Origin of the sequence: Nostoc sp. (assembly GCF_036917195.1) — a bacterium.
Lineage (GTDB): Bacteria > Cyanobacteriota > Cyanobacteriia > Cyanobacteriales > Nostocaceae > Nostoc.
On sequence record NZ_JBALDG010000073.1, the window covers coordinates 1 to 57,671 of the forward strand.

Below are 57,671 nucleotides of genomic sequence, written 5' to 3' on the forward strand. Positions count from 1 at the left end.
ATCAAAGACTCGTTAACGGAGTTCTGAAGTGGATTAACGAGTATCAAAGACTCGTTAACGGAGTTCTGAGGTGGATTAACGAGTATCAAAGACTCGTTAACGGAGTTCTGAAGTGGATTAACGAGTATCAAAGACTCGTTAACGGAGTTCTGAGGTGGATTAACGAGTATCAAAGACTCATGAAAGTATGTTTACACCAAGTTGTATTTTAAAACATATCTCCTCTGCTCCCCTAGTTGTTGAGCTTGTCCTGAGGTTGTCCTGACTTGTACTGAGCGTAGTTGTAAACCCTGCGCCATAGCTACGCTTAGTACACGTCACCGCAAAAAGGGGTCAGAAATAAAAACTTTAACAAGGGAGTAGGGAGTAGGGGAGAGGGAGTAGGGAACCCCTGTTTGAAAACAGGGGATTTAATATTGACTGATTGTGTGTCGGCAGTGCCTCTCCACACAATTTTTTCTCTTCTTTTCCCCCTAAAGAGGGAGGCTTCAAACCATATAGGAGTAGGGTATTTTCTCTCTTTCCCTATTCCCTACTCCCTACTCCCTACTCCCTGTTTCGGTGATGCTACTAGACACGTTTAATTCAAAAAACGAATTCCGTACCTCATTTATGTTGGGCTGTACTTAGGGCGCAGCCTCTCCAAGAGTTGTATGCCCCCCTACCTCTGGGTTTAGTAATAATTCTCCCATGACTAAAGTCATCAAGGCGTTAGAGATTTTATTCAGGGGGAGAATAAAATCTACTTTGCCAGCTTGAATCGCAGCTGAGGGCATCCCGGAAAATTCAGCGGTTTTTACATCTTGGACAATGATAGTACCACCCATTTTTTTAATTGCCTCTACCCCGACCGTGCCATCATTACCCGTTCCAGTTAGCACAAGGGCGATCGCTCTATTTTTGTAAGTGGCTGCAACCGATTCAAATAACAAGTCAGCCCTAGGACGTAAAAAATGTACCAATTCCGACTGTGATAAGGAAAGCGTGCCGTCACCGTTAACCAACAAGTGATGATCGGGTGCAGCAACGTAAGCCGTTCCTGGGGTAAGGATATCTCCCTCCTCTGCCTGTTTGACGCTAATAGCCGTGCGCCGACTGAGAATTTCTGCCATGAGCGACCGATCTTGCGGAGGAATGTGTTGCACAATGGCAATCGCGGCTGTAAATTCTGCTGGTAGAGTCGATAGCACTTCAATTAAAGCAGTCACACCGCCTGCTGAGGCTGCGATCGCTACAATATCAAAAGTAGCGTTAGTAAACTGAGGTGGATGATTGCTGGCATTTTCCGCTATTTTAATCATAATTTTTAGGTTCTCATTACCAACCAAACTTATTCGTTACACAGAGAATAAAAAATTTTTGATTATTCATATTATATTTCAGAAATTATATAATATATTATTTGAAATAGCTTACTTTTTTTTCTCTTTCTCCACTAATTTCATAGGTTCATCTTCCTGCTCTAGAATGCGTTTTGCTTCTAAAAGCTGCTGCCTATGTTCCTCACTCACTGTTGGGTATCGCAGATTTAGTTCTTGTAATTTTGTGCAGATAATATTAGCGACTACCAGGCGAGTAAACCATTTGCGATCGGCAGGAATAATATACCAGGGAGCCGATTTCGTACTAGTGTGATTGAAAACTTCTTCGTAAGCATTCATATAATCATCCCAAAAAGCTCGTTCTCGGACATCGCTATCTGAAAACTTCCAATTTTTTTCAGGAGATTCAATCCGTTCTAAAAAACGTTTTTTCTGCTCTGATTTAGAAACATTGAGAAAGAACTTCAGGATGATTACACCATTGTCTACCAAATATTTTTCCAAACCATTAATTTCTTCAAAGCGTTGTTTCCATATCTTATTTCCTTCAGGGAAGTAAGGAAGTTGTTGCTTTTTCAAGATTTCTGGATGGACACGAGCTACTAGCACTTCTTCATAGTATGAGCGGTTGAATATCCCAATTCGACCTCTTTCTGGCAAAGCCTTAGTTGTTCGCCACAGGTAGTCATGGTCTAATTCTTCCGCACTGGGACTCTTGAAACTAAACACCTGAAATCCTTGCGGGTTAACACCAGATGTCACATGTTTAATTGTGCTATCTTTACCAGCAGCATCCATTGCTTGAAAAATAATCAATAAGGCATAAGTGTTTTGAGCGTAGAGAATATTTTGGTAATTTGCTAGTCGTTCAATATCTGCCTGTAATTTGATTGCAGCATCAGCTTTTTGATTAAAATCATTCTTATAAGCTGGGTCATAGTTTTTTTTCAGAGAAATCTTTGAACCTGGTGGAACAATGAAAGCATCGTAATTCATATGTAATAAAATTTCCTGACAGCTACTTATAAACCAAGCATATTATGAAGTACTAATTTCTGATAATTATTATTTCTTAATTAAAGAATATTTTGATGCAGAAGTTGATGCAGCTTGGAATATGAGTTGTTAAAAGAGCAAGGGTTACGTTACAGCTATTTTCAGGTAAATAGACCACGCGGTAGGGGCACAGCATTGCTGTGCCCCTACGATAGATGTGGTTCAAATACATGAAAACTGCTGTAAGTTGGGTTGATTTGCTTTCTTACCCATTGACGAAATGCTCTCAGCGTTGGACTTCTGCCTAAAGTTCGGCTCTGTTCGACAAACTGGGGAATTGCTTCAACAATGGGCAAGTTGGAAAAAGTAGAACTAATTTCAGACTCAATGTATTTGCCATTCTGAAGAATATTAATTTGTAGCTTCCTATCTTCATATCGCCACAGTTCAGGAACTCCTAACGCTTCGTAAGCATCCAGTTGAGTTTTGGAAGTAACATCAACTTTAATTGCAAGGTCAGGTAGCGGATCAACCCTCAAGTCTATTCGCTCTTTACCAATCATCCGAGCATGATTTTGAATGTAGAAAGAATCATCAGGCTCTACACCGAAAGCCATATCTTCACGTTTAAAGGTGGTTGAGCCAAATGTCTCACAGTCAATCTCTAACTCCTCCAGCAGAATTTTCACCAAATCCCCAATGATGACTTTGGCTTTCTCATGCTTCGGTAACGGCATCCTCATCTCCAAAGTTCCTTGGCTGTAAGCCAACCGAGTGGCTCGATGGTCGCCAAGTTCTTCTAAAATTGCCTCAAATTCTTGCCAGCTAACATCGTGGAGTATTACTCTATGTCCTGGCGGAACACTTAATTGTCGTAATTGAAGTGTTACCATTACTTACCATTGAAATTTCATGTTGAAGCTTGCAATAGCCAATATTAAGCTATTGTAGCTTCCTATTTCTTAGATTATAATAAATATTGTCAAAACTATATAGAAAAATTATATGTCATTTGAAGAATTTAACGATAGCTCCTTTAAAAAACTATTACAAAATCTTGGAAATTTAAATAGCTCTTACACATCTATTTTTTCAAAAATATCTGAGCAAACTAGCGGGATAGAAGAGAGCTTTACTGGCAGAGCAAGGCTATTCTCCCACTCTAAGTTGTTAGAAAACCTATCTGGTAAATCAAGGCTATTCTCCCACTCTTCTGAGTTGTTAGAAAATCTCTCTGGTAAATCAAGGCTATTCTCCCACTCTTCTGAGGTATTAGAAAATTTATCTGGTAAATCAAGACTTAGACCAGTAGAGGAATATAAATTCGCACAAGACAAGTTGTATACAAATTTAAATAAACAAATTTTTACTTGGCAAAAACTGGTTCAGCCCAGTCTGGAAATTTTTAAGCCGTCTCGTGAATTAAAGGAAATCGCACTTGCCTCAAGGGTATGGGATAAAAGTTTCACAGAAGTTACACGTCAAATTCAAGAACTCAATCTATTTAGTAAAAATCCAGCTTTAGTACAAAATTTATTAAAACCTTCAAGTGTTTATACAGATTTTGTAGAAAAGACCTATCAACGTCTTGAGCAAAGTACAAGTGAAAAAGTTTATCGGGCTTTAGAGACTTCTTTACATTTAGCAGAAGATCAATTACTAACTACTACGGAAACTTTAATTAATATTATTACAGTACCAGCAGATGATGAATTAGCTTCCTGTGAGATAGATTTATTACTACCGATTATTCAACAAGATGAATTAATAACAATTGTAGAATCATGTGAAGAAGAGGACGAAGGATCTCTAATACTACTTTCTCCTGCTGCTCAGGCAAATACAGAGGTAAAACGAATTTGGGACTTAATTATTCAATGTAATGAGGTAACGCAAACTAAAGAACAGAAAGAAATGTTTAAACCCACAAGTAAACTTTTAGAAGCTTGTGCAAATTTACCTTGGATAATACCTCAAGATAAACGGAGTTTTGGAGACTTTATAGATTATTTATACTTTACTTTTTATGAGGGAGCAGGAAAAGATAATTTACGCTTTTTAACTAAACACGGTGGTGTACTAGATGAAAAGGTAGATTGTGATTTTATTTGGTGTATCAAGCATTTAAGAAACAAGTGGCTACGTCATGATGCAGATCATGGAAAAGAAACAGATATTAAAAAGTCTTGGAAAGATTTGTCAGATAAATTCAAATGGCTTGGTCTAAATCATACACCTATTAAAGAAGAACACTTTCGTAAACTACATCGCTCTTTATTAAAAGAAGCAGAGTCTTTTTTAGAAAAAATTTTAGAAAAATTGATCCCATAGAACCCCGCCTTTATATGGAACCACGTCAAGAACATCTGCTAAAAGCGATCGCCCAACAGGCGGGTGTAAGTGAAGCAGAAATTATTCGCCAAGCCATTGACCTTCATCTTGGTGAAATAACTGCACCTCAAACTAACCTTGCAATGTGGGAAGCCGAAAGAGAATTTATTGACCAAATCAAAACTCGATCTGCTCAACTTGAAGGTCGGGATTGGCAGCGTGAAGACCTCTATGAACGGTAGAGTTTTACAAATCCTTTTATTGATTCTAAAAGCTCCCCGACTTCTTCGAGAAGTCGGGAATCTGAGCCTTCGAGCGATCGCAACTTTACATTAATTCAAAATTACTTGCCGTTGCCGTTAGCACCATTACCATTACTGTGAATTACACGTTCAGCAAGTTTTTCCGGCACTTCCTGGAGATGGTCATATTCCCAGTGGAAGGAGCCAACGCCAAGAGTGAGCGATCGCAGCTCTACTATAAAGTTTTGCATCTCTGCTTGTGGCAAGTATGCAGAGACATTATCCCAGCCTTGCCAATCGTTTTTACCCTCATAACCTAAAATTTGCCCCCGTCTACCACTCAACAGTTGCAGCACTTTGGAGGTAAATTCGCTAGGTGTGGTCACTTCCACCCGCAGAATTGGTTCTAACAGGGTAGGTTCGGCTTGGGGTATCCCCGTTTGCATTGCCAATCGGGCAGCTTGCTTAAAGGCTTGTTCGGAACTATCAACGTTGTGGTATGAACCATTAGTCAGAGTTACCGCCACATCGACTATTGGGTAGCCCAAAGGCCCATGCGTTAGAAATTCCCGCACGCCCATTTCTACCCCAGGAATATACTGTTTGGGAACCACGCCGCCGACAATGGTTTCATTAAAGTTAAAACCTGTACCGCGTGGTAAAGGCTTGATGTCGAGAAAAACATCACCAAACTGTCCGTGACCACCGCTTTGGTGCTTGTAGCGCCCATGAACAGAAGCCACCGTTTTGCGGATAGTTTCTTTGTAAGGCACTTGCGGTAAATGGGTTGTCATCGGTAGATTATATTTGCGGCGCAGTCTGTCTAGGGTGACTTGCAAATGAATCTCGCCTTGACCCCACAAGATTACTTCGTGAGTATCGCCGTGTTGTTCCCAAGCAAGTGAGCAGTCTTCTTCCAATAACTTGGTAATGGCACCACTGAGTTTAACTTCATCGTTGCGCTTTTCTGGTGTGATAGCGAGAGCATACACTGGTTCCAACTGTACAGCTTTGGGTAATTCTATTGCCGACTGCTGTTCTATAGAGATTGTATCCCCTGTCTTGATTCCTTCTAAACGACTCAATCCGACAATTTCACCAGCACTAACTTGGTTAACAAACTGCTGTTGTTGTCCCATGAGGCGGTAAATTCCACCAGTCCGAATCCCATTGAGGACAATACCATCAGTTAATTTGCCCCGCCAAACACGCACCAGAGAGAGTTTGCCACCTTGGGGAGTGTAGTAAGTTTTTAATACCTGCGCTAAAGGTGTACCACCTTTTAAGTTTTTTAAGCGACGTTCTGCTGTGGTTTCTGGTTCGGGGGCTTCCCGTAACAAGGCTTCTAATAGAGGTCTAACACCATAATCTTGTTCTGCCACACCAAAGAAAACGGGCACTACCAAATCTGCCCCTAATTCCATTTTTAAATCTTTGAGGATTTCCTCTTGGGGTGGCTCAATGTCTTCTAAAAGTTCTTCAAGTAAATGGTCGTCAAAATTTGCTAATGCTTCGAGCATTTCTGCTCGTGCTATATGTTCTTCTTCTTTTAAGCTTTCGGGAAAGGAGATGGGGTCAGCAGGTGCGCCTGGATGATATTGATATGCCTGTTCGCTCACCATATCAATAAAGCCGGTGAGTTGTTCCCCATTCATGATGGGATATTGATGCGCTACCAAGGGACGGCTAGATACTGCTTTCAGGGCGTTCAATGTTTCCAAAACGTGAATATTTGCCCGATCCATTTTGTTGACAAAGACGAGGTGGGGAATTTCCCAATCGTCGAGGAATTTAAATAGAGGGGCGAGGGTGAGGACTCGTTCGCGTATGGGTTCGCAAACTACAATTGCCGCATCCACTCCGATTAAAGCATTGTACGTTTCTTGGGCAAATTCTACACTTCCCGGACAGTCTATAAAAGTGAAACGAATGCCGCTATACTCAGTGGTAGCGGCGCTGACTTCTACACTCATGTGGCGATCGCGCGACTCGGCAGCACTATCTCCCACTGTATTGCTGTCCTTAACACTCCCTTTGCGGGAAATTGCCCCTGTGACAAATAACAAGCTTTCTAGTAAAGTGGTTTTTCCACTTAAATAAGGCCCGACGATTGCAACATTCCGCGAACCCGATTTTACTTTTTCGTTCATAAAACCCCCCTTGCGGTAAGTCTTTCCTAACCGCATTATTCTGCTGTATATATCAGGGATAAAAAATGGTTCTCTGGAGTCAAAATTACCCCTTCTTTAATTTGTTATTATCCTTCTTTTAATCGAAACTTCAAAAAATTGTAGCCTGTCGTAAGATTTAGCTTAAGAAAAGTTAACTATCACAAACTTTCATAGCAAATTAAAAATTTTTGTAAAAAACTTATTATGAAGTAAATTTAACTGAAAGTGTTGCAAGTTAGGAATTCAATGGGATTATCATTATCTAAATATCGCATAGCAGGGTTAGTAAGTTTGATACTGGTTGTTAGCATTCCTTCCCCTTCTCTTTCTTTATCTCCTCCTGTCCTCTCAAAGCTGGCACAATCTAATGGTAAAACTGCCATAGACTGGTTAAACCAAGGTTTACAGGCAATTCAGGCGGGAAGGGTACAAGATGCGATCGCCGCCTTTAAACAAGCAGCCCAATTAGATCCGACATTAGCACCAGCGCACTATAATTTAGGGCTAGCATTCCGACAAACGGGACAATTACAACCCTCTGCGGATGCATTTTATCGAGCGACGCAAGCCGATCCCAAATTTGCTCCTGCTTTTGCTAATTTAGGTGGTGCGTTGTTAGAAGGTAATAATTTAAAGTTAGCTAACGATTATTTGCAACGTGCGTTAGAACTTGATTCCAAACTAGGATTTGCCCACTATAACTTGGGGTTGGTACGAGAACAGCAACGAGATTGTGAGCTAGCGATCGCATCTTTTATAAAAGCCATAGAATATAGCAAAAATGCACCAGAGCCTCCTTATCATATAGGGATGTGTTATCTCCAACAAGGCAAACTTGAGCAAGCAAAAAATGCCTTTAATCAGGCAGTAAAAATTAATCCCAAGTATCCAGAAGCTTACTACAATCTCGGTTCAATTTTGTTTCAGCAAGGTAAATTACAAGAGGCATTAGAAGCTTTTAGAAAATCAGCAGAAGCTAATTCCAACTATCCCAACGCTTATTATGGTGCAGGGTTAGTTTTTATGCAGCTACAGCAATATGGAAATGCAGTACAAGTATTCCAATTTGCTAGAGATTTATACAATGCTCAGGGTAATCCCTCGTGGGCAAAAAATGCCGGGCAATTGTTGCAACAGGTACAAAATTTAAATTACCAACCTCGCTGAGGCACAAAAGCTTAATATTGCATAACATAAAATTATTGGGTTGACTCGCTGGTGTTGTCTTAACTTGTCCCGATTGGAATGAAACGTACATGCAAAAGCGCCTGAAGAGTCGATTTTTATTTTCTGATCGCTGGCTTGATCGACACTCAATTGTTCGCAACATGGAAGCCTTCCAAGACTTAATTGTGATTGTCTTGTGTTTGGCTTTGTTTGCCGTCATGCTGATGCAATTGTGGGGGTTATTTATCGCCATTACGCAGCAACTGGATTATAAACATGTGACTGCAAAAATCCTATTTGTGTTGATTTTAGTCGAGTTATTTCGGTTGTTAATGGTTTACTTGCAAGAACATAGTATCTCTGTGGGGGTAGCAGTTGAGGTAACAATTGTATCTCTACTGCGAGAAGTAGTAGTTCAGGGAGCGCTGGAAATTTCTTGGGTTAATACAGCTGCAATTTGTGGTTTGTTGTTTGTTTTGGGTGGGCTACTTGTAGTCTGTGCTAAGACGCCACACATGGATTGTATGAGCGCTAACACTAAGTTGTGCCCGATTGTGTATAGAGGAGATAGGGAACGACAAAATGAGTTGGAATTGCAGTATTCACGTCAATGTGATGAAAATCAACCTCTTGGATAAACTTCTATGAAATTAGGGAGTGAGGAGTGGGAGAACAGGGGAGAAAGAGTTGAAAGAGTCATATCGGTTTTTTTGATGGCTGTTAAGCCAGAAGTATTAGTACCTAACTTACCCTCATAAGGTACTTCCGACGTATTCAACTATACTCTTTTGGGGAGATGAATCGCTCTTGAAGGGTAAGTATAAAGTTAATTAGAAATTCTAAAAGAGGGTCAAGCAATGACTACAAATACAGGTAACGGACAGTCTCAAGAACCAATTAGCAACTTGGAGTACGATTTTATCACGGTGTTGCACAACAAGGCTGAAGCCGTTAAAGCTTATGATGTTTACATCAAAGATGCAGAGCAAGTAGGTTCTCAGCCTTGTGTAGAGTTGTTCCAAAAATTGCGCCAATCTGATATTGAACATGCACAAGAGGTTCGCCGACATCTACAAGAAGTGATGCAACGCGGTAAGATGTAACCCAGGTGTTTAACTGCGTAGGCGTAGCCCGTCGTAGACATCGCTTCTCATTTAGTGAAACTAAACATAAAAGAGGCGATCGCACTTCAGGTAAAAAATTTTATTGATATCTTGCACGCTTTGCTCAAGCAATATACAGCAGAGTGTTTCCAAAGATAAAGGGCAATACTCAAGCAGCGCCCACTATCAGCCAGACTGATTCTGGGCTGCTTGCTGTACTTGCACCACTGTCAAATCGAGAGCCACCGCCACTTGTTCTACACTCAACCCCAATGCCAACAACCGAGGAATAGCTTCTAATTTAGCTTGTTGCCGACCTTCCTGCCGACCTTGTTGCTGACCTTCCTGCCGACCTTGTTGCTGACCTTCCTGCCGACCTTGTTGCCAACCTTCCTGCCGACCTTCCTGCCGACCTTCTTCCAAGCCATCTTGCTTGATTGATTGATACATCCTTGTCTTTTTGAATTCATCGTCTATACCCAACATTTCTGCTAACTCCTCTCGGCTTAACCGGGTAAATTTGTACAATAGGATAGTCTCTATTAATTCTACAATTTGCTTTCTGGTTGCTTCATCTGTCAGTTGTTGTCTTGCTTGTAAAATCAATTCTCTACCTTTGTCAACAGCTGTCTCTTCTCTTTCAATAATTAATTTAACGATCGCAACTTTAAGTGAGTTCTCCCCCGTATCTAATTCATCTAGATAAATGCGTCGCACTTGTGAACTGTTTAGCAGCAACTCATACGGTAGCCGATCAGTGGGATCTAAACTTCGTTGCGGATAAATAACGACAGCACGCCAAAAATTTACTGATTCGTTTTGACGCAAGTAAAGAAAGATTTCGGCAAAGAAGCGTCTATAAAAAGTTGAGTCTAATTGAAACTGGACTTCCACAAAGTACAGTGGTTGATTTGTGGTTTGATTTGTGGGGATGAATACCCCATCAATTCTAAAAGCAGTTTCTTTGAGTTCGACTCAAACAAATTCATAGGCGTTGACATTGACAGTCGGATCGCCAATTTTTGTAAAAAATATGCTAGGAAAAGCTTGAAATAAACTATAAAATATTTTGTCAGTTTGCACCTGGATTTAGTCAAGCGAAAATTGGGTATTGAAAGTTTATCAAAAATACTGTACGCATGTCTGATTCTAACAATTGAGATCATGTGGAAAAGCCCACGAAAAACCTAACCCCCTAACCCCCTTCCCGACGCTCTAAGGGGGAAAATTCAAAGTCTCTAACGCCACTAAAGAGCGGGAACGCTAAGAGCGAAGAAGTCAGCAGACCGCAAGGGCGCAGTGGCTCCTCCTTTTAGGAGAGAGATTTAGAGAGAGGTTTTCCAAATACCGTGAAAAGTCAGGCATCTGATTCGGCGTAAAAAAAAGCAGATGGTTGCTCCCATCTGCTTTAATAAAAAAATCCATCATTTTGTTTACTTGGATACCAACTGATTAACTGGAGCAACCCCAGCTAAATCTAAAATTGGCGCGATCGCATCTTCACGCTTCACCGCCATCACATGGACACCCTGACACAATTGCCGCGCTATTTGCACTTGCTCGGCTGCAATTTTTATTCCTTCCTCAAAAGGGTCTTTGGCTTTTGCCAATCTATCAATAATATGCTGGGGAATATTTACACCCGGAACACACCTATTAATAAACTGGGCATTTTTTGCCGATTTCAACAGAAAAATTCCTGCCAAAATCGGTTTTTTATAACCAGCGGCAATTGTGTCCATAAACTTTTCTAGCAGGTCAAAATCGGTAATCAACTGACTTTGAAAAAACTGCGCTCCTGCTTCGATTTTGCGTTCAAATCGACTTTGCAAACCCGACCAGCTTTTACATTGTGGATCTACCGCTGCACCAACAAATAAATCTAGCGCTCCATCAGTCAAGGGTTTCTCGTTGCAATCAACGCCTTGATTCATCTTCCGAATTAGTTGTAGCAGTCGCACAGCTTCCAAATCAAATACTGATTTGGCATCTGCATGATCGCCTGCTTTTACTGGGTCACCAGTCAAAGCTAAAATGTTATGAATGCCCAAAGCATGAGCGCCCATTAAATCAGCTTGTAAACCAATGCGGTTGCGATCGCGGCAAGCAACTTGACAAATTGGCTCTATGCCGTTTTGTGACAAAATCACCGACGCCATTAACGAAGACATCCGTAACATTGCACGGCTACCATCAGTAACATTGACAGCATGAACCCTTCCCTTAAGGGTCGCCGCCATTTGAATCATATGGGCTGGATCTCCCCCTTTCGGAGGTGCTACCTCGGCTGTAACTAGAAATTCACCTGCTTGTACAGCTCTCTTGAAGGCTGTGCGGCTATGGGTGTAATGCATAAAATTAAGAACTTCCATTTATTAAATGGTATAGCAAATCACACCTGAAGGGAAAACCTATAAAGGAAGAGAGTAGCCTAAAGCAGTTTTTACTTGTGATAAAGTTTGATTTGCGATCGCTCTAGCTTTTTCCCCTCCATCCCGCAACACAGATTCCAAATAGCCTTTGTCCGCCGTTATTGACTGATATTTTTCTTGGATTGGCTTCAGGGACTCAATTATCGTGTCTGTCAATAATGGTTTAAATTGTCCCCAGCCCATATCCTGACACTCAACTGCTACATCTTCCTTCGTTTTACCAGAAAGCAATGTATAGAGCGTTAACAAGTTATTACACTCCGGACGCGCTGGATCATCAAAAGTCAGCCCACGAATCGGATCAGTTTTACAACGCTTAATCTTGTATTGAATCTGCTCTGGCGGATCTAGCAAACTGATTCGGCTTAACTCTGAAGGATCGGACTTCGACATTTTGCGTGTACCGTCCGCCAAACTCATCACCCTTGCCCCTTCCTTGCGAATCAAAGGGTCTGGTAACTTCAGAACTGGTTGATCTGGTTTACCAAATTGGTGATTTAACCGAGCCGCAATATCCCGTGTCAATTCCAAGTGTTGCTTTTGGTCTTCACCCACTGGCACTTTATCGGCTTGGTAAAGCAAAATATCAGCTGCCATCAGCACAGGGTAATCCAATAAGCCTGCACTCACATTTTCTCCCTGCTTGAGTGCTTTTTCCTTGAACTGGATCATATCTTGCAGCCAGTTTAGAGGTGTAATGCAGTTGAGTAACCAGGTGAGTTCACTATGGGCCGAAACGTGAGATTGGACAAAAATGGTCGAGTGATTTAAATCAAGACCACAAGCTAGATAGAGAGCAGCGAGGGTGTAGGTATCAGCGGCCAACTGTGTTGGGTCGTGTGGCACTGTAATCGCGTGCAAATCAGCTACAAAAAGGTAATTTTCGTATTCGCTCTGACCTTCTACCCAGTTGCGAATGGCTCCCAAGTAGTTGCCTAGATGGTAATTGCCCGTTGGTTGAACTCCAGAAAGAACACGTTGCTTGCCCATAAATTTCAACTTAGTTATCTCAAATCCGCGCTAGTAAAGTGGCGATGTCTGGCGACAAGTCGCAACTCTTGGAGACGCTGCGCCCAGCAAGATCCCCGTAGGAGTATGCGCCTACGCAAAACTCATTTAATTTTGACATTTTCCTGGTCAACTCGCCGTTACAGGATTAGAGATTTTAACTCAACTCGGATTGGTGTAGAAACTCTTGATGAACAAAAACGATAACTTAATATGCTAACAACAGCTTGTAGGGTGAGCATTACAATCATTAGTGTAGTCTAGACAGAGCTTTAAAAGATTGCCTCGTCAAGAGACTCAGGTCTTAATGCCTACCTACTGTAAGGCTTTGCCTTTGTTACTCGTGGCACCGCAATAAGATGCATTTCCTTCTTAGACCTGGAAACGAGGTTTTAAAAGTATTTTGGTTTAAGTTAACACCAATGCATTGTAATGCCCACCCGACTGTAATCTGTAAATAGAAACTTGATGCAATCGAATTGTAAGTCGATGCAATCCCATTGTTAGCTGATACAATGCCATTGTCAGCCAATACAATCGCATTGTAAGTCGATGCAATCGCATTGTAAGTCGATACAATGCCATTGTCAGCCGATGCAATCGCATTGTTAGCTGATACAATGGCATTGTCAGCCGATGCAATCGCATTGTAAGTCGATGCAATGCCATTGTAAAAGATTGCGTTTACATAACACGGTAATACAAATACTAAACTGCAAAACGCCGTAGTTAACACTTTTTCTCCTCATCAGAGCAGTTTAGATACTTTTAATTTACAGAAATAGACAAAATTTATGTTTTGTCAGATAAAGTAGCAGTAACCTGGAAATTGTAAGTTAAATTTTTAACTCAAGAGAGTCTGCTGATAAAAACTTTACTACTCTGACTCATAAAAATGCTCAATTATTTCTGGACTTACCAGGAGACGATTGATTTAACAGTTTTTCGCTCCACAAATTCGTCATTAGGTTTTATTACAACGGCGGTAATCGTGCCAACTGACAGGAAGATCACCTTTGCAGATACAAATCTCTGAAAAATAAAGGTAGTGGCATTTTAGCATCATCTCTGCAATGAGCATCTAAAACACGGATTTATCAAAAGTAAAAAATATTTCGACCAAAATTTAATTAAAGGACTATAGCAATGAAAGTACTCTTACTTTACCCCCGTTTTACCAAAACCTTTTGGTCTTACGACAAATTCATGAAAATAGCGGGACTTAAAGCATTTATTCCACCGCTAGGGATTCTGACTGTTGCTGCTATGCTACCAACAGACTGGGAAGTTCGGTTTTATGACCGCAATGTTAACCAAGAAACGTATGCTGATTGGCAATGGTGCGACATCGTGATTCTTTCTGCCATGCTTGCACAAAAAGAAGACTTTCTCGCCCAAATTCACAAAGCAGCGCAACTGGGGAAAAAAGTTGCTGTGGGTGGGCCTTATGCAACCTCAGTACCAGAACCTGCCCAAAAAGGAGAAGCTAACTACTTGATTTTAGATGAAGGGGAGATTACAGTTCCGCAATTTTTAGATGCGATCGCGTTCTAACTGATGTGTCACTTATAGCAAATTACGAATTAGTAAACTTATCCCACAGGTTGGCGAGTATAGTTGCCCAATTACAGCATACTCTTCGGGTTGCAGGTGTTTAGCGATCGCTTCTTTGACTGTCCAGCCCGTAATCACTGCCGTTTGCCCACCACCTAAGATAAGCTGGTTGGGTTTATGCGTAGCTCTGTACTCAAATCGAGTTTTTTTATTTCCAACTTCACCCGACATATTGACTAAACTTTCATATTTATACTATTTATAAGTTTTAATTTCTTCTACTATATTTTGACGCTCCTACTCAATTAACTCTATTTCTGTTTCAATTGGTGGGTGCAATGTTAGTAATTGTAGGGCTTCACCGAAGTGCCCGATTAAATCCCAGAGTTGCCAGACTGAGTACCCTTCCTCATCTTCCTGTAGAAATTGGAATTTTGGAGCGTATGAGCTATCTCCAAATAAATCCTTGTGCCTGTGGATAAAATGTGATTTACCCACAGAAGTTACCTTAACCTTGACTTTTTGATTAAGATTTATTTTCACTGTGATCGCACCTCTCAATACGGTTCAGTTAAGGTCTAAGCCGTATTGTATACAGAGAAGTTGAGTGTCTCAATTTTGGCTCCGGCTCCTTTGTGTATCGGTTTCTTGAAGGGAAATTTAGCTCTTGTTTTTTTCACAACTCGCGGGTTACTTCTTCCTTCGCGCTCCGGTATCTGTTCATCAAGAATTTCGGTCACAAGCCAAGCTAAAAAAAAGGTATTTCTTCTGGCTCAAGACGCTGAAACTTGGTTATAGCACGGCGCACGACATTAAGCGTTCCGATAAAACTTAATCATAAAGGGGAAATTTGAGCATGTTGGGCAACTTGAAACATAAGCGATGGCTCCGCCAACGCCAAGGGCGAACGCACAGCCCAATGACCGAGAAGCCAACCATAAATTTCTTGAACAACTTCACGGGGGTTTAGAGAATGAATGGGAGTTTTGCGACCTAGCAGGTGAAGTTTGAGTTCATCAATGGTATTTTCTATTTCCCAGCGTTGATGATATTCCATCGCCAATAGTAAAGCGGGGAACAAAGCGATATCTGTCAAACTGGTAATCAGGCGATAAATTTCTGGCTCTGCCTCAGTATCAATAGTGTATTCAATTACTCGCACCATGATTTTTGTGCCACTTTTTTCTTTGATTTACCATCAGGGGCAATCCACGACAGATAGGAGCCATCTTCCTTGACTTTCTCCACTGGTAATTTTATGTTCTTCGGTACTCGTCCCAAATAATCACATTAGTGGAAGCGCCGCCCGGCGCTTCCACTGACGATAGTCAGCGCTGGCGCAGGGGGCGAACGAACGAGCGGATGTCTTCGGTAATTAGCTTCGGTTCCTCCGCTGGAGCAAAATGTCCTCCGCTGGGGAACAAGGTCCACTGGCGCAGATCGCTATGTGCGGCAACGATCGAGCGTGGCCTGTGCATCAGGTCCTTGGGCATCACGGCGACAGCCGTCGGCACGCTGATCTCGGGCTTGATGTCGTTAGCCAGAGGTATGGGCTGGGGAAATCCGGAAGCTCGGCAAAACAGCTCCGACCCGACAAAGCTGTTCGTGAACCAGTATAACGAGAAATGCGTGAGCAGCGTATCCTTGTCGAACTTGGTTTCCACGTCCCCATGGCAATCGCTCCAGGCGCGGCGGCGAAGGAGCATCCACGCCGCCTGACCCGCCGGGCTGTCGTGCATCGCCCAGGCGAGGGTCTGTGGGTCAGAGGCATTGACCAGAAGGTGGATGGAGGCCGCTTGGCCTGTGTCCTTCTCCCCTTCGACCATGGCGCGTTCCTCCGGGGTAAAATCGGCCGGGTCGCCGGCGTCGTTGGGTACCCCCGGGAGGACAGGGAAGCTCAGATGGACGCCGATGATCGAGTCCGGATGCGCATGCCCAAGCCGCGCACTCAGGAACGCGCCTGCATCGCCGCCTTGCGTGACGAATCGCTCATAGCCCAGTTCCCGCATCAGCCTGACCCACATGTCGGCCGTTTCGACATAGCCGACACCGTTCCGGGGCAGCGGCCCCGAGAAGGCGAACCCTGGCAGCGAAGGGACGACGACGTCGAAGGCGTCTTGAGGATCGCCGCCATGTGCAGCAGGATCGGCCAGGGGCATGATGACGTCCTTGAGGTCCCAGAACGTCCAGGGCCATCCGTGGTTGAGAACGATGGGAACGGGGTTGGGGCCCTTGCTGCGCACATGAATGAAATGGATCGGCACGCTGTCGATCTCTGTACGGAATTGCGCGAAGCTGTTGATCCGCGCTTCCTGCGCGCGCCAGTCGAAACCGTCCTGCCAATAGGTCATCAGCTCGCGCAGGTAGGTGCCGTTGACTCCGTAGGACCAGTCCTCGTTGTCAAGTTCGGGCGCCCAGCGCGTGTTGGCCAAGCGCGTGCGAAGCGCGTCTATCTCGCTTTGAGGAACGTCGATCCTGAATGGCTCAATCTTCATCATGATTATCCTTCAAACGCTGTCAAAATGGTTGTGTTGCAAAAAGTTGTTGGGGACAGAAAACGCTTTGGAAAGGGAATTAGTTATGCAGCCACTCCGAAGATTTTAGCTATGAATTTCACCCGTTCTCTAACGGCTCCTTTCTCGACTTTTTCGATTTGCCCTTTTTTCATCATGTGCATAGTTTCATAACCTTTAAAGCAATAAAATCCCCTCCAGAGGAAAAGTAGGAGGGGTTAATGTTAAACGAAATAATTACCATCTATGCTATCACTGACAATTTCTTGAAGGCCATTAGGCTAGAATATGATATTCGTCGTGACATGAATGATGCAGAAATTATTACAACGGCTTTAGTCGCAGCAATATTTTTCAATAGTAATCACAACTTATGCTTGCAGTTATATGCAAGACCACAATTTAGTACTGAATTTGTTATAAAAATTACTATTTAATCAGCGATTACACGGTAAATTGCAAGAATTGGGTTTGCCTGGGGAAAGAGCTTTACTGCTTTATCCAGCAGGACTAAATTTTTGGCGTTCCTGCTAGGGAAGGGGAGAAATTCAAAGCCTCTCCCCTAGAAGGGGAGAGGTTTGGAGAGAGGTTTTCCAGATCCCATGAAAAGTCAGATATTAATCACCTGCGATCTGATGATTGCCAAGTATCAAGTTAAGCTAGCTTGGTAATTGGTTTGACAAAAGGTACTCTAGCCGTTTGCAATTGAGTTAACGATAATCATTCAGCCAAACTCTTAAATTCGATTTACCTTTCTGCTAAACCCACCTGTCCTCCAATTAGCCCCAGAAATCCAGTTCCAAAGTGCTGAATCTCCAAAAAATTTGCTTGCTCCGGTGAGGTTTTGTAAACGCGAAATGTCTTCATAATTCCCAACGTGGCAGCACTTTCTAGAGGCCCAACAAAGCTAATATCGCGGTCGAGAAAATAAGTTTGATTAGCCCATTGAGCCATCTGATTTGCATTTAAAAAGTAGCAGCCTGCGTGAGGGTTGAGGGCACGACGAAAGGTAATTGGTGCATTCAGAATTGTACCCTTGAGTTCCTGTTGCTCCTGCACATTTTGAAAGGGAGCAGTTACTCGTAAAGCCAAATCCCCATCAATGTAAGCTTTGTTAACCAAACCGTGGGGAGAGACTTCATAACGATTTGGCTGGAGCAAATTTAAATCACCCGCTTGTTGGGTAAACCAGTTTAATTTTATAAAAAACCAAGGGTCATAAATAATTAGGTCATCTTCAAGAAAGCAGTAGTAATCATACTGACCGAGACAACTTTGTAAAACAGCTTGGCATTCAAACCCCAAAAGCAGAGGTTCTATATTAGTAGAATGATGCTTGTATAAATGAGATGGTAAGGGAAGCTGATTCAGAAGATGATTATCTTTGGTTGTACAAATAACAATATCTAGTTCATGCGACTGGGGTTGGTTAGCAGGGAAAGCTAGTCGTTGAGCAATATTGATGATCCGTTGAGATTTGCCAAATAATTGGTGTAAGGCGGTAAGGCTTTTAGTTAATGCCTGCAAGCGGGGTTGTGGGTCTTTGCGTTGGGAAGCATGACGACCCTCACCGCTAGGTTTAAAAAAATGGGCAATGGTAAAAATAATTCGCATTGAGGCTATTAATTTATTCTTTGTAAATATCCTAGTTTCATTAGTTTTTGCCAATCAAAAAACTTCAGTGTACTCCAATTAAACTTCGAGAAACTCAACCCCAACTACTCATTTAATTTCTGCCAAATCCTTTAGAAGGTGGGCGATTTTTCAAGCTATTAGAACTTTTACTAGCGAACATCCATTGCAAATGCTGTGGTAACAGTTTTGCTAAATCATAACGCTTCAAAATTGTCTCTCGCGCATTGGCACGAATTGCATTCATCTCCTGAGGATGATTTAGCGCCTCTTCAACGCGATTAGCAATATTCTGCGGAGAAAAGAAATCTACCAGCAGTCCATTTACCCCATCCTGTACGACTTCCAATACTGGCTGAGTCTTAGAAGCTATTAGTAAACATCCTGCTGCCATGACTTCTAACATTGACCAGGATAATACAAAAGGACGGGTTAAATAAACATGAGCAGAAGAAGCTTGTAAAACCTGAAGGTACTCATTGTAAGGAAGCCTATCTGTAAAATGGAGCCTCGATAAATCCAAAGATAATTTCTCTAGCATTAATTTTTTATAAGTCTGACCATCGGGGAGATTCTTTCCATAAGCCACCCTATCTTCTCCTACAACTACCACATGGCACTTAGGTCTTCGCTGCTGAATTAGCGCCACCGTTTCCATAAACTGCGGAAAACCTCTATAAGGTTCCATCCCCCGTCCCACATAAGTTACCAACTCTTCCACATGGGAAAGATCAAGATTGATTCTTGGTAAAACTAACTTTGCGTTTGGTTTGGGGACAAAAAAATTGGTATCAATACCATCATGAATTACAGTGATTTTGCTATGATATTCTTTAGGAAACTGCTGTCGCTGCCAATTCGTCGGAGAAAGTCCGCGATCGCAGCTATATAAATCAGTCAAAATCGGCGCATTTTTTACGCGGATGCGGCATTCATCATCAGCATTCAGTGGTTCCTTGGGATCAAAATCTGCATCCGAACCATGAGCATGGTAAAACCACTCGAAATAACACAATAATTCGGCTTTGGGGAAAACATCTTTCATAAATAAAGTCGGCCCCCAACCAGAATGACCATAAACTATATCTGGAACGAAACCCTGAGCTTTTAAGTTTTCTGCCACGCGATAGATAGCTTGAGCAGTGAGAACAGCATTTTCCAGGTTGCGAACGTAGTGGTGGGTTTGGGGAGCAGCTTCACGAGAAGGAGTGTAAATAGCTTTATAAACGCCAGGTATTTCTCCTTCACGACGATTTGTCCCAAAGACGACTTTGTAATTAGGATTTTTACCTAAAACTGTCGCCAAGTTGCGAAATTGCGAGGGAAAATTGGGATGTAAAAATAAAATTTTCATTAGAATAATCTTGATTAATTTATTGCGAGATAAAATAAATTAAGACAAGCTGCTTAAGATTATAAGATTATTTACCACGATTTTTAGCAAGTAAACTTAGGTAAATGGTTGCCCGAAAATGCGAAAATAATCATAAATTCGTGTTATAATCATGAAATTTATTGGCATTGATTTAGGCTGGCGATCGCAACCAAGTGGACTGTGCTGTTTAGAATGGATAGATGGACAACTACAAATGCTCGATCTAGACCGCAAAGATGCCATTGCAGACATCCTTATCTGGATCGATCAAAGCGTACAAGCAGACGAACCAGCCATTATTGCCGTAGATGCACCTACCCTTATACCTAACGCTAACGGGAGTCGCCTCCCCGACAAACTCAGCCACAAATACTTTGGTAAATATCATGCGGGATGCTACCCAGCTAATCAAAATCTACCCTTCGCACAGCGCACCATCAACTTTGGTTTAGAATTAGAATCACGCGGTTTTGCACACGCTCCCACCATTGAACCGCAAAAATTCAGCAGATATCAAATAGAAGTCTTTCCCCACCCAGCAATTGTTAATCTATTCAACTTAGAACGCATCCTTAAATATAAAAAAGGACGCCTCAATGAACGCCGTCTAGAACTAATTAAACTCCAAAATTATCTTCTCGATATTCTCCCCTCCTTCTCTCCTCCTCTGCGCCCTCTGCGCCTCTGTGGTTCCTTCCTTCTTGAAATCCCCACCACAGGCGCAGCCCTCAAAGCAACCGAAGATAAGCTAGATAGTCTTATCTGCGCTTATGTTGCTGCTTATTGGTGGTATTGGGGAGAACAACGTAATCTCGTATTAGGCGATCGCACCACAGGCTACATTATCATTCCTCAAAGAATTTGAGTAAAGACTTCGCGTATGCTGCTTTAGAGTCCTTGCTTCTGATTTAGATATTGCGATCGCGTCGCAATATCTTATCCCTAGTAAACTAGACTAATCAATGGGGGTATTGTAGATTTGTAGTTAATTGTGTTTGGGAAAAAACGTTTCCTTAATTGCCTGGGTGATTTGCTCTAGGTCAGTTTCATCCATCGGCAATGGCGTCACCCCTTCCTCAGGTTCAAAAGAAATTTCTTGCCATTCACTGACGGGAATCTTTTGTTTCTCTAAGCTCTGTAGCTCAGAGAGCGTAGCGAAGACCATCCAAACCGAAAAGTCTTCGATCCGCAGTAACACCTCAGTGTCATTGATTAACTCATAGCTCCATAGTTGCAAAGGATGATAGGAGCGATCTTCCTCAAATTTTCCGCGTTCTCTGATGAGCGCTCTTGCTGCTGACGTTAAAGTGCCTTCAACAACTATACAGCCCACCATTCCTGACCAAGGTTGTACAGACACTTCCTCAAGCGCTAAAAAATCTGGTCTGCTGCCACTTAACTCCTCCCCTCCTGGAAAGTATGCCCGAAACCTGTCAGCCTTTTCCAGGTAGAAGTCGAGGATGCCTTGCTGAATCTGTGGTGTGTTTTGGGTAACTAGAAAACTTGAACGAGACATAAAAATAGCCTTTGAAACCCCTAAGAGGACGTGAGTTCGACGGGTTGAAAAAGGAGCAAAAAAAAGCTGAGACTGGAATAATTCTAGCAATAGTTATTTTTTGGGTGTGACTGCGTAGCATAGTAAAAGGCGTTGCTAAACTTAGATCAGCAACGCCTAATCTTGAGTAGTCAATAACTACTCAGCACTATTACTCTGCCCAAGCAATCAACCTTGGTTCATAAGCATTAGCCAGGTATTGATTTTTCGGCAATACACGCAAAGACAAGCCTTGCAAACCAGAAGCGGTATAGGTGATATTAGCTGTGTAAATACCCAATTGCTGTCCATCCTCACCTTCGTAATCCATTACCACTGACACAGCGTTGACAATCTCACCATTGGGATCGATCGCACCTTGATATAATTCCACTTGCACATCATCATTCGTCAAAGTTGCCAAGTCAACCTTGGCTTTGACAGCAACGGTTTGGTTAACCTCAATGTCTGAAGCTGCGGATATGTCAATATCTTTGATTTTGATGTTGAACCAGTGTTCTCTCAGTTTTTCCTTCCATGCAGCTAGTTCTTTAGCTGGGGCATAGTTATCAACAGTCAGGGTATGATAGCGATCGCTAGCTGGGAAATAAGCTCGCCCGGCATACTCTCCTACCATCCGCGCTGTATTAAAGAATGGACAATTCAACCGAATTGCATCCTTCATTTTCGCAACCCAAGGACGCGGTAAGCCATCAGTATCCCGATGTTCATAAAATAGCGGTACAACTTCTTTCTCTAACAACTCGTAGAGAGCATTTGCTTCTACTTCATCTTGGTAGTTGGGATCGTCATAATTCTCTCCATGTCCAATTGCCCAGCCTGTGCGGACGTAATCAGCTTCATCCCACCAGCCATCTAGTACACTTAAATTCGGCAATCCATTCATTGCCGCTTTCATGCCACTGGTACCAGAAGCTTCCCGTGGACGACGTGGTGTGTTTAACCAGATATCGCAACCTGCAACCATCAATCGGGAGATGTGAATGTCGTAATTGGGAACAAACACTACCTGCTTTTCTAAATGTTGTTCACGGATAAAGTGATTGATTTCGCGGATGAGTTCTTTACCTGGAATATCCTTGGGATGCGCCTTACCAGCAATCACGAATTGCACTTTCCGGTCTTTGTTAGCCAACAAAAGCCGCTTAATGCGATCCAAATCACGCATCCAGAGGGTAGCGCGTTTGTAGGTGGCAAACCGACGGGCAAAACCAATGGTGAAAGCATAAGGATCTAAAACTTCTTGGGCTTGGGTAATTTCGGAAGCAGAAGCGCCGCGATCGCTCAAATGCTTAACCAAATGATCCCGCACATACAAAATCATATCTAAGCGGCAGCGTTCGTGATTGCGCCACAACTCCTCATCAGGTATAGCGTCCATCCGCTCCCACAATGGACTATCTGGTGGTGCTGATGACCAATTTGGCCCCAAATAGCGATCGTACAACTCTTGAGTAGATTTCGCCACACAACTCCGAGCATGGACACCATTGGTAATTGCTGCGATCGGCACTTCCTCTACGGGCACATTCTGCCACAAGCCCTGGAACATTTGCCGTGACACTACACCATGCAGTTGTGCTACACCGTTAGAAAATGTTGCCATCTTCAGCGCCAGCACCGCCATACTGAAAGGCCCAGATAAATCACCTGTATTCTCGCGCCCCAGTCCTAAAAATTGCTCTTTAGGCAACCCAAATATCTCTGCAAAGTACCCTAAGTAGTACAACATTTTGTCGGGAGCAAACAAGTCAATTCCCGCCGGTACTGGTGTATGCGTAGTAAAGATGTTACTGGAAGCCACCACCTGTCTAGCTTGGGCATAATTGAGTCCCTCTTCCTGAATCAGCAAGCGGATGCGCTCTAGGGCAGAGAAGGCGGCGTGACCTTCATTCATGTGGTAAGCGGTGACTTTCAGCCCCAAAGCTTTGAGCATTTGCACACCACCGATCCCCAGCATGATTTCCTGGTGGATACGCATATCGATGTCGCCACCGTAGAGCTGATCTGTGATGTCGTGGTCGTAAACATTGTTGGGGTCAATGTTGGTGTCCATCAAATATAGGGGCACCGTTCCTACCTGTACGCGCCAAACTCTGGCATACACCTTGCGTCCTGGATAATCTACCGCAATCCGCAGTTCTGAACCATCGGGATTGCGCTCTAAATGCAAGGGCATATTGTAGAAATCATTGCTCAGATAGCGTTCCTGCTGCCAGCCATCGGCATTGAGGTACTGAGCAAAGTAGCCTTGCTGGTACAGTAAACCTACACCTACAAGCGGTAGACCCAAGTCACTGGCAGATTTGAGGTGATCCCCCGCCAGAACCCCCAAGCCTCCAGAATAGACGGGTAAACAATCTACAAGTCCAAATTCCGCCGAAAAATAGGCGTAACATTCTTTCGGTTTCTGCTCCCGTTGTTTCTGATACCAGGTGCGCTCTTGCAAATAATCTTCTAACTGACGGTCAGCTCGATCCATTTGCGCTAGGAAGCCTTCATCTTCGACAACTTCCAGAAGCCGTGATTGAGAGATAGTACCCAACATTAACACCGGGTTGTGATGGCTAGACTCCCATAGGTCAGAGTCTAAGCGACGAAATAAATCTTTAGTTTCAACATTCCAATCCCAGTGCAAGTTCTGTGCCAGCCGCCGCAGTGGTTCGAGTCGCGGCGGTAGTGAAGGGGATACGTTAAATGTGCGAATTGGCTGCATAGGTTGGCAAAACTCCAAGTTTAGCTATGGTTATTGTTTACTCTCTTTACCAATGTTGCCAATTCTTTATACTGTATTTTGTGAAAAAGCGATGACTTTGTTAAGCATTGAGAATTATTCTTTACCTCGTTGCTAAAGTTTACACCAAGGTGTTTCTAATTCTATGCCTTACCCTCAGCCATGTACTTGGTATATTAAGATTTAATCATTTACTGGCACTGGATCACTTGAAAAAAATCTAGTTTTGAATAAATAATTTATATTTTTTTTAGTATTGCTTCTGGGGATCAATTCTAGGTCTTAGCTGAGGGTGAAAATTCCCCATAGCTGTATCCAGGAAAATTAAATTTTTAATTATTTTTTAATAAAATGGCGCTGGTAAACAAGGAGTGTCAGAAGGCAGGGGGCAGAAAGCAGAAGGTAAACCCCATAAATAATCGCATGAAAACCTTACCAAGCAATTAACCAGGAAAAGCGATACCTGCAGCGGGCTACGCCGACGCTAACTACTTGGTATAATTTTTGATACTAAATTAGGAAAATAACTTCTTAGCGTGTTATTTTACGCGCCTAATGAAGGCTGATCTTTGGTATTTTTTGTCATTGACAAAGCCACAGCTGCTGCATAAGCAATCTCCGCTGCCATTTGATAAGCAAGTTTGATACTCGATGAAGCGTCTTTAGCTTTAGGAGAGAGGGAAGCTTTTTTTCGGCGCGACTCTTGCTTGACATCACCCGCCACAATAGCCCGCTGTAAAATGATCCAGGCATCTAGGTCTTCTGAGTCATAATTACTTTGAAGTTGCGATCGCAGTTGATCTTCAGCTACAACACTCAGATAGCCGATAGTTAGAGCTTCTTCGACAATTTCTTTAATTAAAGCCATAATTTGAACCAAGTGTGTGAGTTAAAACTGATACCTCAATTTGAGCAATTTGATATTGTTTTGTGGACTTCTCCTGAAAACTAAGCTATGTTTTAGCTTTCTCTCGATAAAATTAAATTTATAATGAGTAGTGCCAAGCACGCATCACCCGCTTGGATCACCCGAATGGGTGATTTACAAATGTTTTAGATATAAGTAATAGGCAAGAGGAATATTTTTAGCATTTTGAGGAAGAGGGTGTCATAAGTATAGTAGATATCATTCTGAGTTGAACGCCCAATCATAAAATAACTTAGACAAGCAACGATAGAAATATGGACAAAATGCCAATTAACCGCTTACAGCATTTTTCAACTTCCCATCTTCAATGAATTTAATCTAAGTGTATAAAATTATTTTAGGTAGCGTTCGCTCCAGTAAAAAAGTTAATTGATTTCCACTATTGTGATCAATAAGCAACCAGGAAATCAACTTATTTATTGAGAGTGTTCCACTAAAAATAAAATGTGTTATCGTTAAAAACAATTGTTATTAAAAACCATTCATGTAATTACAAACGTGAACTGGTTAGTCTGTAAATCATCTGTGTGCAACATGATTGGAGCAGCATACTCTAGAAATTCGTTGCAAGAAAGCCGTCATAGCAGTCGGGGAAGCGCTTACTTGTTTGCACCGATGGTTAATTTCAATGTGATGGCTGATGTGGGAGATAATCCACCCTAATTGGATTTTATTTGGGCAAAAATGCCCAGAATAATCCAACAATAATTACATTGTCATGCTAGGCAGAAATTTTATCTAAACTTTAAATATAGTCTAGTTAAATGTATTTTTTGTTGCAAAATAGCTTGTGGAACTGAGTTGTTTCAAAAGACTAAAACCGCCTGAGAGAAAGTAGCTTCAAGGCAAACAACTCCATCCCTAGTTGCGTAACAAGCTTTTCAAATTTATCGGATAACCAAAACAGTAGCCTATCTAACTAGCAAATTTACCCATCAGACAATTTAATAGTCTGATATTTGACTCTGCAATGCACTGATATTGTTTGATTAATTGAACTGGTAAAAAAGAAGCAAAATTGTTACGTGCCTTGACTGTGCCAATTTTAGATTTTAGACTTCGGCTCCTTTCAGCTTCGCTCAAGGCAAGTCGCTCAGTCGAACGATTTTAGATTAAAGAATTGAAGAATTAAAGCCTCGACTACTTCGACGCCGGCTCCATTGAGCGACTTGTGTTGAGTTTAGCCTGAGCGGCGTCGAAGGGCGCAGTCGTAAAGCCTGCGGCATAGCTACGCTTAGGGCGCAGCCTCTCGAAGAGAAGCAAGCCGAGATTCTCAGTACAAGTCCGCTTGGCTTTAACACTGAGCGACTTGCCTTGAGCGTACCCCTGCTCTTAAGCAAGCTACGCGCAGCGTCTCCAAGAGTTGCCGATTTGTGCCGAGCGACTTGTGCCGAGTTTAGCCTGAGCGGCGTCGAAGGGCGAAGCCGAGGTAAGCCGAAGTAGCGAAGTCGAGGTAAGCCGAGGTAAAGGAGCCGAAGTGTTAAAAATTATTTCGGTTCATGCCCCACCCAAGCGTGGGCGGAACAAATCCAAAATCCAAAATTCGGCTTGCCCCACACCCAATCTTGCTGGGGTCAATCCAAAATCCAAAATCCAAAATCCAAAATTGATAGACTGGTACAAAAGCTTCTAGCGACCCAAATCAATTGTGTATATCAATTGAGTAATTCTATCGTACCTAAATTAAGGAATTGCTCACATAGTCAAAGCCAGACTTTAGTTTTTCAACATTTGGAAAACCATTTAAAAATATGGGTAAATTTCGGTAATACTGCCAACTTAATTGATGTATTAATAAATACAAAATTTATTGGTATTAGCAGAAGATTAGGATACAGCCAAAACAACTTTCAATACTGTCAACAACAATTGATTGAAGAGATATGTAGCCATGCATAACGAGCAATATGTTTCAAAATTGCAGCGCGTGCAAGAACTTTTAGTAACTACTGTGTTAGGGGATATTCCTACACTCATTCTGGGTCCGAAGTTGCGTAATTTGGGATATCGTAGTATTTTTGCTCAAATAGGCAGCCCAGTTTATATTCAAAATGGTGTTGAATTTAACGGTACTTCTTGTATTGAGATAGGCAGTGGAGTATATATTTTTAAGGGTGTACGGATGGATGCTAGAGGACACAAAAATAATAGAATTCATCTAGGAAATAGAGTTGCTATTGAGCGTAACGTTGATATAGGGTCTTTGGAAGATACGTGTATATATATTGATGAAGACACCTTCATTGCTCCCAACGTATGTATTGAAGGGCCAGGAGACATTAAAATTGGCAAACATTGCATGATTGCTGCCCACTCAGGGATATATGCCAATAATCATAATTTTGCTGATCCGATGGAGCCGATTAAATATCAAGGTGTTACTCGCAAGGGAATTGTGATTGAGGATGACTGTTGGCTAGGGCATGGAGTAACGGTATTAGATGGGGTTACTATCGGTAAAGGCAGTGTTATTGGTGCGGGAACAGTTGTCAATAAAGATATTCCTCCTTTCTCCGTTGCTGTAGGCATACCTGCACGAGTAATCAAAAACCGAATTGGCAAAGACCTAGCAAAAGTTCAAACCGAAAAATAGGGCATTGGGGAGCCACTGCGCCCTTACGGTTCCCCGACTTAAAGCAAGTGGCATTATGGGGCATTTGGAATATTAACTATCCCCTGTAAGCTATAGTTACCTTTTTTGGGAAACCTTTGCCGTCAGTTAACGTCACAAGAGTAAACAGTCTCTGAGTTATTTTTTAAGGGCATCTAAAAGTCAGACAACTGACATCTTGCACCATTCTCAATAACTGTAGGGTAGGCACTGCTAGTCCCTAATCTCCAAGTCCCCAGCGATGCACTGAGCTTGTCGAAGTGTCCCAAGTCCCTAGAGTCCTCTAAAAAAGGGACGAGATTTGGGTAATATAAAGGAGCTATCTTTTCTGCATGGCAGATCCTGAAAGAAAAGCTTTCTTTGTCTTACCCCTTGGAGATATTTCTATGCTGACTTTAAAAATCGCTGTTTATATTGTTGTTGCCTTCTTCGTAATTATCTTCGTCTTCGGATTTTTGTCGAACGACCCAGCTCGTAACCCCGGCCGTCGGGACTCAGAGTAAAAGGCGATAAATCATCCGCGACTTTGGAAGGCGGAAGATACTAAACGCCACGGAAACTTATTAAACTTTCGCCTAGTAAGTTTCCTCCTCCAAGTGGCTTGCAGCAGGTAGCAGAAGGCGACAGTCAGAAGGCAATAATGTATATTTATCCTTCCGTCCGTCATTTGGCTGTTTGTTAGCCCGATTTTGCTCAAATATGCTTCATCCAGTTCTGCCACCCGATCCGCCTCCGATCCTCGAATCTTTACAACCTGTAAATCCCGCCCCATCTGCTAGTTATACAAAGTTTCTTTCAGTTGTAGAGACTGGAATGCAGGAAAAGACAGACAAATCCAAGCAGCCCAAAGATTTGACTCAGTTGGCAATTGCCGGTGACACCAACAGTAATCCGCCATTGTCAACTGAGATCAACTCAACTCAATATGACTTGGTAGTTGTCAAAACTCCCTCTGTATCCCATCCACTAGAAATTTCCGCGATCACCGCACCTGGAAGTGCTGCACTTTTGGGGCAGTCGCTGGTTGTTGGTAATCCCACGCAGGAGGTTAAAACCTCTAATCGCCAAGATAAAGAAGACACAAAGACAAGTCTGAGTGCCGGACGCCGACGCTCGGAACTTCTCCTCAGGTTGTCGCTGCACAAACAAAAGACGCAAACCGAAGCGACTGCGTTGCCAAGAAAAGTTGGAGCGGAGGCTTCCAACCTAGATGCAAAGCGGCTTGTGGTCAAACATCCCAACTTCGGAGAGTTCTCGACCTTGAACCAAGTGGCATGGGGAGACGCAAAACGTGAACCTTCTCAAAAACTCGGTGAGCGATCGCCAGATCCCAACTCTAGTGGTGAAGAAAAACAAACCTTTTTAAATGGTAGCTTTAGCTATAGAGTTTCCCCAAGTCCCCAAGTCGCTCAATCTTTGCGTCCTCTTCAAATTGCGCCAAGTCTCACAAACAGCAACAGGTTAGTCGAATCCAAGGCGGAAATTTTAGCTGAGAAGTTAACCCAGCAAAAACAGCAAAGTGATATTACTGCACCACAGTCTCTAGGAAGAGACAATATCTCTGTATCTGCTGCTGATCTTGCACCAAGTTCTCAATCAGTACAAAATTTTATAAAATTCAAGTCTCGCAGTCCGACAAACCAACTCTCAACGCCCCTCACTGTAGAATTCAATTCCCAAATCCAGCAACAAGCTCAAGTACTAACACCTACACCACAGGTGGATACTACTAATAAGCCACAAGGTCAACCATCTGGTACAACTGCGCCAGCCAGACCGAGAATTGTGGAAGTCACTTCAGATCGGCAAGAGTATGACGAGGAACGACGAATTATTACAGCTGTTGGGAATGTAGTTGTGCGATTTGATGGGGCGGTAGTGGATGCCGATCGCCTGCAAGTCAATTTAGACAACTTGATCGCTGCGGGGGAAGGCAACGTAACTTTAACACGGGGTGATCAGGTACTGCGTGGACAACGCTTTACCTATAACTTTGTTCAAGACAGTGGGGAAATGCTAAATGGTAGAGGAGAAATTTACGTACCCTCAGCACAAACAGATTTTGCTTTCTTATCCACGGATGTAAGTGCTGGTGGAGTCCCAAAACGTCCGCCCAGCGATCGCATTATAGCCAATCAGCCCGTTTCCGGTGTGAGCAGCCCTGGAGGAATTGATGTGACAATTGGTGGTCGGACAGGCGCTACTAACATCCCGCCACCAAAAACAGGGGGTGTAGTCAAGCGGCTCAGGTTTGAAGCTGAACACATTGACTTTTATCCCCAAGGCTGGCAAGCAAAGGATGTCCGCATCACCAATGATCCTTTTTCACCCCCAGAACTAGAATTACGGGCAGATACAGTAACTCTGACGCGAGAATCACCCTTGGTAGACCGCATCAGGACACAGAAGCAGCGTTTGGTATTGGATCAAAGACTCTCCTTACCAATTCCGGTGAATGAGCGGACTATTGACCGCCGGGAACGAGACGTTACACCTGCAATAGTTTCCCCTGGCTATGATGGAAAAGATCGGGGTGGTTTGTATATTGAGCGTGGTTTTCCAGTGATCGATACAGACCAGACTCGCTGGACGATCACGCCCCAGTTGCTAGTACAGAGAGCTGTGCAAGGAGGCACGGGTGACTTAGGCGCACTGTTTGCTGTAAAGACAAAGATAAATTCTGTTTTGAGTCCACGAGCAGTAGTTGAGGGGACTGGGGAGTTAACCAGTTTTGACTTAAACAAGGTGGAAGATAATTTGCGAGTGAATTTGGGATTGCGCCAAATAATAGGGACTTCCCTTCCCCATATCTTGAGTCTGCAATATAACTACCGCAATCGTCTCTACAACGGTACTCTCGGCTTTCAAACCGTCCAGAGCAGTCTTGGCGGCATTATTACCTCTCCTGTGATTCCTTTAGGAAAAAGTGGTATCAACCTTACCTATCAGGCAAGCGCTCGATATATCAATGCCAACACTGATCGCCAAGACTTACTAGAACCAGTGCGGGAAAACGATCGCATTTCACTAGGTCGTTTACAAGCCAGTGCTTCCCTCAGTAAAGGGCTGTTGCTGTGGCAGGGAAAACCATTACCACCCACTGCCACTGAGGGATTACGATACACAGCTAACCCTGTAGTTCCTTACTTGCAAACGTTCGCTGTTCTTACGGGCACTACCAGTTATTACACCAATAGTGACAACCAAAGCACCCTAACTGCTACAATTGGCTTACAAGGGCAAATTGGTCATTTCTCTCGACCTTTTTTAGACTATACCGCCTTTAATATTAGTTATTCTCAAGGCTTAAATAACGGATTATCACCCTTTTTGTTTGATCGCTTCGTTGATAACAAAGTGTTGAGCGCCGGAATATCACAGCAAATCTACGGCCCTTTTCGCTTAGGCTTTCAAACATCTGTTAACTTGGATACTGGTAGAGAAGCTAGCACCGACTACATTTTGGAATATAGCCGTCGCACCTATGGCATCACCTTACGTTATAATCCAGTGCTGGAGTTAGGTGGCTTCAGCATTCGAATTAGTGATTTTAACTGGGGTGGCGGCACTGATCCATTTTCTGAAATTAAGCCAGTAGTAGGTGGCGTGCAACAGGATTATTAGTCAATCGATTTTGGATTTTAAATTTTGGATAATGGAATTTACCCCGACCACTTTTTGGCTTGAGGCAATCAATTTTAGATTTTAGACTTTCCTGCGGAACGCTACGCGAAGGGCTACGCTCAGTCGAACGATTTTAGATTTTAGATTGGAAGAAAATACTTAGAAACCGCCGTGTTTTTATTTAAACAATTCTTCTATTTAAACAGGACTTACGCAAGAACTCTTTGAAACTCTTATTCCTTTGTGTCCTTTGCGTCCTTTGCGGTTCGTTTTATCATGATTTTGCGTAAGTCCTGTTAAAATCCAAAATTAACGGAGCGGGGCATGAACCGAAATAATTTTTAATCTAAAATTGGCACGGTCAAATAGTTATCAGTTGCCCTACCCGACACTTGATTCTCTAGCCACAATGGGTACTTTCTATTTACAGATTTTCTATCTTTTGCCCAGTCTAAGGACTTGGCACGACTCGACAGCCGATCGCACAATTGGTTAATGCACTACCAGGTATTCTCAGGTTGGCATAATCGCCGCTTAGTTGAACACGTGACGGTGGTTGGTGTAGAGTTGCACAGCATCTTTGAACTGCGGCTTGGTACTCTCGCCATTGCTTACGGATTGCTATACTGGCGGCATCGTTGCCTAAGTCTGAAAATCTTAGCCCAGCGCGAATTAGCCAAGATTCTACATCAGTTGTTTCACCCAGTATTTCTGGAATGGGATTAATCTTTTTCATGAGTAATATCTTATACGTGTATTCACGATTGCTCATTTCACTTTAAGAGAAAGGATGAATACTAGCCAATATAATTTTTTCTCAAAATCATAAATAAAAATGATTAAAAAAAAAGTTCATACCTGAGTATTCATACTCAGATATGACTAATGAATTACTATTACGGCTGGCAAACATCATTGCTTTAGTTGCCGAATAAGCCGTTTTCTAGCTTGTAATCACTAGAAGCGATAGCCTAATCCAGCTTGAAAGCTGACAGCATCAGCATCACTATTTCTGTAGGCGTCAATACCCCATTTAGTATCGCCATAGGCAATGACATTGTTTCTAACTTCTGATTCAATACCAAGGGTGACTACAGGTGCATTCTGATTGCCCAATGGGGTTTTTTGACCTTCGTCAGTTACAAAAGAATAACCACCACCTAAGTAAACATTAGTATTTTTGGCGATGGGCGCATCGTAAGTCACTATGGGCATAATTGCGGCAGCATCACCACCATACAGCACAGAACCTCGCAGTGAAAGAGGTGTTTTGGGAACGGCGTACCGTCCTTGAATATTACCCCCAAGTTGTGCCTCATCGTTTCCTTGTCCGCCACTGGTTGCACCAACAGCAATACCAGCACCGATGTAATTGCCGTTTGTACCCGCAGTTTGAGCAGAAGCAATTCCCGCTGAGAGGACAATAGAAGCAACAGCAAGGAAAGACGCAGCTAATTTTGTAAGTTTCATAGAATTCTTCTCACCAGAGTTAGTAAAATCAATATTCTCTAGTACTAGAATCTCTTTTTTTACAAAATGTAACCTCGCACACCTGGCTCACCCAAATGGCTGAATTATTAATCACCCATTTGGGTGTACCAACTGAAATTTTCAAATATAACAGTTACTTCTTCAAAAAGCGCTGACGTAGACGAAATATAAAAATATTCACCTCTGCTATTTTCATTGATGAAGCGATCGCAGCAAACACCGCAATCCCCACGAAGCCAGATACACACAACTGCAACAGCAATATCAGTAAACCCGTTTTACCTAACAACTGCTGAGAACCAACCAAAGTCCCATAGCTTGCTACCCCAGCGACGACGCTACCAGCAGTCAAACCCAAAATCGGCAAACTCCACTCACGCCAAGGTAAACCATTAAGTCTGTGATCAAGCAACCATAACAGCATTAATATTGAGCTGCAATTTACACCCACTGTTGCCAACACCAAACCGGGAGCACCAAAAGGTTTAACGAAAAACCAATCTAATAAGATGTTGAGCAAGATGTTAAAAACACTGATACGAAAAGGTGTCTGTCCATCGCCTAAAGCATAGAATACCCGCACCAAAACATCACGTCCCAAATAGACAAACATCCCAATCCCATAAGCGACTAACAATGATGAAACTAGTTGTGTAGCTTCTGGCTTGAAAGCACCGCGTTCATATACCATCTGCACAATAGGTACAGATAGCGACACCATCAGTGCCCCTAACGGTAGCATGGTGAAGGCAGTCAGTAGCAATCCTTGGCGAATGCGTAATTTTAACTCTGGCCAATTTTCTGGGCCAGCTAGTTTGGCAAATATAGGTAATAGGGGCAGCAAAATGATATTAGAAATAATCCCTAAAGGAGTTTGTACTAATAGATTTGCATAGTTAAATCCTGCCGCAGCACCAGGGATAGGACTGGCAAAATAAAGGTCAGTGGCGACATTAATTGGCATCATTCCAGAGGAAATTGTTGCCGGAGTCATGATTTTAATTACTTCTTGAACGCCTGGAGATTTAAACTCAAACCGCAGGCGTAATGTGCCTAATCCTAACCGCCACTGGACAATTAGCTGCACTAACCATTGGAGAATGGCTCCTGCCAAGGTTCCCCAAGCTAACACCATTCCACCGATTAAAGCGGACTCCGGCTTAATAATGTCCTTGCCCAGTTGCATAGCCAAGATACCAAGACCGCCAACAACGGTAATACTGGATAATAAAGGACTAATGGAGAGTAACCAATATTGATTGGCTGTATTGAGAGTACCAAAGCCAATGCCAATTAAACCGGCAAATAAAGCCATCGGTGCCATAATCCGGATCTGTTGAATTGCGATCGCTCTGGTTGTCTCTTCCAAACCTTGACCGACGAAATCAATGATCGCATCCGCAAAGAAAATCTGAGCAACTGTCACCAACAACAGCAATCCACCCACCAGCGTTGTCACGGTTTCCACTAGGGGAGCCGCTTCTTCTCGCCGACGCTTGGCTAAAACGCTGACAATTGCACTGTGTAATGGGCCGTTTACGCCACCTAGTAATATTAATAGAAAGCCAGGGATAATATAGGCATAACTATAGGCAGTGGCAGCTGCACCAACACCAAAAGCGGCAGCGATCGCTTGCTGCCGCACTAAACCGAAGACTTTACTAATTAATGTGGCTGCGGCAACAATGCCAGCAATTCCAGCGAAAGAACGAGAGGGTTTTTGGTCTTGTTGTGTCACGAATTATACCCGACAACTCTTGCAGAGTGCATACTTTAAAACATTTAACCTGAAATCCCGCAGTTTGTCAGGTAAATTTTGACAAATTAGTGATTTTAAATGCCTACACCAACGGTGAAAGCAGAGCGATGCTTACGGTGGTCACTGACTTGTACAGAGCGCACTTGTACTGAGTGGCTTGTGTTGAGCGTACCCCTGCGGGGAAGCAAGCTACGCGTAGCGTCTCCAAGAGTTGCCGAGGTAAGCCGAAAGGAGCCGAAGTAGTCGAAGTAGCTTTGCCGTACCTCTACGGGGATCTTGCTAGCAAGAGCGTCTCGTAGAGAAGTGCGGGCTGTGCCTACGCTCAAAATTAAATTCCTGAGATTGCTATGATACAGCGAATTACAAGTTAGTTAGATAACGATTCAAAAGGGGTTAGATCGTAAGGGAGCGAGGATAAGTAGAGGTTTCTTCTGTTCCTCTAAGACATCATAACTGCTTTGATTTGTTTTTATACTCAACACTGAGATTCTTTACTTACAACCCAAACTGTCTCGTGTTAACACACCTGTAATTGAATTTACGCCATCGGCTCTTTCACACAATAGTGACACTTGATAACGGTCAATCAAAGCGTCTGTAAAATCAGCGCCTGTAATTTCGGCATCGTAAAAGCGGCTCCTTGTCAAAGTTGCTTCTGTAAAAATGGCATTTTTTAGGTTAGCACTATCCATAGTCACGCGATCAACTAAAGCGCCGCTCAGGTTCGCGCCTTCCAAATTTGCTTTTAATAAAACTCCTTTAGTAAAAATTGCGTTGGTTAAATTCGCTCCTTGGAAATTCGCTCCTCGCATTTCTGCTGCTACAAAAGTCACACCTGCCAAATCAGCATTAGAAAAGTCACGATTTTCTAAATTTATATTGTTGTAGTTGATTGTATTTAGTTGAGCAAAAGCCGGTTTTGGACTAAGTATTATCCACAAAAATGCTAGTATTAAAATTACAATTAAACCAAAAAAGCGAAGTAAAATCTTTTTCATAACTTTATTATTTGTAGAGGCGCACAGCTAACTGTGCGCCTCTAGTAACTTATTTCCAATCTTTACCAATGCGGATTGTGAGATCAGATTCTAAATCACCAATTGCCGACACCTCGATTTGACCCAAGCCTAAGACTTTTTGCAAATCAACTCCAACTTGTCGGTTGCCTTTTTGGACAACAATCTGAGTTTGACGTTGGGTATCTGGCCAATCAGGCACTTTGTAAATATTAGTAAAGCCTTTTCGTTTGAGATAAGCAATAACTTTTTCAGTTAGCTGAGGTTGATTGGAAGCATTTTGAATAGCAATTTTGAGGTTAGGAACCTGGCGCATATCTGGCTTTAGACCAGGTACATTTACCCCAACATAATCATTCAACAGGCTCTGTTGTCCAGTCATGTTCAGCCAATAGCTATCAGGGTCTTTGCTAAAACGGCTAAACGTACCAGGCAACACGGTCATTTGGAAATTATCCCGATCCAAGTTGAGTCCGAAGTTCACCAACGCCATCATTTCTTCCATCTTTAGGTTGGTATCAAAATATTTTCGCATCAAGCGAGTTAATTGAGGCAACCTGGGTAAGACGGTGGGACTATTGAGGCGTTGCAGCAGAGCTGCTATTAGTGCTTGCTGACGCTGCACTCTCGGCAAATCTCCCAAACCTGGGTCGCGGAACCGGGCAAACTGTTCTGCTTGTTCGCCGTTGATGGTTTGCCAGCCACTGACTAAATTAATCGACAGCCGACTGCTAGAGTCTTTATATTCCATTGATTTGGGAACAAAGACTTCTACTCCGCCTAACTGATCGACTAACTGCCGTAAGCCGCTAGTAGAAATGCGGATGTAACGATCAATTGGGGCATTATTTAAGGTACGGCTAATTACCCGCGCTGCCAAGACGGGGCCGCCTTTGGCATTGGCATCAGATACCTTAGTTAATCCCTTTTCTCCCTTTTCTGGGATGGCGATCATTGTATCTCTGGGAATCGAAAGCACCCGTACAGATTTTTCACTAGGGTTAAGCCGTACCAGCAGCATGGTGTCGCTTTTCCCAGCAAAGCTTTCTGGTGAACCATCAACAGTACCGCTGACTGGTTCAATCCCCATAATTAAAATATTCATCGGTCGTGAAAGCTGGTACTGGGAGAGTTTGCTCCATAACTCTCCTGGTAGTGGTATCTTTATCTCGTCTTTACCAGCAGTTCCTAAATCTTCATCTGTTCGATCTAGATTACTCCACAACGGAGTCCAAAGGGCCAACGTTGATACCAGCAACCCAGATAAGATGATGCCGAGGACCACCGTCATGATCCACAACAGCCATCGAGGCATGGTCAAGCCCAGTCTCTCATAAAGCTGATTGGGAATTGCACCCACTGATTCGACGACGCTACGGTTCGGATTCGCTGGCTGGTTTAGTTCTACCTCCTCTTGTGCGTCTGCTACTGGTGCAGGCGTTACCTGATTTTCCGGGCGTTGAAGTTGCTGCGATCGCACCTCATTTTCAAATGCTACTTGCTGAGATGTCACCGGATTTTCCGACCATTCGACTTGTTTTATCACAATTATCTCCCCACTCAACCACTCCCTAAAAGTATGTTAATCCAAGCTACAAATATTGCCAGTGGAAAAGCTCACTGTAAACTTGTAATGTTCTTCGGTAGGCGTGTATGACAACATGAATACTTTATTGTTCCCCGTAATCCTTGCTGGTGGTAAAGGTGAACGTTTTTGGCCCCTGAGTCGCAAAGACCGACCCAAGCAATTTTTAAGTCTTGATGGTAGCTCTAGAAGCTTATTACAAGCAACCGCCGATCGATTGATAGAACTCGGTGGCGGGTGGGATTTCTTGTGGGTAATAACTTCTAGTCAGATAGCTGAAGGGGTACGACAACAATTACCTGATTTACCAGTTCAAAACTTACTGATTGAGTCGGAAGGTAGAGACACTGCCGCTGCCGTTGCTTGGACAAGTTTAGAAATCAAACAACGCTATGGAGAAGACGCTGTTATTGGCTTTTTCCCTGCTGACCACTGGATTGCTGATCAAGAGGCGTTTGCACACACATTAAGCGCGGCTACGCAACTGGCAGCAAGCACAGCAGCGATCGTTACACTGGGGATCAAGCCTACTTTTCCATCAACCGGTTACGGCTACATTGAACAAGGTGAAAAAATAGGTAGCTTTAATGAGTTGCCAGCTTATCACGTCAACCGTTTTACTGAAAAGCCCAACTGTGAAACAGCCGAGACTTTTTTATCTACGGGACGCTTTAGCTGGAATAGTGGAATGTTCGTTTTTCGGGCAGGAGTTGTTCTCAAAGAACTACATACCCATGCACCAGAAATTATCGAACCTTTAGAACAACATGGTCCTGATATCTATCCCCAGTTGCCTAAGAAGAGTATAGACTATGCGTTAATGGAAAAGACCACTCTAGCATACGTTTTGCCAGTTGATTTTGGTTGGGATGATTTAGGAGATTGGAATGCGATCGAACGCTTACTCAAAACAGAGGAGACTCTCAATGTAGAACTCGGTACACATGTAGGACTGGATACGCAGGGAGCGATTATTTATGCCTCCAATCCAGAGGATGTAGTTGTTACTATTGGGTTAGAGGACGTGGTGATTGTGCGCGATCGCAATGTCACCCTCGTTGTCAAAAAAGAACGTACCCAGGAAATCAAGCAGATCCTCAAAATTCTCCAAAGTGATTCCCGATTTACCGACCTGCTATAAAAGTTAAAACCCTTGGCAGAGGCGAAAAAGTCTGTTTTTCCATTATAACTTGACAGTCTGTTATTTTATCTGACAGTTATGGACATTATTAGCTTTGAGCCTCTGGCCAAGACAATGGCAATCGAGTCTATTACTGCCTATCAAAAATATATTTCTCCGTCCAAAGGATTTTCTTGTTCCCATCGCTTATTACACGGCGGGGATTCCTGCTCTAATTACATCAAACGCATGTTAAGTGAACATAAGCTCCACCAAGCCGTACAATCATCCATAAAAAGATTCCAAGACTGTGCCGCAGCTAGCAAAACTTTAACAAGTACCAAAGCTACAGCCAACTTCCGTTGTATTGTCATCCCCTGCTGCTTACCTCTTTAAACTTTTCTGCTTTTTTGCAGTTCTTTACATACAAAAATGTTCCTCACCCAAACTGTTCCCCGTCAACGAGAAATTCTTGAAGTATTCCTTCGCAATGGTTGGGACTATATGCGAAGGTTACTTACTGGTGGCAAAGCTGATGAACCCCAGCTACCTACACCTGCGGTTTTAAAAAATATCTTGGTAGACTTGGGGCCAGTTTACGTCAAACTTGGCCAGCTAATGTCTACGCGTCCAGATTTACTGAGCGCCGCCTACATTGAGGAACTCTCAACTCTACAAGACGAAGTACCGCCAGTTCCTTGGTCAGAGATAGAAATAATCCTCCGTAAAGAATTAAAACTTTCACTAGCAGAAACCTTCAGCATAGTTAACCCGATCCCAGTAGCGGCGGGATCAATTGCCCAGACACATCGAGCTACATTAATAGACGGTCGAGAAGTCGCTCTCAAGGTGCAACGTCCGGGAATTGATATTACTATTGCCCGAGATATTGCTTTAATTCAAGGTATTGCCGATTTAGTGGCGCGGACTGAGTTTGGGCAAACCTACGAAATTAAATCTACCGCCGAAGAATTTACCAAAGCTCTAGAAGCCGAGTTAGATTTTACACGGGAAGCGGGTTTTACAGACCAACTGCGGCGCAATTTATCTAAAAGTCGCTGGTACGATCCTACACAAATAGTGGTTGCAGAAATTAACTGGGAATTGACCACACCAAAATTATTGGTGATGGAATGGCTGGATGGGGTGCCGTTCCTGGAGGCAGATTTAAACAGCAACAATAATGGTAAAGACCCAAATGTAGAGCGTAAAGAAATAACTACTTTGTTATTTCGGGTATTTTTTCAGCAACTATATATTGATGGCTTTTTTCACGCTGATCCTCATCCAGGAAACTTGTTTTATCTCAAAGATGGTCGTGTTGCCCTCTTAGACTGTGGCATGGTGGGAAGACTTGATCCCCGCACACAGCAGATATTAACAGAAATGTTGTTAGCGATCGTTGATTTAGATGCTCAAAGGTGCGCTCAGTTAACTTTGCAGCTATCAGATTCTGCTCAACCAGTAATTTTGTCGCGGTTAGAAAATGATTACGATCGCATGTTGCGAAAGTATCACAACGTTAGCCTCACGCAAATAAACTTCAGTCAGATAATTTATGAAGTTTTACAAGTTGCCCGCAACAATAAAATTAGGTTACCTAGCAATATGGGATTGTATGCCAAAACCCTAGCGAATTTAGAGGGCGTGGCGCGGACATTCAACCCGGAGCTTAATTTTTTTGATGAAATTAAACCATTAATTACAGACTTGTTTCGTCGGCAATTACTGGGCGATAATCCAGTGCGATCGCTATTACGGACAGCCTTAGATATTAAAAGTCTGTCTCTCCAATCTCCTCGCCAAATCGAACTGTTATTAGACCGAGTTACCTCAGAAACCTTACAGTGGAATCTATCGCTGCGGGGGTTAGATGGCGTGCGGCGCACTATGGACGATGCAGCTAACCGACTATCTTTTAGTATTTTAGTGGGTTCGCTGATTATGGGTGCGGCAATTATTTCCACCAGAGCGCAGACAACTCAGCTATCTTTTTTAAGCACCACCCTGTTTGCAGTCGCTAGTTTATTGGGTTTGTGGTTAATTATTAGTACATTGCGATCAGGACGTTTACGGTGAAACCTATATGTTGTGCTAGGAAATCATCATCGCTCTCACTGGCAAAAATTCTTGCTTTACTATTTGGAAACACAAATACATACAGCAGTTTGTAACTGAATGAGGTACAGAGCCTAGACTATAAAGCTAGGTATAAAACCTATTTTGCTTACGACTCTGCCAATTTTAGATTTTGGATTTTCAATTGAAAGAAAAATCTGAAATCTAAAATTGAATAACTCCTAACTCGTAACCGTTCACGGGGGGTAAAACATTTGCCTAAATGTCTAAAGCTATTTTTAGCAAGGCTTAGGGGTGATTTCTGGTATGAGATAATCGCTTTCTTTAATGCCTAAAAGACAATTGGCATCCCAGTATAGGACTTTTACCTACTCAAAATTATCCCGAAAAAATCAAATCTAGACTGGTTTTCATACTGTTTCCGTGTGATTTTATATCGGACACTTTTTTGATCACCCTGTAAACGGTTCCCCTAACTCCTGCTGTAAACACCGTGAAACACTAATGATTTGTGTGTGTTTACCCCGAAGTTCTGATTGGTAGAAGCCGCCGCTCAGACTTTTATCTGTGTACATCTGTGGTTCTAATATAAAAAATATGTCAATCATCATTGCTGAAAATCTGAGTAAATCTTATCCAGTGGCAGTTAAAAGTCCGGGTATTAAAGGTACAATCACCCACCTTTTTCGCCGTACCTACCGCTCAATTAAAGCAGTTCAGGATGTTTCTTTTGAAATTGCCCCTGGTGAAGTAGTGGGGTTTTTGGGCCCAAATGGTGCTGGTAAAACCACCACACTGAAAATGCTCACGGGGCTGATTCATCCCTCTAGCGGTACAATCTCAGTAGCTGGACAAATTCCGTTTCATCGTAAAGAAGCATTTTTGCAAAAAATCACCTTGGTAATGGGGCAAAAGCAGCAGCTAATTTGGGACTTGCCAGCGCTAGATTCTTTAAAAATTAACGCCGCTGTATACAACATCTCTGATAAAGAGTTCCAGCGGCGGGTAGGAGAATTAACAGAGATGCTTTCCCTAGAAGGTAAACTTACCCAACCAGTGCGAAAACTATCTTTGGGTGAGCGAATGAAAGCAGAATTGCTAGCAGCACTTTTGCACCGTCCCCACGTATTGTTCCTAGATGAACCAACGCTGGGATTGGATGTAAATGCTCAAGCAGCAGTGCGCGAGTTCTTGCGCGAGTACAATCAGCTTTATCAGGCTACAGTGCTGTTGACGAGTCATTACATGGCTGACATCACAGCTTTGTGTCAACGGGTGCTGTTGATTCATCAGGGGAAGCTGATGTATGACGGTAGTTTAGATGGACTGCTGGAACGTTTTGCCCCCTACCGAGAAGTCCATATAGAATTAGCCCAACCTCTACCGATAGAAAAACTTATGACCTATGGTGATGTGCAACTCTTAGAAGGGCGAGCAGTGCGTTTCATGGTGTCGAGAGAGGCGCTCACCCGCACTGTTTCTCAGATTTTAGCGGATTTGGAGGTAATTGATTTAACAGTTACCGAACCGCCCGTAGAAGAAGTGATTGGACGAGTTTTTCAGGCAGGTGTCGTGTAGTCAGTGCTGCGAGGAATAAAGTTGCCAAGAGGAGAATGCATCACAAATGAAAAAGATTATTAGAAAAGCTCTAACTTTACTGTCAGTATACTACGCCTATTCGGTTGAGTATCGAGCAGAACTAATCTTTTGGGTTTTGTCTGGTTCTTTGCCGATTATCCTCATGGGTATCTGGATACAGGCGGCACAAGGCGGACAGTTTGGGCTATCACCTGTGGATTTTGGCCGTTACTTCATCACGGTTTTCATTATTAGGCAACTCACCGCTGTTTGGGTAATCTGGGACTTTGAAACAGAGGTAGTGGAAGGCAAGCTTTCGCCCAAGTTGCTACAACCACTCGACCCAGTATGGCATCATGTTGCGGGGCATATTTCTGAAAGATTTGTTCGGCTAATGTTTACTTTTCTATTAGTGGCATTATTTTTTATTCTTTATCCCCAAGCTTTTTGGTTACCAGGTTTAAGTAGATTTTTGCTATTTACATTGGCGGCGGTGCTAGCTTTTGCTTTGCGGTTTACGATTCAGTACACCTTTGCTATGTTCGCCTTTTGGACAGAACGGGCTAGCGCTTTAGAAAGTTTTTGGATGTTATTTTATCTATTTTTATCTGGTTTGATAGCACCTTTAGAGGTCTTTCCGGAAGCTGTACGGAAAATAGTCATGTTTACGCCTTTTCCCTATTTGATTGATTTTCCTGCGAGTCTTTTGGTAGGGCTACCTGTGGATATAGGGCGAGGATTTTGGTCAATGGTGGGTTGGATATTAGTGTTTTTGGGTGTGAATCGCTTGCTGTGGCGTGCGGGTTTGAAGCGGTATTCTGGAATGGGAGCATGAACAATTCATAATTAGGAGGTTTACCACCCCAGAGTTTGGCTAAGTTAAGGTAATTTAAAACTTCCTTAATAAAAGAAAGATTTCTCGAACACTGATATATCCCACCTCAAGATTTGCTGGACTAATATCAATTCTGTATGAAGATGTCTAATATGAAGGTAGCAAAAAAGCCATAACAGTTTCTAACTGGCTCAATTGCCTATCGGCGCAAATAATTTGTAATGCCTGTTGCACTTTGCTACAGATGTTAGAGGTTGTTTGAAAAGTGGTTAACTGTAATTTTAATTGCGTTGTTACCCCCCTTAGTCCCCCCTTATAAAGGGGGGAAACAAGAAAAATCCGGTTCCCTCCCCGTATGTATTGGGGAGGGTTAGGGAGGGGTAAAAAAATATTTTATACATCATTATGGATTTTTCAAACATCCTCTTACAAATTACTCGGTATCGTCTTGAACTTTTCTGCTGATCCCAAAGAATAATCTTCTAATTTAAAATCAGCAAAAGGCTTCTTTTGTAACCTATCTCGTAATGCCTCATCCAGAATTAAACCTGCTGATTTTTTTTTAACCCCAATGATTATAATACTTCTCTGATATTTGGTTAAATCCTGATTTCCCTGACAATCACTCCGTTGAAATTGTCCTAAATTTAATCTTCGATAACTTTTGACGCTTGGTGTATTAATAAATAAATTTTTCACTAAAAATTGTATTTGTTTAGAACGTTCTAAAGCCATACGTTCTTGAACTGCTATATCTGCCTTACAAGAAACTGTACCTACAGAGATAATCTCGGTAGAATCTTGCATTATATTCTGGATACCTTCTTGTTCTAAGTTCAATTTTAAAAGGTCTAAACTAATAATTTCATCATTATATTTAATTTGAAAATTGCTACCTGAAAGCCATTTATATTCTAGTGATAAAACAGCTATATTAAATTCGGCTACTTTCCCCTGACTATCCCTACCTTCTTGATAAGGAAAATAATCAATTTTACCTTTTTTTTCGGGAGATTGTTCGTAATTTTGCATCCCAGTAAATTTTGATGTCCGTGTTGCTAAAGCCACTATACTAAGTAATCCTAATATTATTAACAAGACTGTAAAAAATGCCAGTAGTGGTACTTCTTCTGGCTGTTTCTGTGGAGTCAATGAAGTTTGAGTAATTGGTGGTAGCAATTGATCGACGTTACAATCTTCTACTAAATTAATGTTTTCCGGATTAGTTTCTGTTAGTTGGGTTTCAATTTCTTCTAAGCGCTGTAAAATTTGCTGAGTGTTGGCAGGACGCTTTTTTATATCCGGTGCTGTTAGCCAATCAATTAAATTTAATAGTAAAGGTGAGATATGGATAGCATGATTTTGCCAGTGCAATAAATTGTGTTGGACATCATACATATCTAAGGGATGGTGTCCCGTCAGCAAAAATATAAAGGTGCGTCCCAAGGCAAAGAAATCCGATTGCGGTACTGCTTGACCATTCATTTGTTCTGGGGCGCTGTAGCCAGATGACATCAATGCTGTCATCCCGTCGCCATTGCTGAGTTTGTCTGGGTTGGTTCTGCCAATTTCAGTGGCGGTGCCAAAATCAATCAGTACTAAATTCCCCCAACCCTTCCCAAGGGGAGAGCGAATCATGATATTAAATGGCTTAATATCTCGATGCAGGTACTGTTTAGCATGTACTAAATCCAAAATTTCTAGCAATTGTTTTAACCAGGCTATAGCTTGTTCCTGTGAAATAGGGTAACTTTGCTGCTGCTGTAGCCACTGTTCTAAGTTGTAGCCTTCGATTTTTTCCATTGCAATGCAATGCAGCACTAAACCATTTCGGGTTTGATACTGGAAGTAACTATCCTCCTTGGGAATACCGGGATGCTTGAGGTTTCCCAGCACAGTTACCTCTTGCTGAAATAGTTCTACTGCTTTGGCATCGTATGATACATCTTCTTTAAGTATTTTAAGGATTTTGGGGGTATCTTGTTCGTATGCCTGATAAACTTTACTAAACCCTGTTTTGTCGCTCAACAGGCATGTCACCCGATAACGTCCTACCAATTCCAAATGGGAACCACAACTTTGACAAAAGCGGTTTTGATGATTATTCGGGTGATTTGGTTTAGGGCAAACGGGATTGATACAAAGGCTCATGACTGGCTTATCCGTACTTGAAGGGGAACGTAGACGCAAAAGGGTTTGTCGCTAGACATCGCTCCCAATACGGTTCAGTTAAGGATATTTGTAGGTTGGGTTTCACTTCGTTTAACCCAACAAACCACAAAAAATGTTAGGTTTCGTTCCTCAACCCAACCTACCCAGGTTTTAGTTTTTGGCTTTAACTAAACCGTATTGACATCGCTCCTATTAATTCTTCTGTTGCCGAATGATAATCCCGTCCAAATAATCATGAGATTTTCTATTTGTGTTCTGCCAAGAAAGCTGCTACAGTTTGGTTAAATGCCTCTGGTTGTGTCAAAAACGGCCAATGATTGCCGGGAACTTGGCAGATGCGTAAGTTTTTAAGATAGGTTTTGTAGGGTTTAATTTGCCAATCTTGGCGGTTCAGTCCTTGTTCTGGTTGGACGAAGATGGCAGGGGTGTTAAGGGGAATTGTAAAACCAGGCACTTGCATTACTGCTTCAAAAATACCGTCGCGGGCGGCTATGGTAAATTTGCTGCCCCAACTACCATCAGGTTTTTGTTCTATTCCTGCTTGGAAAACTTGCTGCTGTAAGGAACTCCATCCTTGATATTGCTTTAATTGCCTTGCTTGTTGTTCGGCTTCTTCATGACTGGCAAAGGGGCCCATGCTTTTGAGAAAAGGCAAGAAGCGATACAACATGGGAAAAGTTACCTTGAGAAGGCTGGGCATTTTCCAGATGAAAATTGGATCGACTAGAATCATACTCCGCAAACGCTTTGGGTTTTGCCTTGCCCAGATGGCGGCTAATTTGCCTGTCCACGAATGACTTACAATATGGGCAAAAGTCCATCCGAGATGATCCATCAGTGCTTCGAGGTCTGCGATCGCACTTTCAAAACTATAATCTTTCTCAGGCTTACTACTTTGGCCATGTCCGCGCATATCTGGTGCAACTATGTGGTAGTCTGCCGCTAAGTAATCTCCTAAACTAGACCAGACTAGAGCATGGTCGCCTAAACCGTGTAACAGCAGTAAAGGTTCTTGACCTTGGTTCCACTCTAAATAAGAAAGTTGGATATCAGGTTTTGATAAAGTTTGACGTACAGGCATGATTGCACATCCACTAGTGAAGAGATAGTTTGGCGTTTATATAGTACTGCCAAAGCAGATGGGGAGACTGTTTTTTGAACGTGACGAGAAATTTGCTCGTCTTATTCCATAACGCACCCTACTAGCTAAATTCGGCATTTAAGTTAAAAAATTTAGATTTATCTGAGTATTTCAGATTTCAGATACCCCAGCGTTGGTTTTTCAACTCATTGCGTCTTATATCTAAGATTTTTTTCTTATATCTAAGATTTTTTTCTTATAATCATGATTTTTTTCTTATAATCACGATTTTTTTCTTATAATCACGATTTTTTTCTTATAATCATGATTTTTTTCTTATAATCACGATTTTTTTCTTATAATCATGATTTTTTTCTTATAATCACGATTTTTTTGATACTATAGCAATCCTAAATCATTGGTGAAAAGTTAGATCCCCGACAACTTTTACGAAGTCGGGGATCTGGACACCGCGAATTTTAACGAAGTGCCTGTCGTTAATATTGCTGAAGTTAATATTACACTTACTAGTAATTTTTGTGGATTTTACTGAACCAAAATCTAGCCTTAGTAAGGCAAACTAGCTCTAGAACACAATCAAAACAATATATATATGCCTCGTCAAAAACGTACATACCGCGCTCTAGAAAAAGCTGAATTAAGAATTGCTGGACTCAGAGCAATTAATCCTGATATGGATTTTGGAGATGTTCGCAACTTGCAAAATATAACACAAATAAGTCAGCAATTACGTACCAAAATTGATGCTTATAATACTGCTCTGTCTGTAATTGACTCTTCTAAAAGCGAGATGGATGAATTGGAAAAAACTTTAACTGACCTCACCGATAAAATGCTAATTGCAGTTGCATTTACCTATGGTACAGACAGCAGTGAATATGAAATAGCAGGTGGTATTCGCAAAAGCAAACGTACCCGCAAAAGCAAGATAACACCCTTGAGAGCGGCTGCAAAGGAACCAGCCAGTGATAACACTAAAACTGCATAGTCTAGTCTGTATTTAAACTACACGATTAGAGACACAACATTAGACCTCTTGCATAAGTCGAATAGACCCCCCTTTATCCCCCCTTATAAAGGGGGGAAACTTGAAATCTTACCCCCTCCCCAACACATCGGGGAGCCACTGCGTTGGGCGGCTCTGCCGACTTGAAGCAAGTGGCGTGAGGGTTGGGGAGGGGTGATTCAAGGATTTTTGCAAGAGGTCTATTATTCTTTGATGCCCACGTATAGCAATTTTGAGGTAATTAAAGTATATGGTAAGGTAGCACAACTAGCTGTGCTATCTTACAGGAGATTGTGTTTTAAATAGATGAAAAGAGACTTATACTTATTGGCGATCACATACTTCCAAAGTCAATGCCACAGAATCAACTTCGTAAACTTACTCTGTTGTATTTCATGAGGTTTGAAAGAGAACATTTAACTAAAATTACCTGTAGATAAAGTTTCTCTTAATCAAGCAAATTTGTAGTGACGTTCAATTGTTTATCAGCAATTATTTATCAACATAATTTTATAACCTGATGAGCAACTTGAAGACCCAAAAATTAATACTAAGTTTTCATCAGTTTCATAGCGAATTGGTATCAGCTATGTATAATCCTTATTTATTTTATTACAGCTAAATTTAGTATTGGAGTTTAGGGACTTCCAAGTAAAAAATATCCCAAAACTAACACACAAATCTTCTCTATTTATCTTCTCTCTGTGTTCTCTGCGCCTTTGCGGTTCGTTTATTTGGATAATTTATTTCTTGGAAATCCCTTAGACTAACGGTAAGTGATCGTTAGTATCTATCAGTAGGCTTCATCGTATAAAAGTTAACAAAAGTTTTAGCTGCGAATTGTCCAGAAGCTATGTAGAGTAAAAGTAAGACTGTAACTAAAAGTTAGACTAAAATCTAATTTATTCAGGTATTGGTGTGTGAGACAATGCACGATAGATGCAAAATAATCAATTCAATATTAGAAATTGATTATGCCTAGAAGACGTACACCCACCAAGAGAACACAATGAGTTCTACACCAAAGCCATCTAAAAACCGTGTCTTTAGACGAGGCAAACCACCTAAAACTTTGTATCGAATAGATGCTCGACCACCAGAAATGGTCAGAACATACGAGTTTCAACCTTGGGAATCAAATGAGAATCAGTCAGTAAAAGAACATGTTACGAAACTGAAAGGGAGCGCTATGTTTTTACGTAAATCTTGGATAAGTAGGTGGTCATTCTCATTGGCTCTATTTCTGGGAGGAATTTTGTTTGGTGCGGTTTTAACTGGAGCAGTAATGGCATCTCAACCTCATATGCAAGTTGCACTGCAAAACTTATATTCGGCTAGAGAACAGTTAAATGCTGCCACCCCCGATAAAGCTGGGCATCAGGCTAATGCGAAAAATTTGGTCGAGAAAGCAATTATAGAAACTAGAGAAGGGATTGCTGCTGCTCAACCCTGAACGGGTAGGTAGCAGGGTAAGCGCATCTCAAACCCTATTGACACGGTAGTTTTGGGGTTCACCCAAAGCACTGGAGTTTAGACTAGTTCGCGGTTTTAGCTACAACTATAAAAAAGAAGCTGGATATTCTTGGAAACGATTAAACATATACTCAACTCAAGAATTGATTACCTGTGGACTAGATGGAGCGATCGCAGAACAAATTGTTGCACAAAGGCAACAACGAGGTGAGTATAAATCATTGATTGATGTAAAGCAGCGCACTGGATTACCGTTTACTACTTCTCGTCACATAGCTTAAAGATTATAGCGGTTGTCTCATTTATTTTTTGTCAGTCCCTAAACGAGAACCGCTATCTCAAAACGATGAATTAATAATTAGTTCTGACTCCCCACTCCCCAACCTTTTTCCAAGGGAGTTTGACTGTAAATCGACTACCTTTCCCTAACTGACTTTCGGCATGGACAGTCCCACCGTGCAACTCGACAATTTTTTGCACCATTACTAATCCTAAACCAGTGCCTGCTGCTCGACCGATGGAGGGATTTTCAACTTGCACAAAAGGTTGAAATAATTTGAAAAGGTCATCGGAAAGCATACCAATACCCGTATCTACTACGCTGAAAAAGATATATTCATTTGTGGAATTTGGCTGGACTTCAATCCAAACTTTGCCTCCTTCTTTAGTAAACTTGATAGCGTTAGTCAACAGGTTGATAAATACTTGGCGAATGCGACGTTCATCAACTTGGATGGGTTCGAGTTCTTCAGGGACTTGTACACTCAGTTGGATATTTTTTTGAAAGGCTAGATGTTTGACAAAACTGAGACTAGAGTCACATAATCCCTGAATCGAAGTAGCAGCTAGTTGTAGTTCTATCTTGCTGGATTCGATGTCGGTAAGATCAAGGATTTGGTTAATCAATTCTAGTAAATTCTTACCGCTGGATTCGAGCATATTTAGATACTGGCGCTGTTCTTGACTTACAAGGCCGTACACTTGATCTTGCAGTGCCTCTGTGATCCCAAGAATGGAGCTTAAGGGAGTCCTCAGTTGATGGCTGATGTTTCCTAAAAAGGTACTTTTGGCACGATTTGCCACTTCGGCAGCTTCTTTAGCCTCATGCAGAGCGGATTCTGCACGTTTGCGATCGCATACTTCTAAAGTCAGGGCGACAAATTCCGCGATTGAGCTAACGAAGTTTTGCTCACTCAAGTCCCATGTCCGGGGAGTCTCAATCTGCTCATACAATACTGTTCCTACTACTTCGCCCCCAACCCAAATAGAGGTATCAATTAGGGATATGATATTCTTTGGTTCTAGCAATTCATCCGATAATTCTTGTACTCGTAGATCGGTGCGAGCGTCGGTAACGGCGATGGTACGGGCAGATGCCAAGGCTTTAAAGTAGATGGGATAATCTGCAAGATTGCGTTCTAAACCTGCCGAATGTATCTGGTTGCAACGTTCATAGAGACTTATACATTGTAATTTGGTGCGCTCGCCATTGAATAACCACACACCCATTCGTTCTACTTCTAAGGCATTTGCTGCTTTTTGGGTGATGATTTTGAATGCTGTTTCCAGATTTCCTTCTGAAATCGCCCTGTGATTTGCCAGTTCTGCTAGTGCTTGATTATGCTGGGTCAATTTTCGCTCACTGTTAATCCGTTCTTCAATCTCTTGCTTTAATTCTTGAGTTTGCTGCTTAACTTGCAATTCTAACTCTTCATTTTTGGTAGACAATACACTAAAGGTTTTGCGTAATTGCTGCATCGTCTCGTTGAAAGATTCACCCAGCACCTCTAGTTCTTTAATGCCCTGTACTATCACCACTGAGTCTTCGCTATTGGTAAAATCGGCTAAATCTTTTGTTGCCTTGCTGAAGTAGAGAATTGGCTGAGTTATCCACCGTGCGGTGACAATTCCCAGTAAAGTAGCTAGTCCCAATCCTCCTAAACAGAGAAAAATTATAGTTTGAGTGTTGCGAGCAATTTGTTCGATAAAGTCTGCTTCTGAGACAGCCACTATAATCAACCAATTGACATTTGGTTCGCCCTGTAACGGTCTAACTTCTAAAAATTGTCGTTTGCCGTCAAAGAAGAAATCCAGTTGCTGTAAACTTTGAATCTGGTCAAAGTTACTAAATTTAGTTGCTAAATATTTAGCGCTTGCTTGAGTAAAAGAATTCCCGCTCTGGGAAGCTGCTAATCGAATGGGTTTACCATTTTGGACGCGGAATGGTTCTTCCGTTGTGGAACTTGCTACTAATAGCCCCGATCGCTCGATAATAAAAACTTGCCCAGATTTACCAACTTTAATATTTTGCAGCAAATCCCCAATCTGTGATATATGAGTTAGAGTGCTGTTGACTCCGAGTAATTGACCTTGGGAGTTATATATAGGAAGAGAAGCATTAATTAGAAGCGTTGGTTCGGTGAGGGGTGTAAAAATCCGACTAAAGCTGAATTTTTTGGCGGTGACTGCTGCTTGATAATCAAGATGCGATCGCGCATCATAGTTTTTGATCACCTCTGGTAGTTGGATACGTTGACCTTGAGGGTCAATTCTGTAAGTGTAGAGGTCGTACCCAGTTGACTTATCAGCAAGTCTTAGCAAAAATTGGCGATCGTTGAGCTTCTGGATTGCTAAGTGTTCTTGCTGTTCATTGCTTGCCGTTAAGGCGATCGCATCAGGAAAAATCTCTAACTGCTTTATTAAGTATGACTCCCAGTTTGCAAGATTTTCCATCTTCAGCAACCCGATGTCAATGACATTTTGATTACTGCTTAGTATTTGACGCGGGGTTAAGAGATAAGTCTGTAAATTCTGCTCTACTTGATTGGCGACTTGACGACGCAATTCGCTGGCTACCTCATTGACTGCCTTTTGCCCGTTATTAATTGATAAGTATGCAGTTAATCCCACAGCTAGCAAGATTTGCAGCAGAAACAACGCTACCAGGATGCGACTTAGGGGTACGCCTTTAAATAGGGAAAAAGCACTACTTTTTCCAAAATTTTTCTTCATCTGCCCACTTCCCCTGCTCCCGCTGACTGTCCTGTAGTACTGAGTACAACACCTCGACTTGGCACTAGTGTGGGCTTATGCATAGTTTGTACTCCGTCGGGTCAAGTGCCAATATACCACTTATGGTAAAAGAACAAAACATTACCCCGTGTGCAACTTTCATCCCAAATCTAACCATCAACCCTAACCCTTGTAGCGTTGGGGAGCATGAATCAAAGCTAAAACTCTTAAAGTGGAGAGCAGATAATAATTTCAGCAGTTAAATATTTAGGCAAAGCCTCAATGAATGCATTCCCATGCTGAGTATGGGAACGAGGAGAAGCCTCATCAAGTTAGAATACCATAATTCAGTAATCCTGGAAGAACCTCTCCTTCCACCCCTCTTTTCGTAGGAGAGGGGAGTTGAGCTAACCCTTCCCTACTAGCGTTGGCCGCTGGGGGGTTAGGTTTTTGATTACTAAATTGATGCTCTAGGTTTGATATGAACCGGATTGAATCTGATCCCTTCTTGCTAATTTCAATTAAAAATAAAAAACAAAAATAATTTCAGATTATACTGCCTGTTTGTCAGTGCGATAAATTATATTCTAAAGCTGATGAATATGAAAGAAATTGAGCAAAAACCCGATCAATTCGTTTCTAGTTGAAATTTATTAGTTCTTACTTCCGTTATTAAGTAAATATAACTCTAGACAGATGAAATTTGAAACGTTACTGTTGTTAGTAACGTATTTTTTCTGTGTTTAGGCAACATTCAAGTCTAGGCACTAGAGAAAAGGAGTTAATCACTAAAAGATTACTCCTAATTGTACTGCATCCTACCCACAGCTAGCCTCAAGACATAGGTTATATTACTCATGCTCAACGTATCCACTCATAATTCTCAACAAAATCAGCAACTGATTGACACTACTGACTGGAACGTTATTGAAACGAAGTTTGACCCAACGCAATTGCACCACAAAGAAACCGTCTTCACCCTTAGTAATGGGTTCTTAGGAGTGCGGGGTACGTTTGAGGAAGGGTATTCCCAGGATTTACCAGCTACACTCATCCACGGTGTTTATGATGATGTCACAATTGCTCATACCGAACTTGTGAACTGTCCCAACTGGCTGCCATTGGTAGTGAAAGTAGCAGGCGTTCGCTTCAGCATGGACAGTGGTGAAATTCTCAACTACGAACGTCGGCTTGATCTGCGTTTAGGTTTAGTTAGCCGTGATCTGCGATGGCGTAGTCCTAGTGGTCATACCCTCGATTTTCACTTCGAGCGTTTCGCCAGTTTAGCAGATCAACACGTTTTGGCGATTCGCGCTCAAATTACATCCGTAGACTTTGAGGGTGAAATTACCGTCGAAGCAGGATTTGACAGCGAACCAGATACCCAAGGCGTTAAACATTGGCGAACCTTAAACCAAGGTGGCATAGATCAGATTATCTGGCTAAATAGTCAAACCCTCTACTCAGGTATTGAACTTGGGATGGCTGCTAAGTTAGTTGTAGATGGTGAGGAAACTACACCCGTAGGGATCGAAAATGCTTCTAGTTCTTCCACTTTGACAACCACCTTTGAGTTATACCCAGGAAAAACAGCGACTGTCGAAAAGATTGTCACCCTGTTTACTTCACGAGAAACAGAAGTCCCGATCGCAGCCGCCTTAGAAAGACTCGCTGATGAACCCAGATATACTACCCTATTGGCAGCTCACATTGCTGCATGGGATCAAGTGTGGCAAGACAGTGACATTATTATAGAAGGCGATCGCTTGGCTCAGTTAAGCGTCCGTTACAATCTCTTCCAATTACTAGCTGTTACACCGCGTCACGATAACCGAGTCAGCATCGCTCCCAAAACCCTCTCCGGTTTTGTTTATAGCGGACACATCTTTTGGGATACGGAAATATTCATCCTTCCCTTCCTCACCTTAACTCAACCAGCCCTAGCGCGTAATTTACTCACTTACCGCTACCACACCTTACCAGGAGCTAGACGCAAAGCCCAAGAAGCAGGTTATCAAGGAGCGATGTTTGCTTGGGAAAGTGCTACCACTGGTGATGAAGTGACTCCGCGCTGGGTGCCAACTCCCAACGGTGAATTAATCCGCATCTGGTGCGGTGACATTGAAGTGCATATCACTGCTGATGTCGCCTATGCAGTTTTACACTACTGGCAGACTACCAACGATAATGATTGGATGCGGGATTATGGTGCGGAAATTATCCTTGATACGGCTGTTTTCTGGGAAAGTCGAGTGCAGTGGAACCAAGAGCGCCACAGCTATGACATCCTAGATGTGATTGGCCCTGATGAAAATCACGATCGCGTCGATAATAATGCTTTCACCAATCTCATGGTACAGTGGCATTTGCAGTCAGCTTTGGCGCTGTGGGACTGGCTCAAACAAGCTTACCCTGAAACCTCAGCCCAACTGGGGCAAAAACTCAACTTAACCACAGAGCGTTTGCACCGATGGGTGGAAATTCAAGAGCGTCTATTTATCAATGAAGATGTTCAAACAGGTTTAATTGAGCAGTTTGAGGGCTTCTTTAAGTTAGAAGATGTTAACCTTGGTGATTACGAACCGCGCAGCAAATCTCTACAAAGTCTTTTGGGAATCGAAGCCACAAACCAAAAGCAGATTCTCAAGCAGCCAGATGTATTGATGCTTCTGTACTTACTGCGCGATCGCTACGACCATAACACCCTTACCACCAACTGGGACTATTACACCCAGCGCACCGACCACAGCTATGGTTCTTCATTAGGCCCAGCCATTCACGCCATCTTAGCTTGCGACCTTAATCAACCAACCGAAGCCTATACGCACTTTCTGCGATCGGCTTTGGTAGACTTGGAGGATGTCAGGCTCAACGCTGCCGAAGGAATTCACGCCGCCAGTGCTGGAGGAGTATGGCAAGCGGTAGTTTTCGGGTTTGGCGGGATTCGGATGACTCAATTTGGCCCCGTCGCCTGTCCCAACCTACCACCTAACTGGACGCGTTTGAAGTTTCGCCTGCAATGGCGTAACGAGTGGTATGACTTCGACTTACAAGCCGAAACAGAAGTCAAAGTTCCCACCTTGGCAGATACACGCTGGGAAATTTAGTGGAGTTATCTTCGACTTGGATGGAGTTTTAACCGATAGCTAAGAGTTTCATTAGTAAAAGCGACAGTTTAAAAGTTGATTCTTGTAAGGTTGTGCGTCTAATTGCCAACGATACAGCGGTTTTGAATTGAAAACCGCTGTATTGACTAAAAAAGGGCGTTACTGAATAGCCCGCCTTTGACCAAATAATTATGAATTCATAATTCATAAATTTTAGACACTGTACAGAGCAAGCAGGCTCCACTCATTAAATCAGTGGTCGAAAACAGAGCGTCGAGAGTTCAGAGCTAATACGCTATAAGAAATTATGAATTATATTGATGTGTTCTCTGTGCCTCTATGGTTAAATAAAAGACTTTTAAACCACAGAGACGCGGAGGGCGCAGAGAGAAAAAAGAGATTTTTCGAGTTACTTTGAAAGGGCTAGACCTGAATCCTTAGCAATATTTATAGAAGTCAAAGTCGAAACTTCGTATTTTACTTTTAGTGTTATTATTTCTTGCTTAGAGATGTAATCATAAATAAAAGATTATATGAATTATAGATTTAGTTCTATTCAATAGTACTTACTTAGATAGTTGGCTGCGATACATAAACTTTTATTTATACCTGCAATATAATATTTATTTAATAATTTGCCTTTCGGAGTTAACTATTTTGTTTTAAAAGCAAGTAAACTAATTTGAACAAGGGAAAGCTACCTCCTCGGTAGACTTCAATCAATTAATATAAGTCATTAGGTTTATTAAAGATAGTTGATATTGCCTTTTCTTCAAAGAAAGCTTGAATTGGCACGACTATCATAGCTTGATATATCTATTGATAATGCAAGATAAATTTGTTTATCTTTGCTTAATTTGTCATAGCTATAAACAATAAAATTCATTTTGAAGGAGACTTGATGACAAAATTTTTTAATCAAATTTCCCGCCGTAAGTTTATCTTAACTGCCGGAGTATCTGCGGGTACTATGTTCCTGAAAGGCTGTTTAGGAAATCCCCCTGACAACCTTACTGGTAATAACTCTCAAGTTGTCCCAACTGCTCAGACAGTTGCTAATATTAGCCCTGAACAAAAACCAGAAACTACGAAAGTCAAGCTGGGATATATCCCGATTGTAGAAGCTGCTCCTTTAATTATTGCTAAAGAAAAAGGCTTTTTTGCTAAGTATGGTATGACTGATGTTGATCTTTCTAAGCAAGCTTCTTGGGGTTCAGCACGGGACAATGTAGAAATTAGTTCTGCGGGAGGTGGTATTGATGGCGGTCAATGGCAAATGCCAATGCCGCATCTAATTACAGAAGGTTTAATTACCAAAGGCAATCAAAAAATTCCGATGTATGTGCTGTGTCAGTTAATTACACATGGTAACGGAATTGCGATCGCCAATAAGCACCAAGGTAAAGGTATCAGTTTGCAGCTTGCTAGTGCTAAATCTCTGTTAACGCAACTTAAATCCTCAACACCTTTCACTGCTGCATTTACCTTCCCCCATGTCAACCAAGATTTATGGATTCGCTACTGGTTAGCAGCTGGCGGCATAGATCCTGATGCAGATGTCAAGCTGCTTACAGTACCTGCGGCTCAAACTGTCGCCAACATGAAAACAGGAACAATGGATGCCTTTAGTACAGGCGACCCCTGGCCATATCGTCTTGTTGAAGAGAAAATTGGCTACCTAGCAGCATTAACCGCAGAGATTTGGAAGAATCATCCTGAAGAATACTTTGCCATGAGAGCCGACTGGGTTGACAAAAATCCCAAGGCAACGAAAGCGATACTCAAGGGCATCATGGAAGCACAGCAGTGGTTGGATAATTTTGATAACCGCAAAGAAGCAGCGCAAATTCTGGCTGGACGAAATTATTTTAATCTTCCCTCACCGGAAATTCTTGCAACTCCATATCAAGGCAAGTATGACATGGGAGATGGGCGCAAAATTGATGATAAATCAATGGCAGCTTATTACTGGAAAGATGAGAAAGGTAATGTTTCTTATCCCTATAAAAGTCATGATTTATGGTTTATAGTCGAGAACGTCCGTTGGGGATTTTTACCACAAGATTACATCACGAATAATGCTGCAAAAGCTAAAGAACTAATCAATCAAGTCAATCGTGAAGATATTTGGAAAGCAGCTGCTCAAGAAGCTGGTATTGCTGCTGCTGATATTCCGACAAATACATCTCGCGGTGTAGAAGAATTTTTTGATGGCATCAAATTTAACCCCGAAAAGCCAGAAGAATATTTGAAAAGTCTCAAAATTAAAAAAGTTTAGTAGAGACGCAATTAATCGCGTCTGTACAAGCCAAATGACGCGATTAATCGCCTCTGTACAAGCCAAATGACCAATGACAACTAATCAGAAGAATAAAGCATCATGACAATAGCCCAAAAACGCCCTGTAACCCCTAGATTTAATAACAGCTTTATATCTCGTCTGCAAAAGCAATTTCCTGACATTGTACCGCCAACGATCGCGATCGCCATCTTCCTGATTCTTTGGCAACTGTTCGCTTTCACTCCTGGTGCGACATTACCAGGCCCAATACAGGTTATTCAAGATACCTGGGTACTAATTTTCTGGCCCTTTTATGACAGAGGTGGCATAGATAAAGGTCTGTTTTGGCAGATTTGGGCCAGTTTACAACGAGTTGCTATCAGTTATACCGTAGCAGCGATCGTTGGTATTGGCTTGGGCATTTTGATTGGGGTGAATAAAACCATGTCCAAAGCTTTAGACCCCATCTTTCAACTACTGCGGACTGTACCACCCTTGGCTTGGGTTCCCATTTCTCTAGCAGCCTTGCGACAAAACGAACCAGCCGCTTTATTCGTAATATTCATCACCGCAATTTGGCCCATTTTACTTAATACTGCCGTCGGCGTTACCCAAATTCCCCAAGATTACAACAACGTTGCCAAAGTCCTGCAACTTAGCCGCAAAGAATATTTTATTAATATTCTGATTCCTGCCGCTTTACCTTACATTTTCACCGGCTTGAGAATTGCGATCGGTTTAGCTTGGTTAGCGATTA

46 protein-coding genes and 4 pseudogenes (1 of these 50 running past the window's edge) are annotated in these 57,671 nt (G+C 42.3%); 23 read left to right on the forward strand and 27 right to left on the reverse strand.

Annotated elements, in window-relative coordinates:
- Window positions 1-626: 626 nt before the first annotated feature.
- The 3 genes from V7K40_RS24010 to V7K40_RS24020 form a co-directional block, all read right to left on the reverse strand.
- Window positions 627-1,301, reverse strand: coding sequence for a chemotaxis protein CheB (locus V7K40_RS24010; RefSeq protein ID WP_334964183.1), 675 nt, complete (start codon window positions 1,299-1,301; stop codon window positions 627-629).
- Window positions 1,302-1,412: 111 nt separating this feature from the next.
- On the reverse strand, window positions 1,413-2,318 hold the full coding sequence (locus V7K40_RS24015) for a polyphosphate kinase 2 family protein (protein ID WP_334964185.1): 906 nt from the start codon (window positions 2,316-2,318) through the stop codon (window positions 1,413-1,415).
- A 206-nt stretch (window positions 2,319-2,524) separates the two neighbouring features.
- A complete protein-coding gene (locus V7K40_RS24020) occupies window positions 2,525-3,211 on the reverse strand; it encodes a Uma2 family endonuclease (RefSeq protein WP_334964187.1) in 687 nt (228 codons plus the stop codon).
- A 112-nt stretch (window positions 3,212-3,323) separates the two neighbouring features.
- Here V7K40_RS24020 and V7K40_RS24025 point away from each other — a divergent pair, with 112 nt between their 5' ends.
- Together V7K40_RS24025 and V7K40_RS24030 are read left to right on the forward strand one after the other, a co-directional pair.
- Window positions 3,324-4,649, forward strand: coding sequence for a hypothetical protein (locus V7K40_RS24025; RefSeq protein ID WP_334964189.1), 1,326 nt, complete (start codon window positions 3,324-3,326; stop codon window positions 4,647-4,649).
- Window positions 4,650-4,663: 14 nt separating this feature from the next.
- Window positions 4,664-4,891, forward strand: coding sequence for a hypothetical protein (locus tag V7K40_RS24030; protein ID WP_334964191.1), 228 nt, complete (start codon window positions 4,664-4,666; stop codon window positions 4,889-4,891).
- Window positions 4,892-4,992: 101 nt separating this feature from the next.
- Here V7K40_RS24030 and V7K40_RS24035 read toward each other — a convergent pair whose 3' ends face one another.
- Window positions 4,993-7,041 (reverse strand): elongation factor G, encoded by a 2,049-nt coding sequence (locus V7K40_RS24035; protein WP_334964193.1) that lies wholly within the window; start codon window positions 7,039-7,041, stop codon window positions 4,993-4,995.
- 267 nt (window positions 7,042-7,308) lie between these two features.
- Between V7K40_RS24035 and V7K40_RS24040 the strand changes: the two genes are divergently transcribed.
- From V7K40_RS24040 to V7K40_RS24050, 3 genes are all read left to right on the forward strand, one after another.
- Complete coding sequence (locus tag V7K40_RS24040) at window positions 7,309-8,229, forward strand: tetratricopeptide repeat protein (RefSeq protein WP_334964195.1); 921 nt, start codon at window positions 7,309-7,311, stop codon at window positions 8,227-8,229.
- Between the two features lie 89 nt (window positions 8,230-8,318).
- The gene (locus V7K40_RS24045; RefSeq protein ID WP_298915379.1) at window positions 8,319-8,867 is read left to right on the forward strand and encodes a phosphate-starvation-inducible PsiE family protein; all 549 of its coding nucleotides are present in this window, start codon (window positions 8,319-8,321) and stop codon (window positions 8,865-8,867) included.
- Between the two features lie 219 nt (window positions 8,868-9,086).
- On the forward strand, window positions 9,087-9,332 hold the full coding sequence (locus tag V7K40_RS24050) for a hypothetical protein (protein ID WP_334964197.1): 246 nt from the start codon (window positions 9,087-9,089) through the stop codon (window positions 9,330-9,332).
- A 186-nt stretch (window positions 9,333-9,518) separates the two neighbouring features.
- On the opposite strand, the pseudogene V7K40_RS24055 reads toward V7K40_RS24050, so the two are convergent.
- The 4 genes and pseudogenes from V7K40_RS24055 to V7K40_RS24070 all read right to left on the reverse strand — a co-directional run bounded on the left by V7K40_RS24055 (window position 9,519) and on the right by V7K40_RS24070 (window position 13,441).
- Window positions 9,519-10,415: pseudogene (locus tag V7K40_RS24055) on the reverse strand (Rpn family recombination-promoting nuclease/putative transposase).
- Window positions 10,416-10,765: 350 nt separating this feature from the next.
- Entirely contained in the window at window positions 10,766-11,686 is a 921-nt protein-coding gene (locus V7K40_RS24060) for a methylenetetrahydrofolate reductase (protein ID WP_298915371.1), read from the reverse strand.
- A gap of 57 nt (window positions 11,687-11,743) precedes the next feature.
- On the reverse strand, window positions 11,744-12,754 hold the full coding sequence (gene trpS / locus V7K40_RS24065; RefSeq protein ID WP_334964199.1) for a tryptophan--tRNA ligase: 1,011 nt from the start codon (window positions 12,752-12,754) through the stop codon (window positions 11,744-11,746).
- Between the two features lie 426 nt (window positions 12,755-13,180).
- A complete protein-coding gene (locus V7K40_RS24070) occupies window positions 13,181-13,441 on the reverse strand; it encodes a hypothetical protein (RefSeq protein ID WP_334964201.1) in 261 nt (86 codons plus the stop codon).
- 477 nt (window positions 13,442-13,918) lie between these two features.
- Here V7K40_RS24070 and V7K40_RS24075 point away from each other — a divergent pair.
- Window positions 13,919-14,320, forward strand: a pseudogene (locus V7K40_RS24075) (cobalamin-dependent protein); the annotation flags it as partial.
- Window positions 14,321-14,344: 24 nt separating this feature from the next.
- On the opposite strand, the pseudogene V7K40_RS24080 reads toward V7K40_RS24075, so the two are convergent.
- The 4 genes and pseudogenes from V7K40_RS24080 to V7K40_RS24095 form a co-directional block, all read right to left on the reverse strand.
- A pseudogene (locus V7K40_RS24080) lies at window positions 14,345-14,557 on the reverse strand (thymidylate synthase); the annotation flags it as partial.
- Between the two features lie 66 nt (window positions 14,558-14,623).
- Complete coding sequence (locus V7K40_RS24085; RefSeq protein ID WP_334964203.1) at window positions 14,624-14,869, reverse strand: hypothetical protein; 246 nt, start codon at window positions 14,867-14,869, stop codon at window positions 14,624-14,626.
- Window positions 14,870-15,074: 205 nt separating this feature from the next.
- Window positions 15,075-15,616, reverse strand: a pseudogene (locus tag V7K40_RS24090) (transposase); the annotation flags it as partial.
- Between the two features lie 38 nt (window positions 15,617-15,654).
- Window positions 15,655-16,824 (reverse strand): epoxide hydrolase family protein, encoded by a 1,170-nt coding sequence (locus tag V7K40_RS24095; RefSeq protein ID WP_334964205.1) that lies wholly within the window; start codon window positions 16,822-16,824, stop codon window positions 15,655-15,657.
- 236 nt (window positions 16,825-17,060) lie between these two features.
- Between V7K40_RS24095 and V7K40_RS24100 the strand changes: the two genes are divergently transcribed.
- Window positions 17,061-17,276, forward strand: coding sequence for a hypothetical protein (locus V7K40_RS24100; RefSeq protein WP_334964207.1), 216 nt, complete (start codon window positions 17,061-17,063; stop codon window positions 17,274-17,276).
- 310 nt (window positions 17,277-17,586) lie between these two features.
- Here the strand turns inward: V7K40_RS24100 and V7K40_RS24105 are convergent, their stop codons facing one another.
- Window positions 17,587-18,453: a calcium-binding protein gene (locus tag V7K40_RS24105; protein ID WP_334964209.1), complete on the reverse strand. Its 867-nt coding sequence runs from the start codon at window positions 18,451-18,453 to the stop codon at window positions 17,587-17,589.
- A gap of 112 nt (window positions 18,454-18,565) precedes the next feature.
- The gene (locus tag V7K40_RS24110) at window positions 18,566-19,825 is read right to left on the reverse strand and encodes a glycosyltransferase family 4 protein (protein WP_334964211.1); all 1,260 of its coding nucleotides are present in this window, start codon (window positions 19,823-19,825) and stop codon (window positions 18,566-18,568) included.
- Window positions 19,826-19,976: 151 nt separating this feature from the next.
- Between V7K40_RS24110 and V7K40_RS24115 the strand changes: the two genes are divergently transcribed.
- Window positions 19,977-20,711 (forward strand): DUF429 domain-containing protein, encoded by a 735-nt coding sequence (locus V7K40_RS24115; protein ID WP_334964213.1) that lies wholly within the window; start codon window positions 19,977-19,979, stop codon window positions 20,709-20,711.
- Between the two features lie 120 nt (window positions 20,712-20,831).
- Here the strand turns inward: V7K40_RS24115 and V7K40_RS24120 are convergent, their stop codons facing one another.
- From V7K40_RS24120 to V7K40_RS24130, 3 genes are all read right to left on the reverse strand, one after another.
- On the reverse strand, window positions 20,832-21,362 hold the full coding sequence (locus tag V7K40_RS24120) for a hypothetical protein (protein WP_334964215.1): 531 nt from the start codon (window positions 21,360-21,362) through the stop codon (window positions 20,832-20,834).
- 190 nt (window positions 21,363-21,552) lie between these two features.
- On the reverse strand, window positions 21,553-24,117 hold the full coding sequence (glgP, locus tag V7K40_RS24125; RefSeq protein ID WP_334964217.1) for an alpha-glucan family phosphorylase: 2,565 nt from the start codon (window positions 24,115-24,117) through the stop codon (window positions 21,553-21,555).
- Between the two features lie 562 nt (window positions 24,118-24,679).
- Entirely contained in the window at window positions 24,680-25,003 is a 324-nt protein-coding gene (locus V7K40_RS24130) for a hypothetical protein (protein WP_298915345.1), read from the reverse strand.
- A gap of 558 nt (window positions 25,004-25,561) precedes the next feature.
- On the opposite strand from V7K40_RS24130, the gene V7K40_RS24135 reads away from it, so the two are divergent.
- From V7K40_RS24135 to V7K40_RS24150, 4 genes are all read left to right on the forward strand, one after another.
- The gene (locus V7K40_RS24135; protein WP_179063512.1) at window positions 25,562-25,726 is read left to right on the forward strand and encodes a hypothetical protein; all 165 of its coding nucleotides are present in this window, start codon (window positions 25,562-25,564) and stop codon (window positions 25,724-25,726) included.
- Window positions 25,727-26,954: 1,228 nt separating this feature from the next.
- Window positions 26,955-27,656, forward strand: coding sequence for an acyltransferase (locus V7K40_RS24140; RefSeq protein ID WP_334964219.1), 702 nt, complete (start codon window positions 26,955-26,957; stop codon window positions 27,654-27,656).
- A gap of 404 nt (window positions 27,657-28,060) precedes the next feature.
- A complete protein-coding gene (locus V7K40_RS24145) occupies window positions 28,061-28,177 on the forward strand; it encodes a photosystem II reaction center protein I (RefSeq protein ID WP_273769737.1) in 117 nt (38 codons plus the stop codon).
- A gap of 196 nt (window positions 28,178-28,373) precedes the next feature.
- The gene (locus tag V7K40_RS24150; protein ID WP_334964221.1) at window positions 28,374-31,298 is read left to right on the forward strand and encodes a DUF3769 domain-containing protein; all 2,925 of its coding nucleotides are present in this window, start codon (window positions 28,374-28,376) and stop codon (window positions 31,296-31,298) included.
- A 451-nt stretch (window positions 31,299-31,749) separates the two neighbouring features.
- Here the strand turns inward: V7K40_RS24150 and V7K40_RS24155 are convergent, their stop codons facing one another.
- The 6 genes from V7K40_RS24155 to V7K40_RS24180 all read right to left on the reverse strand — a co-directional run bounded on the left by V7K40_RS24155 (window position 31,750) and on the right by V7K40_RS24180 (window position 37,110).
- Window positions 31,750-32,034, reverse strand: a complete 285-nt coding sequence (locus V7K40_RS24155; protein WP_334964223.1) for a hypothetical protein — start codon at window positions 32,032-32,034, stop codon at window positions 31,750-31,752.
- Between the two features lie 221 nt (window positions 32,035-32,255).
- Entirely contained in the window at window positions 32,256-32,768 is a 513-nt protein-coding gene (locus V7K40_RS24160) for a hypothetical protein (protein WP_334964225.1), read from the reverse strand.
- A 154-nt stretch (window positions 32,769-32,922) separates the two neighbouring features.
- A complete protein-coding gene (gene murJ, locus V7K40_RS24165; RefSeq protein ID WP_334964227.1) occupies window positions 32,923-34,527 on the reverse strand; it encodes a murein biosynthesis integral membrane protein MurJ in 1,605 nt (534 codons plus the stop codon).
- A 95-nt stretch (window positions 34,528-34,622) separates the two neighbouring features.
- The gene (locus tag V7K40_RS24170) at window positions 34,623-34,874 is read right to left on the reverse strand and encodes a hypothetical protein (protein ID WP_334964229.1); all 252 of its coding nucleotides are present in this window, start codon (window positions 34,872-34,874) and stop codon (window positions 34,623-34,625) included.
- Window positions 34,875-35,039: 165 nt separating this feature from the next.
- Window positions 35,040-35,546: a pentapeptide repeat-containing protein gene (locus V7K40_RS24175; RefSeq protein WP_334964231.1), complete on the reverse strand. Its 507-nt coding sequence runs from the start codon at window positions 35,544-35,546 to the stop codon at window positions 35,040-35,042.
- A 49-nt stretch (window positions 35,547-35,595) separates the two neighbouring features.
- Window positions 35,596-37,110, reverse strand: coding sequence for an LCP family protein (locus V7K40_RS24180; protein WP_334964233.1), 1,515 nt, complete (start codon window positions 37,108-37,110; stop codon window positions 35,596-35,598).
- A 115-nt stretch (window positions 37,111-37,225) separates the two neighbouring features.
- On the opposite strand from V7K40_RS24180, the gene V7K40_RS24185 reads away from it, so the two are divergent.
- The 3 genes from V7K40_RS24185 to V7K40_RS24195 all read left to right on the forward strand — a co-directional run bounded on the left by V7K40_RS24185 (window position 37,226) and on the right by V7K40_RS24195 (window position 40,348).
- Entirely contained in the window at window positions 37,226-38,290 is a 1,065-nt protein-coding gene (locus tag V7K40_RS24185; RefSeq protein ID WP_334964234.1) for a mannose-1-phosphate guanylyltransferase, read from the forward strand.
- A gap of 114 nt (window positions 38,291-38,404) precedes the next feature.
- Window positions 38,405-38,665, forward strand: a complete 261-nt coding sequence (gene yidD, locus V7K40_RS24190) for a membrane protein insertion efficiency factor YidD (protein ID WP_334964615.1) — start codon at window positions 38,405-38,407, stop codon at window positions 38,663-38,665.
- A 36-nt stretch (window positions 38,666-38,701) separates the two neighbouring features.
- Window positions 38,702-40,348 (forward strand): AarF/ABC1/UbiB kinase family protein, encoded by a 1,647-nt coding sequence (locus tag V7K40_RS24195; RefSeq protein WP_334964236.1) that lies wholly within the window; start codon window positions 38,702-38,704, stop codon window positions 40,346-40,348.
- A gap of 452 nt (window positions 40,349-40,800) precedes the next feature.
- Here the strand turns inward: V7K40_RS24195 and V7K40_RS24200 are convergent, their stop codons facing one another.
- On the reverse strand, window positions 40,801-40,959 hold the full coding sequence (locus V7K40_RS24200; RefSeq protein ID WP_334964237.1) for a hypothetical protein: 159 nt from the start codon (window positions 40,957-40,959) through the stop codon (window positions 40,801-40,803).
- Here V7K40_RS24200 and V7K40_RS24205 point away from each other — a divergent pair.
- Both V7K40_RS24205 and V7K40_RS24210 read left to right on the forward strand, forming a co-directional pair.
- Entirely contained in the window at window positions 40,946-41,926 is a 981-nt protein-coding gene (locus tag V7K40_RS24205) for an ATP-binding cassette domain-containing protein (RefSeq protein WP_334964239.1), read from the forward strand. The genes V7K40_RS24200 and V7K40_RS24205 overlap by 14 nt on opposite strands.
- 46 nt (window positions 41,927-41,972) lie before the next feature.
- Entirely contained in the window at window positions 41,973-42,761 is a 789-nt protein-coding gene (locus V7K40_RS24210) for an ABC-2 family transporter protein (protein WP_334964241.1), read from the forward strand.
- Window positions 42,762-43,187: 426 nt separating this feature from the next.
- On the opposite strand, the gene V7K40_RS24215 is transcribed toward V7K40_RS24210, so the two are convergent.
- Together V7K40_RS24215 and V7K40_RS24220 are read right to left on the reverse strand one after the other, a co-directional pair.
- On the reverse strand, window positions 43,188-44,912 hold the full coding sequence (locus V7K40_RS24215; RefSeq protein ID WP_334964243.1) for a serine/threonine-protein kinase: 1,725 nt from the start codon (window positions 44,910-44,912) through the stop codon (window positions 43,188-43,190).
- Between the two features lie 265 nt (window positions 44,913-45,177).
- Window positions 45,178-46,014: an alpha/beta hydrolase gene (locus V7K40_RS24220; protein WP_334964245.1), complete on the reverse strand. Its 837-nt coding sequence runs from the start codon at window positions 46,012-46,014 to the stop codon at window positions 45,178-45,180.
- Between the two features lie 613 nt (window positions 46,015-46,627).
- On the opposite strand from V7K40_RS24220, the gene V7K40_RS24225 reads away from it, so the two are divergent.
- The 3 genes from V7K40_RS24225 (at window position 46,628) to V7K40_RS24235 (ending at window position 48,795) form a co-directional block, all read left to right on the forward strand.
- On the forward strand, window positions 46,628-47,023 hold the full coding sequence (locus V7K40_RS24225; RefSeq protein WP_334964247.1) for a hypothetical protein: 396 nt from the start codon (window positions 46,628-46,630) through the stop codon (window positions 47,021-47,023).
- Between the two features lie 1,027 nt (window positions 47,024-48,050).
- Window positions 48,051-48,494, forward strand: coding sequence for a hypothetical protein (locus tag V7K40_RS24230; RefSeq protein WP_334964249.1), 444 nt, complete (start codon window positions 48,051-48,053; stop codon window positions 48,492-48,494).
- Window positions 48,495-48,657: 163 nt separating this feature from the next.
- Window positions 48,658-48,795 carry a hypothetical protein gene (locus V7K40_RS24235; protein ID WP_334964250.1) on the forward strand — a complete coding sequence of 46 codons (138 nt, stop codon included), beginning with the start codon at window positions 48,658-48,660 and terminating at the stop codon, window positions 48,793-48,795.
- A 70-nt stretch (window positions 48,796-48,865) separates the two neighbouring features.
- Here V7K40_RS24235 and V7K40_RS24240 read toward each other — a convergent pair whose 3' ends face one another.
- Window positions 48,866-51,526, reverse strand: a complete 2,661-nt coding sequence (locus V7K40_RS24240; RefSeq protein WP_334964252.1) for an ATP-binding protein — start codon at window positions 51,524-51,526, stop codon at window positions 48,866-48,868.
- A gap of 857 nt (window positions 51,527-52,383) precedes the next feature.
- Here V7K40_RS24240 and V7K40_RS24245 point away from each other — a divergent pair.
- The 3 genes from V7K40_RS24245 to ntrB all read left to right on the forward strand — a co-directional run.
- The gene (locus tag V7K40_RS24245) at window positions 52,384-54,633 is read left to right on the forward strand and encodes a glycoside hydrolase family 65 protein (protein ID WP_334964254.1); all 2,250 of its coding nucleotides are present in this window, start codon (window positions 52,384-52,386) and stop codon (window positions 54,631-54,633) included.
- 901 nt (window positions 54,634-55,534) lie between these two features.
- Window positions 55,535-56,911 carry a CmpA/NrtA family ABC transporter substrate-binding protein gene (locus V7K40_RS24250; RefSeq protein WP_334964256.1) on the forward strand — a complete coding sequence of 459 codons (1,377 nt, stop codon included), beginning with the start codon at window positions 55,535-55,537 and terminating at the stop codon, window positions 56,909-56,911.
- A gap of 102 nt (window positions 56,912-57,013) precedes the next feature.
- A protein-coding gene (ntrB, locus tag V7K40_RS24255; RefSeq protein ID WP_334964258.1) for a nitrate ABC transporter permease crosses the window boundary here: on the forward strand, window positions 57,014-57,671 show its 5' portion. Its footprint extends 182 nt past the window's final position; 658 of the gene's 840 nt are visible here — the first part of the coding sequence; the start codon lies at window positions 57,014-57,016; its stop codon lies beyond the right edge, outside the window.

Excerpts from the sequence above, each read along its gene's own strand:
- V7K40_RS24010 (WP_334964183.1), bottom strand. The coding sequence starts at position 1,301 with ATGATTAAAATAGCGGAAAATGCCAGCAATCATCCACCTCAGTTTACT.
- V7K40_RS24015 (WP_334964185.1), bottom strand. The coding sequence starts at position 2,318 with ATGAATTACGATGCTTTCATTGTTCCACCAGGTTCAAAGATTTCTCTG.
- V7K40_RS24020 (WP_334964187.1), bottom strand. The coding sequence starts at position 3,211 with ATGGTAACACTTCAATTACGACAATTAAGTGTTCCGCCAGGACATAGA.
- V7K40_RS24025 (WP_334964189.1), top strand. The coding sequence starts at position 3,324 with ATGTCATTTGAAGAATTTAACGATAGCTCCTTTAAAAAACTATTACAA.
- V7K40_RS24030 (WP_334964191.1), top strand. The coding sequence starts at position 4,664 with ATGGAACCACGTCAAGAACATCTGCTAAAAGCGATCGCCCAACAGGCG.
- V7K40_RS24035 (WP_334964193.1), bottom strand. The coding sequence starts at position 7,041 with ATGAACGAAAAAGTAAAATCGGGTTCGCGGAATGTTGCAATCGTCGGG.
- V7K40_RS24040 (WP_334964195.1), top strand. The coding sequence starts at position 7,309 with ATGGGATTATCATTATCTAAATATCGCATAGCAGGGTTAGTAAGTTTG.
- V7K40_RS24045 (WP_298915379.1), top strand. The coding sequence starts at position 8,319 with ATGCAAAAGCGCCTGAAGAGTCGATTTTTATTTTCTGATCGCTGGCTT.
- V7K40_RS24050 (WP_334964197.1), top strand. The coding sequence starts at position 9,087 with ATGACTACAAATACAGGTAACGGACAGTCTCAAGAACCAATTAGCAAC.
- V7K40_RS24060 (WP_298915371.1), bottom strand. The coding sequence starts at position 11,686 with ATGCATTACACCCATAGCCGCACAGCCTTCAAGAGAGCTGTACAAGCA.
- trpS (WP_334964199.1), bottom strand. The coding sequence starts at position 12,754 with ATGGGCAAGCAACGTGTTCTTTCTGGAGTTCAACCAACGGGCAATTAC.
- V7K40_RS24070 (WP_334964201.1), bottom strand. The coding sequence starts at position 13,441 with ATGGCATTGCATCGACTTACAATGCGATTGCATCGGCTGACAATGCCA.
- V7K40_RS24095 (WP_334964205.1), bottom strand. The coding sequence starts at position 16,824 with ATGATGAAGATTGAGCCATTCAGGATCGACGTTCCTCAAAGCGAGATA.
- V7K40_RS24100 (WP_334964207.1), top strand. The coding sequence starts at position 17,061 with ATGTTAAACGAAATAATTACCATCTATGCTATCACTGACAATTTCTTG.
- V7K40_RS24105 (WP_334964209.1), bottom strand. The coding sequence starts at position 18,453 with ATGCGAATTATTTTTACCATTGCCCATTTTTTTAAACCTAGCGGTGAG.
- V7K40_RS24110 (WP_334964211.1), bottom strand. The coding sequence starts at position 19,825 with ATGAAAATTTTATTTTTACATCCCAATTTTCCCTCGCAATTTCGCAAC.
- V7K40_RS24115 (WP_334964213.1), top strand. The coding sequence starts at position 19,977 with ATGAAATTTATTGGCATTGATTTAGGCTGGCGATCGCAACCAAGTGGA.
- V7K40_RS24120 (WP_334964215.1), bottom strand. The coding sequence starts at position 21,362 with ATGTCTCGTTCAAGTTTTCTAGTTACCCAAAACACACCACAGATTCAG.
- glgP (WP_334964217.1), bottom strand. The coding sequence starts at position 24,117 with ATGCAGCCAATTCGCACATTTAACGTATCCCCTTCACTACCGCCGCGA.
- V7K40_RS24130 (WP_298915345.1), bottom strand. The coding sequence starts at position 25,003 with ATGGCTTTAATTAAAGAAATTGTCGAAGAAGCTCTAACTATCGGCTAT.
- V7K40_RS24140 (WP_334964219.1), top strand. The coding sequence starts at position 26,955 with ATGCATAACGAGCAATATGTTTCAAAATTGCAGCGCGTGCAAGAACTT.
- V7K40_RS24145 (WP_273769737.1), top strand. The coding sequence starts at position 28,061 with ATGCTGACTTTAAAAATCGCTGTTTATATTGTTGTTGCCTTCTTCGTA.
- V7K40_RS24150 (WP_334964221.1), top strand. The coding sequence starts at position 28,374 with ATGCTTCATCCAGTTCTGCCACCCGATCCGCCTCCGATCCTCGAATCT.
- V7K40_RS24155 (WP_334964223.1), bottom strand. The coding sequence starts at position 32,034 with ATGAAAAAGATTAATCCCATTCCAGAAATACTGGGTGAAACAACTGAT.
- V7K40_RS24160 (WP_334964225.1), bottom strand. The coding sequence starts at position 32,768 with ATGAAACTTACAAAATTAGCTGCGTCTTTCCTTGCTGTTGCTTCTATT.
- V7K40_RS24175 (WP_334964231.1), bottom strand. The coding sequence starts at position 35,546 with ATGAAAAAGATTTTACTTCGCTTTTTTGGTTTAATTGTAATTTTAATA.
- V7K40_RS24185 (WP_334964234.1), top strand. The coding sequence starts at position 37,226 with ATGAATACTTTATTGTTCCCCGTAATCCTTGCTGGTGGTAAAGGTGAA.
- yidD (WP_334964615.1), top strand. The coding sequence starts at position 38,405 with ATGGCAATCGAGTCTATTACTGCCTATCAAAAATATATTTCTCCGTCC.
- V7K40_RS24195 (WP_334964236.1), top strand. The coding sequence starts at position 38,702 with ATGTTCCTCACCCAAACTGTTCCCCGTCAACGAGAAATTCTTGAAGTA.
- V7K40_RS24205 (WP_334964239.1), top strand. The coding sequence starts at position 40,946 with ATGTCAATCATCATTGCTGAAAATCTGAGTAAATCTTATCCAGTGGCA.
- V7K40_RS24200 (WP_334964237.1), bottom strand. The coding sequence starts at position 40,959 with ATGATGATTGACATATTTTTTATATTAGAACCACAGATGTACACAGAT.
- V7K40_RS24210 (WP_334964241.1), top strand. The coding sequence starts at position 41,973 with ATGAAAAAGATTATTAGAAAAGCTCTAACTTTACTGTCAGTATACTAC.
- V7K40_RS24215 (WP_334964243.1), bottom strand. The coding sequence starts at position 44,912 with ATGAGCCTTTGTATCAATCCCGTTTGCCCTAAACCAAATCACCCGAAT.
- V7K40_RS24220 (WP_334964245.1), bottom strand. The coding sequence starts at position 46,014 with ATGCCTGTACGTCAAACTTTATCAAAACCTGATATCCAACTTTCTTAT.
- V7K40_RS24225 (WP_334964247.1), top strand. The coding sequence starts at position 46,628 with ATGCCTCGTCAAAAACGTACATACCGCGCTCTAGAAAAAGCTGAATTA.
- V7K40_RS24230 (WP_334964249.1), top strand. The coding sequence starts at position 48,051 with ATGAGTTCTACACCAAAGCCATCTAAAAACCGTGTCTTTAGACGAGGC.
- V7K40_RS24240 (WP_334964252.1), bottom strand. The coding sequence starts at position 51,526 with ATGAAGAAAAATTTTGGAAAAAGTAGTGCTTTTTCCCTATTTAAAGGC.
- V7K40_RS24245 (WP_334964254.1), top strand. The coding sequence starts at position 52,384 with ATGCTCAACGTATCCACTCATAATTCTCAACAAAATCAGCAACTGATT.
- V7K40_RS24250 (WP_334964256.1), top strand. The coding sequence starts at position 55,535 with ATGACAAAATTTTTTAATCAAATTTCCCGCCGTAAGTTTATCTTAACT.